Genomic DNA, 55481 nt, shown 5'->3' on the forward strand with positions numbered 1-55481 from the left:
GCGGTCCGCAACTACGAGGACGCCGGCATCATCCCGCCGGCCCACCGCAGCGGGACGGGGTACCGGGACTACACCGCCACTCATGCCGCCGGCCTCGCGGCCTACCTGGCGCTCGTCCCTGCCTTCGGCTACTCGACCAACTGACGCATCATGCATGCCGTCACCGGCGGCCAGCTCGACGAAGCACTGCGCAGACAGACTGTCCTCCTGCTCGGCGGTGATGGAGCGCGCAGGAGAGCGGAGCTGCGCCCGCTCCCACCTCACCCGCCACGCGCCCGGCGGCTGACTGGTCCGGGCTCCGGCTTGGTGCCTGGTGAAGGTGGTCGGTCTACTCGGCAGGGAGCCGCCGGGTGTCCGCGTACATGCGTGCTTCGACTCCTGGTTCACCGGGCACTTTCCGTACGTGCCCGATCCCTGATGTGGCCCGCCGCTGTTCGAGTGCGGTCATGACCGCGTGGGCGGTTGCTTCGTCGGCTGCGGAGATGTCGAGGACGACAAGCCCGGGCTCGATGAGGTGCTGCGCGTGGATCGGTTCCATGCCCGTACGGCTGTACACCCCCCTCGTCGACGCCTCCACGCACCTCTGCGGTCCCGAGCTGGATGTTCCGAGAAGGGATATCCTTGGGCCGGGGGCCGGACGAGAATCCCGGCCCGATTACGGCGGGCCGGGATTCTGTGTTGTGCGCCTGACCGGAGGGCCCCGGCCCGATTACGGCGGGCCGGAGTTCTCCAGCATGCGCATCAGGCGGTCGCTGGTTTTAGTAATCGCCGAATTCGCCGCCCTCGCCCTTCTCGCCGTGGTGGCGCTTGATGACGCGGAAGCTGGCAATGACTCCGTTCTTGACCTTCACGCCGCCATTCATCTCCTCGTGGTGCTTCTTCTCGTGGTGCTCGCCGTTCTCGCCGTTCTCGCAGTTCTCGTCCTCGCCCTCGCCCTTGCCCTCGCCCTTGCCCGGGCAGACGCCGTCGGCGGAGCTGTGCGGGCCGACGGTGGCGATGGGGGCGCCGTTGTCGCACACGGCTCCGCGGAAGACCTCGACCTCGTTGCGGCTGTCGTTGCGGATGTTGAAGCTCTTGGCGCCCAAGCCGCTGACGACGGTGATGCAGCCGTCGGGGCGGCCGGAGTATTCGCGCTCGTTGATGTGGATCCTGCCCTCCTCGTGATGGCGCTTGCCCTCGCGCTCGTTGCCCTCGCGCTCGTTGCCCCGACGCTCGTTGCCTTCGTTGCCCTTGCCCGTGTTGCCGCCCTCCCCGCCCATGGGGGCCTGGGCGGGGACGGCGACCGGGGCCACCTGGGCCTGGGCCTGGGGGGCGGGGACGGCGGAGGCGTAGGTGATGCCGGTCGCGGTCAGTGCCGCGGCGGCCGCGACGGCCGTGGCGATCGCGTGGGAACGGGTCATGATCATGTCGCTTGTTCTCCTTCTCGGACTCAGAGACAGTCCCGCTGTGACAGCCGGTGCGTGATTGAACGTACTAACACCCCCTATTCCTGTCATATCGAGCAACTCGGGACCCCCGGCTTCGTGGGGCTGATCGGGTATGCAGAGCCCCTTTGCGACGCTCGAAAAAGAGCTGACTGTCCGTCAAAATCACGTTGAGCTTGGTAGATTGAAAGACCATTAGTCCTTGCAGGTGATCTTCTGACGTCCACTCACCCGCTGTGGCGGTGGGTCGCCGGAAAGTGTCGGCAAGTCGCTGCTTGACATGTGGCCTGTCGTAGGTTCCAAGGAGGCCACGTGAACGGTGGCTGTCCGACGAACGTGACCGCGCATAGCAGGGTTCGTCCAGGCCGGACGGTGACCAATGCCGGCGGGCACGGCCTACCCGCCGCGGCCTGGGCCGACCGTCCCGAGGACCCGAGCGGGCAAGCGCCAGGACCTGTCCGGGCACGATGACCATCTGCGTGGACCGACCCGCCTCCTGCTGGGCGCCGCCCACACGATCGGAACGCCCGGGACAGCCCGCTCGGGACGGTGCACGCACCGCGGCGGGACCGGCGACGCCCGCCCTCTGAGGGGCGCTGAGCGCCTGGCCCTCGCCCCGTACCGCGACGTCCTCGCCCGGCAGGTCGCCCGCGAAGAAACGCAACGCCGCGCCCTGGACCGCACCCTGGTAGTCATCTCCGTCGACCCCGACGCCGGCGAGCCGATCCCCAGCTGCGCCAGTACGCCGACGAAGTCGAGCGCATACGGCTCGGCTTCGGGTTCGGGCTTGTGGAGGTGGCCGGTGTGGAGGTCGACGACGCCGGCTGGGGTGCACAGGGCGTAGCGGGCGCCGTCCAGGACGTCGGGGTCCAGAGCGAGTGCCGGGGAGGCTTTGGCCTGGGTGAGCTCCCACCGCCCTTGGACAGCCTCGTCCTCCAGCTCGTTGCCCAGGCTCGTGAACCGGTGGTCGGTGCATCGGGCCGCTGCTTGTCAGTCCGCGAAGACGGCGCGGCGCAGAGGATGTGCGGCACCACACAGCCGGAAGAACGTCCGTGCGGCCGCTCGGATCGTACGGCTGCGCAGGGTGGCCAGGCGTAGGTACAGCGTCGCTGCCTGTACCGCGGCGAAGCCGTTCTTCAGCATCGCGCGCTCGTAGGCGGCGAGAGCGGGAAGCAGTTCCTGCTCACTGCGACTGACCGCGATCAGTGCGCGGCACAGTGCGTTGGCGTCGTACAGTGCGGCGTTGACGCCCTGACCTTGACATTAAGCACCGCTCATGGACGGGCTGGACGCCTTTGGACGGTCGTTACGACCTGTGCCAGGTGGGACCGTCACGGCCCAGGGCGGGCAGCCGTCTCGCTATCAGTGGCCGGGCGCAGTGCCCTCGAAGGGACGGGTACGCACAGGGCGGAGATCTTGGAGCCGAGATCACCCCTGGGATTCCGGCTGAGCGCCCGCTACAGTCACTCAGCGTGCCTGCGACAGCGCCAAGTTTCGTCTCCCGCCGTCCGTCACGGCGGCCCTCCTTGGGGAGAATCTGGGGAGGATCAGCGCTGCTGGGGAGCGTCTGGGGAGAATCAGGGGCATCTGGACGTGGTGGCCCCGTTCGTGGTCACCGGCTCGTTGACCGTCAAAGGCTGTCTGGCCGACCCGGCCCCGACTCCGTCGTCGCCGTCGGCGGTGATGTGACAGCCCGCGCGGTGCACACCGACGGCGAGATGTCCGTCGGCGGCGACATCGAGGCCGAGGTCGTCTACGGCTACGACAACGACCAGACCCTCCAGGCAGGCACCATCCGCGCCCGGCTGGTCATCGAGGACGAGCACGGCACGATCGCCGTGGTGGAGGCGGACGCCCACTTCGATCTGGACGACTACCAGCAGGGGTACGGCGACGGCGTACAGGGGCAGCTCCGCGAACTGTTGGTGGACGAGGTGTTCAGCAACGAGGAGGACGAGGACGAGGAGCAGCTGGACCGCACCCTCCTCTTCGCCCGGTTGCGCGAGGGAGAACCGGTCTTCCGCGCGAACGACGCGACAGCTCGCTGACCCCGCATCGTCACCGCGCGGGAAACCCCAAAGACGTATCGCCTACGAGCACAGCTCCGCCACTACTCGGCCACGCAGAAGCTCATACTCCTCGCGAAGCCGCACGATCTCGGCAGGCCGCTCAATCACAACTCCGCCGACGACTGTTTCATCGGGGCCGAACTGCTCGCGGGTGAGATCGACTTCGATCCCCATGCCCAGACGGTTCCACCAGTGGTAGTCCACTCGCTCGCCATTGACATGAACCTCACCGCGGATCAGCTCACCACCCAACAGGTCGTGCACCACCAGGGCGGTGACACCGCACTGGTCGCGCGCCGGATTGTCCGGGGTCCAGTTCGGACGGTGATCCGGCGTCGTGGTGTCCGCGCCCCAACCGCCGCGAATGGCCCGCTCAAGGTCGTTGAAGTTCCTCAGTGTCATACCGCCCAGCCTTGCAGACGTCTCTGACAATCACGCGCGATGCGTGGCCTCCCCGCAGCCGGCCCGGCCCCTGCCTGGGCAAGCGCCGGTCGGTCCGGATTCCGCCTGCCGTACTGTCTCCGTTGCTCCCCCATCCGACTCCGCGGCTGACGACGCGCTCGACAACACCTGGCGATTCCCCCGGCAGCTGGCCCGCACCTTCCGCTTCTCGCTCGGAGTGCCCCTACAGCTCACCGTCTCACCGGCCGGCGCCCGGGTGCTCCTCGTACGAACCACGTCCGGTACGGGTCAGGTCAGCCGGCCCCGGCTGTACGAGGACGGTGACGTGAGCTGCGCAGCAGGCCGTGTCTGCCCTCGTGGCACCGGCCGGGGGGCGCCCCGCTGCCCGTACTGCTCACCCCGTACGCGGGCCACGGCATGCAGGTCGCTCTGAAGGTGCGTACCTGGTGGGTCACGGTCGCACAGTGGTTCGCCGAACAGAGTTTCGCGGTGCTGGTCGCGGATGGCCGCGGCATTTTGGGGTGTGGGGAGGCCTGGGGGAAATCGGTTTACGGCGACCGGCTGACGGCCGTTGTGGAGGACCGGATCGACGCGCGGCACGCGGCTGCCGCGCAGTACCCCGAGCTGGACCTGGCGCGGGTCGCCATGCGCGGCTGGTCGTTCAGCGGGTATCTCGCGGCTGCCGCTGTGCTGCGTCACCCCGAGGTCTTCCACGCGGCGGTCGCCGGTGGTGCGCCGACCTACCGACGGCTCTACGACACCCATTGAGCGCAACGGTTTCTCGGCCACCCGGATGTATTTCCGGAGAACTACGACCGCAGTTCACTGCGCTCGGAGGCGGCCGGGCCGACACGCCCGCTCATGCTGGTGCACGGACTTGCCGATGACAATGTGGCCGTCGCTCACATGCTGCGGATCTCCACCGCGCTGCTGGCCGCGGGCCGGTCGCACACGGTTCTGCCGTGTCCGGGTCCGGCCATCTGGTCACCCGGGTGGAGACGGTCAGCGATCTGTTGTTGCTGGAGCGGGACTTCCTCAAGAAGTCCCTGGGGCGTTGAACGTGGGCGTTCCGCTGCGCGTACCCCTGGTCGGACACCGAAGTCATGAACATCGCGGAAGGGAAAGCCAGCATGAGCGCATCGCAGGACCACGAGGTCCGTCCCGGGCGTCGGACCGTTGTCGCAGCGGTCGGAGCCGTCTCGGTGGCTGCCGTACTCACTGCGTGCGGCAACCAGAAGGAATCGCGCGGTTCGGATGCGGTCGAGCCTGCCAGTGCCGAATCGGACAGCGGCGGACCCGTTCTGGCAAAGACCGCCGACATTCCGGAGGGCGGCGGAAAGATCTTCGCCGACCAGGGCATCGTGGTGACGCAGCCCAAGGCCGGCGAGTTCAAGGCGTTCTCTTCGAAGTGCACCCACCAGGGATGCTCGGTGTCGAGCGTGTCGGACGGAACCATCAACTGCCCCTGTCACGGAAGCAAGTTCGATGTGGCGACGGGCAGTGTGGCGGCAGGTCCGGCCACCCAGCCGCTGCCCGCCCGGCCGATCGCGGTCGAGGGCGACTCGATCACGCTCGCTTCCTAGGGCCGGTCCGGCCTGATCGGCCGATCAGGCCCCGGCCCGCCCTCGGCTCCGCCAGCAGCCGAGTACGTCATCGGTGGTCGTGACGGTGGCGACGAGGGCAAGTGTGTTGCGGATCATCGCGGGGGTGTATTCGGCCGGCACCCCCGCGATGGCATCGGACGGCACCACCGCCATATATCCGAGATTCACCGCGTCGAACACGGCGTTGGGGATGGCCACATTGGCCGAGACCCCGGTGACGACGAGCGTCCGGCAGCCGAGGTTGCGGAGCAGTGCGTCCACATCCGTGCCGGCGATGGGCGAAAGGCCATGCAGTCTGCGCACGACGAGGTCCTCGTCCGCCACCTCGATGGGCGCGGCGATCCGTACCGCCGTGGTGCCTGAGTGCTGTTGTACGGGCAACCGGCCGGCTGCCCGGAAGAGGCGGGCGTTGTTGTTGGCACCCCGCCCGTCGGGACGGCGTTCGGCCACCGCGTGCAGTACCTGGACCCCGGCCTCGTGGGCGGCTGCGACCAGTCGGGCGACGCGGTGAAGGGCGCCGGAGGACCTGACCTCCTCGGCCAGTTCGGGCAGCGCGCTGCCCGGGCCCACTACGCCCTGCTGGCATTCGACCGTCAGAAGTACGGTGGTGGCCGGATCGAGCTGCTCGGCGAGCTGTTCCTTCGACGGCACGGCTGCCCCTTTCGGCGGCGGATCGGGCGCGCGAGGTTAACCGCCATTGCGTGATGAGGGAAGAGGGCCCATGATCTCTGACATGGAGTCAGCTATCGGGAGGGAGCGCCCCATGGCCGCCATTCAGCGACGGGGCCGTCGGATCATGATGACGGACTCGGAACGGGACACCTATCTCGCCGAGCAGCGCACCTGCCGGGTCGCCACCGTGTCCGCGGACGGCCGCCCGCATGTCGGCGCCCTCTGGTACGCCTGGGACGGCACCTCGTTCTGGCTGTACTCGATCACCCGCAGCCTGCGCTGGTCCCAGCTGTGCAACGACCCGAGGATCGCGGTGGTCGTGGACGACGGGGTGGAGTACGCGGATCTGCGCGGCATCGAACTCTCCGGCGCGGCCGTCCCTGTGGGCGAGGCACCCCGTACCGGCGAACCGTGCCCCGAACTCGACGTGCCGGAAAGGCTGTTCGCAGCGAAGTACTTCGGGATGGACACCATGCCGCACGACGGCCGGCACGCCTGGCTGCGGCTCACTCCTGAGTCCATCACCTCCTGGGACTTCCGGAAGCTCGCAGGACCGTCCGCGACCTGAGGGCACCCTTTCCCGTCCTACGACGACGGCACATCCAGCTCGCGACCGGCCATCCGCAGCGCCGCCACCGCCGCCCTGATCGACGGACGCCGGTCCGCGTCGGTACGCCACACGGCATGGACGTGCCGTCGCATCTTCTGCCGTACGGGCACGAGCCGCACCCCGTCGGGTACCGGTCCCCGGCCCAGCCTCGGCGCCACACAGACCCCCATCCCTGCGGCGATCAGGGCGAGTTGGGTGTGGTGCTCGCCCGCCAGATGCGCAATGCGGGGTTCAATGCCCTTCGAGCGCAGAGTGAACATCAGCCAGTCGTAGCAGAATTCACCCTCCGGCCATGACACCCAATCGTCGTCGGCGAACTCCTCCAGATCCACCTCCACCCGGTCCGCGAGCCGATGGCCGGCCGGCATCGCGATGTCCGGTGCGTCATCGAGGAGTTCGGCCTTGGCCAGGCCGCCGGGCACCGGCAGCCGCTTGTTGCTCCAGTCCAGCACCACCGCGAGGTCGACGTCACCCCTGATCACCGCACGGAGTCCGTCCTCGGGCTCCAGTTCCCGTGTTCGCACGCGCAGTTCGGGGTGATCGGCACGCAGCGCGAGGAGCGCCGCGGGGAAGAGTCCGCGCGCCGCGGTCGGAAAGGCGGAGAGCCGGATCTCGCCCACCACCTCACCGCGCTGCGCCTCGATGTCGGACTGGGCCAGCTCGACCTGGGACAGGATCCGGGCCGCATGGTCGGCGAGCAGCTGACCGGCGTCGGTGAGCCGGACCCCGCGGCCGTTCTTGGCGAGGAGTTGCTGCCCCACCTCCCGCTCCAGCTTCGACATCTGCTGGGAGACCGCCGATGTGGTGACATGCAGCCCCTCGGCGGCACCGCTGACCGAACCGTGCCGGGCAAGGGCATCCAGGGTACGCAGGCGCTCCAGGTTCAACATGTAAGCAATGCTACGCGAATTTGCGCACAAAATCTCACTTGTCCTACGCGATTGTTTTCGTCATTGTTGACCCCATGAGCGCCCCTGCCACGCAGAGAACCATTCCTCCCGCCAAGCCCTCCACCCCTGCCCCGCCGGCCGGGACAACCACTCCGGCTCCGGTCCCAGCACCTGCCGCGCGCCGGGTGCTGGACTGGCGGATCCGGTTCGGGGCGCTCTCACTCATCTGGGGTTTCAGCTTCCTTCTGATCAAGGTCGGTACCGAGGGGTACGCCCCGTTCCAGGTCACCCTCGGCCGCCTCCTGTCGGGCACGGCGGTGCTTGCCGTCGCGATGGCGGTACGGCGTGAGCGGCTGCCGCGCGGCAGCCGCACGTGGGGGCACCTGGCCGTCGCCGCGTTCTTCCTGAACGCACTGCCGTTCTCGCTCTTCGCGTATGCCGAGCTGAGCATCCCGTCGACGCTGGCCGGAATCTGCAATGCGACCTCGCCCCTGTGGGGCATGGCGCTTTCGCTCGTCGCGCTCTCCGAGGACCGGCCGACCCGTCGCCGCGTCGCCGGACTCGGGCTCGGATTCCTCGGTGTACTCACCGTGCTGGGCGCCTGGCAGGGCTTCTCCGGGCTGGACTTCAGCGGTACGGCCATGGCCCTGCTCGCTTCCCTCAGCTATCCGGTCGGCTGGATCTATGTCCGCAGGACGCTGGCGGGCAGCAGTTCCTCCACACTCGCCCTGACCGGCAGCCAGCTCTTTCTCGGCACGGCGCAGATCGCCCTGGTGACCCCGCTGTTCACTTCGGCTCCCGATGGATTCCCACTGCTCCCGACGCTTGCCGTGGTCGCCCTGGGGGCGCTCGGCACGGGCCTCGCGGTGCTGGTGCAGTACGGCCTGGTGGCGGAGGTGGGACCGACGACCGCGCAGATGGTCACCTACTTCATTCCCGTGATCGCCACCGCGGCCGGAGTCGTCGTGCTCGGCGAGCAGCTGAGCTGGAACACTCCGGTCGGCGCGCTCGTGGTCCTGGCAGGTGCCGCTCTCACCCAGAGCAGGGCGCGCAGCGGCAAGGCCAGGACCGAGGCTCAGCCGTAGTTCAACGGTTTCGCCGGTCCCGCCGCTGCCGCCACCGCATCGGCCAGCGGCCCGATGTCGGCCCCGTTCAGCGGTGAGACGGTGAGCCGGATCCCCTGAGGCGCGGTCATCCGGAACCGCGCCCCGGGCGCCACCGCCCAGCCTGCGTGCAGCAGCCGCGCCACCGCACCGGTCTCGTCGCTGACCGGTACCCACACGTTCATGCCGCTGCGTCCGTGCGCCTCCACGCCCCGCTCCTCCAGCGCCTTCACGAGCGCGTCCCGCCGGTCTGCGTACGCCCCTGCCACCTCGCCCGGATCGACCGCGCCCGAGGACCACAGGTGCACTACGGCCCGTTGCAGCAGCCTGCTGACCCAGCCGGGGCCCAACCGCTGCCGGCCCGACACCCGGTCGACCGTGACCGGGTCGCCGGTCAGCACGGCGACCCGCAGATCCGGTCCGTACGCCTTGGCCACGGACCGCACGAATGCCCACCGGTCCGTAGCGCCTGCCAGCGGGTACAGCGGCATATCGACGATGGCGTGCCCGTGGTCGTCCTCGATCAGGAGAACGCCGCGGTGTCCGGCCAGAACGCCCCGCAGCTCGAAGGCGCGCCCGGCACTGATCGCGGCTCCGGTCGGATTCTGCGCGCGGTCGGTGACCACGAGGGCGCGGGCACCGGCGTTCAGCGCGTGCTCGACGGCATCGGGCAGCGGTCCCTCGTCGTCGAGCGCGACGGGCACTGGGCGCAACCCCAGCGCCGGTACGAGATCCAGCAAGCTGCCCCACCCCGGGTCCTCGATGGCCACCGCGTCACCGGGCTTGAGATGCGCGACCAGTACGCGCTCGATCGCGTCCAGCGATCCGGAGGTCGCGACCACGGATCCGGCCGGCACTCCGTCGGCATCCAGCGCGGCGCGGGCGAGTGCGGCGAACTCCGGGTCCACCGGTGGCTGTCCGTACATTCCGGGCCGCCGCGCATACTCACCCGCGGCCGCCGCGAATGCCTCCCCCAGCGCGGGCAGCAACGCCGGATCGGGGTTCCCCTCCCCCAGGTCCCGCACCCCGGGCGGCGCCTCGACCCGGAGCGAACCGCGCGCCGTACTCGCGGGTCGCGGCCGCACCCTGCTGCCCCGGCGCCCAGCCGTCTCGATCACCCCGCGCTCACGGAGCGTGCGATAGGCGGCCGCCACCGTATTGGGATTCACCCCCAGCAGGTCCGCCAACCCCCGCATGGGCGGCAGCACTTGCCCCGGCGCGAGCTCCCCCGAACCGACCCCGCGCTCCACACTGGCGGCAATTTCCGCTGCACGCCGCCCGACGATCCGATACTCTCCTAGCACAAACAAGATTATGCACTAGTGCAATGGAGTACGCAATGCCGGACACCGCATCGCCGCAGAACACGGGCCCGGACGCCACGGCCGGATACCAGCCGACCGAGCGCACCGTCCCGACCCGTTCCCGCGATCGCGCGGCGTACGACCGGGAACTGGTCCACTCGATACTCGACGAGGCGTACGTCTGCCATCTCGGCTTCGTCCGTGACGGCTCACCGGTGGTTCTGCCGACGCTCTTCGGCCGGGTCGGCGAGCGGCTCTACGTACACGGCTCGACCGGCTCCCGGCCGCTGCGGGAGGCCGGCCGGACCGATCCCGGCCTGCCCGTCTGCCTGACGGTGACGCATGTCGACGGACTGGTGCTCGCCCGTTCCGCCTTCCACCACTCGATCAACTACCGCTCCGTGGTGGTCCACGGCATCGCACGGACGGTCACCGACCCGCAGGAGCGGCGGACCGCCCTCGACGCAATCGTGGACCACGTGGTGCCGGGCCGGTCCGCGGACTCGCGGCCCGCCGACGAGAAGGAGCTGGCCGCGACAGCGGTCATCCGCCTGGACCTCCAGGAGGTCTCCGCCAAGATCCGCACCGGCGGCCCCAACGACGAACCCCGCGACCTCGAGCTGCCCCACTGGGCGGGCGTCGTCCCGCTCGCCCACGGCTATGCGACGCCGCTCCCCTCGCACGACCTCGATCCCGCCATCGGGGTGCCGGACTACATCGCCGCGCTCTGACCCCGCCCGGGGTGGCCGAGCCCGCCGCCGGGTACGGCCCGGCCACCCCGGTGGTCAGGCCGGTACGGCCGCCCGGCGGCGGGCGTGCGCGGCGCTGCGCGCCTCGGCGAACGCCAGCCCCGCCACGGCCATGAGAAGCAGCAGTGTCCCGACGACGGTGGCCGCGGTGAGCTGTTCACGGAGCACCACCACGGCGATGACCGCCGCGCTGACCGGTTCGAGCAGCATGATCACGGACACCGTCGCGGCACGTACCGCCGCGGCGCCCGCAAAGTAGAGCGCATAGGCGAGCGCGGTCGGTACCGCCGCCACATACACCAGCAGCGTCATGACCTGCGCGGCCTGAGCAGTATGCGGTACGAGCCCCTCGGTCACAGCCATCGGCAGCAGTCCGACGGCTCCGATCCCGAATGCCCATGCGCTGGTGGCGAGCGAGTCGGTGGCGCCGCCGTCGCGACCGAGCCACCGGGTCAGCAGGGTGATCGTCGCGTAGCCGGCCGCGGAGAGCAGTGCCAGGGCGACTCCGGCGGGCCGCACGGTGGCCCCGTCACCGCCGAGCACCAGTACGGCGAGCCCGGCCAGCGCACCCACCACCGCGGTGAGTCCGCCGCGTCCCAGCCGCTCCCCCATGGTCAGCCGTGCACCGACCGCGATGAACACGGGGCCCGCGCCAAGGGTGACGACGGTCCCGACCGCGAGGCCGGTCGCCTCGACGGCCGCGAAGTACGCGCTCTGGAAGACGGTGAGACCGACGCCGGTCCCCAGGACGCGCAGCAGCCGACGGCGGCGCGGTTCGGCGGGGACGGCCACGCGTCGGGGCCGTAGCGCCAGCGCGGCAAGCAGCAGTACGAGGCCGCCCAGGCAACGCCAGAACGACAGGGCGAGCGGGCCCAGATCGCTGACCTCGAAGATCAGCGAAGCGGCGGCCCCGGCAGTGCCCCAGGCAACACCGGCGACGATCAGATAGAAGAGGCTCCGCCCGACGGGCAGGCCAGTAGCAGGATTCGACACGTGACTTCTCCAGATGAAGACAGGACGGTGGTCGCTCGGCTCCGTACACGGGCAGCGACGAACCGCTCGGAACTGCCCGAGCCCGGTCTTCGTCAGGAGTGGCCGCCCGCGCTAGGCGGCAGGCGGCGGAAGTACGGTCGAATGCATGATCGTCACATTACGTCGCAGCACGACCCGCGGACAACTTCCCCTCGGCAGCGGCAGGGCCTCCGTCCGATCCCGCAGTGTGCCCTTCGCCTCGTCCGGATGCGACGGGACCGGCGGGCGTCTTCGGTGTCGCCGACTGGGCGATGAAGGCACCGATCAGCACCATGGAACCGCCGATGAGCTGCGGCGCCGACAGGTACTCGCCGAGCATCACCCAGGCGAGCACGGTCGCGATGACCGCCTCGAGACAGGCGACGACACCCGCCACCGCGGGTGAGAGCAGCCGCACCGAGATCACCCCGGTGACGTAGGCGATCACCGTCGACATCAGCACGATCCAGACGAGCAGCAGCCAGGCGGGTACATCCGTGCCGTCCATGCCCGCATTGCCGCCCAGAACCGACCAGTCCATGCCCCAGGGCCGTGCGACCACGGTGAGGACGACCGTGCCGATCAGCAGCCCGTACGCGATGACACCGACCGGATGCGGAGGTTCGACTCCTTCCGTGCTGCCCGCGCTGCCCTGGTCCGACAGGACGAAGTAGCCGACCTGGCAGCAGGCGGCGCCGAGCGCGAGCAGCAGCCCGACCACGTCGAAGCTCAGCCCCGACCAGATCTCGACCACGCAGGTGAGTCCCCCGACGGCGAGTACCACACCTACCGCGGCACCCCGGGCGACCGGCCGACGCTGGACGAAGCGGACCCAGCCGAGAACGAGCGCGGGCGCCAGATACTCGACGAGAAGAGCGACACCGACGGGTACACGGGAGATCGCAGCGAAGTAGAAGGCCTGCACACCGGCCACGGCGAGCAGCCCGAACCCCAGCAGCAGGATGGGCCGGCTGCGCACGAGAACCCGGTGGCGCCAGGCGACGGGCAGCATGACAAGGGCGGCGCCCGCCACCCGGAGCCACACCACATGGAGCGGATCGAGTCCTGCCTCGATCAGCGGCTTGGCCGCCACCCCTGAACCACCGAATGCGAACGCCGAGGCCAGGGCAAGTCCCAGGCCGGCGCTTCTCCCCTGAGACGCGTGCATCGGCACATCATGACAGCTGTGGTCAGTAGCGTCACCCCTGTGACCCCTGACGCACGCTCTCCGTCAGACGCTCCTCCACCGCAGCTTTCACCATCAGCTCGCCCAGCCCGGCGACAGCCAGTCCGTCCATGTGGTCACGGACCCGCGTGATCAGTCCGTCATGGACGCGGACGATCAGCACACCGGGCACGGTGAAGGTCCCGGTCGACAGTGCGCCGACCACGACGTGCTCGCCAGTGATCACTTCCGGATCGGCGGTGTCGTGGATCTCCATGTCCTCGACGGCCTCCACCGGGACGGGGCCCGCGCCCCAGGCCCTCCGGTATCCGGCACGCACCTCCTCGCGCCTCTCATAGCGGGAGGGAAACCCGGGGGAGGAGAACGGGAACTCGTGCACCGTGTCCGCGGCGTACACCAGCTACTCGGCCTCGACGCCCTCCGCGACGCTCCCGCCGACCGCATCGCCGCCCTGCTCCGCCCGGCCTTCAAGGCCCTGACCGAACCGCCACGCTGAATCGACGCCGCACGTCAGGCCGTCAGCCCCTGGCTCCCTGCCACCCCTGGCCGGACGCCCCCACGATCCGGGCCGCAAGCTGCTCCGCGTCGACGCCGGCCCGCTGCAGCACCTCGACAGCCCGGCACTCGTGGTCCGAGGCCAGCGCCGCCAGCAGATCAAGCCCTCCGGCGCGTGCGTCGCCGCGCAGCTCCGCCCGCTCGCGGGCTTCGGCCATCGCCGAAGCGGCCGAGGGCGACCAGCCCTCCACCCCTATGTCCCGCACCGCGGAATCTATGTCCCGCACCGCGGAATCCGGGTCCTCGACGACCGGGACAGCACCGGTGTCCTCCACCGCACCCTGCCAGCGGAGCCCGTATCCGATACTGCGCTGGACGAGATATCCGAGCACCTTGGCCAATTGGGGTCCACCCTCGAAGGCCGCCCGCACCTCGGGGTCCGATTCGATGAGGGAGTGCAGCAGATGCGCGGTGTCGATCTGCCGGTCGCCGTCGCGCAGTGCGCGCCTTCGGGCACCCGTCACAACGGCGGCCAGCTCCACAGTGAGTCTGGCGTCGAACTCAGCACGGTTCGGTGCGGGCTGCTGAGGGATCCGCGGCGTCCGGTTTTGCACACCTCTTACCCCATCAGTCCCACGGCGCCGAAGCATCGCCGGAAGGGCCCATTTAGGCATCCCACGCAAGTTGGGCACACCCGAGCGGTTCCTCCTCCTTACGGATGAGATCTGGCCATTCCCGGATCCGATCCGGGAAAACGGCGCGCGCCGCCTTGCACCGCGCCCCCCCGAGCAACCGCGAGCTTCCCTCGAACGTCCCACACGCCACACCACCCATACGGCAGCCGGAAGGGAGTCCGCGGACGTGTCCTGGTTGGTCGCCCTGCCGGCGCTCGACGGACGGGAGTACGTATACCGGATCCACGCACCGGCGAACGCCCTGCGCGCCGATCTCTTCTGGGCCGCGTTCCACTGCCATGACGACGGCCCGCACCCGCGCGCCTCCGACCGGTTCGACGCCGCACTGATCTGGCGGGCGGGAGCGGAGGGAACGGGCCACGCAGATCTGACAGTTCATCAGTATTGAATGTTCGCGTCACTGCGACTACGTTCCGCGACACCGTAACCCGCCGAGAAGGGGTGGTCGCATGGCCGAAGTCAGCGCAGAAGCACGCATCGAAGCACCGGCCGAGAAGGTCTGGGCCCAGCTGACGGACTTCACCGCGTACGGCCAGTGGAACGCCACCCACACCAGCTTCCCCAAGGGCGGCCCGACGACACTCGAACTCGCGGCCACCTACGAGGAGAACATGAAGCTCATGGGCTTCCCCGCCGAGGTGACCTGGACGGTGGCGGAGCTGGAGACCGCGCGCCTGCTGGCCACCCAGGGCAAGGGTCCGATGGGCGTCAACCTGGCCATGCGCTACTCACTGACCCCCGACGGGGACGCGACCACGGTACGCATCGACGGGGAGTTCACCGGCGCCGCGGTCTCCCTGATGGCCGGAAAGCTCAAGGATTCGGCAACCGCCGCGCTCGTCGAGTCGCTACGCAAACTGGGCGGGCTGGTCGCCGCCTGACCGCCACCGGAGCGACGGGAAGGGCCTCGCGGCTCGGCCGCGAGGCCCTCGGCACCCCACCCACGGGCTCAGTGCTCGTCGGCGAGGATCAGATAGAGCTTCTTACGGGCGTCATTGATGACCGCGAGCGCCTTCTGGCGCTGATCGGCCGAGCCGGTCTTCCAGACCTGACCGAACGCCTCCATCAGACCGAAACCGGCCTGCCGGATTTCATTGACGCTCTCCCAGTCGACTCCGCGCCCAGCTTCCTCCCAGGGCGCGTCGGGGCCCGACTCCGCCTCGGTGCGGCCGATATCGGTGAGCGTGAACAGCTTCTTGCCGCCCTCGCTCGCGCTGACGATCAGGCCCTCGTCCTCCAGCAGCTGGAGGGTCGGATAGACCGAGCCCGGACTGGGCCGCCAGGCCCCGCCGCTGCGCTCACCGATCTCCTGGATCATCTCGTACCCGTGCATCGGCCGGTCCTTCAGCAGCGCCAGGATCGACGCACGAACGTCACCGCGGCGCGCCCTTCCCCGTCCACCGCCCCGGCCGCGTCCACCGCCGAAGGGGCCACCCCCGAAGGGACCGCCGCCGAAAGGCGGACCGAACTGCCCGAAGGCCGCCCGCCGCCCCTCGAATTCGCCCCGACCTTGATGACCGGGCCCGCAGTGCCCATGTCCGTGCCCGTGCTCGTGTCCATGTGAACGCATCGCTACGCTCCTTCCATCGTTGATCTGTCGCGATGCGTCAACGATATATCGGAACCGGTCGCTTGACAAACACCCTGGTCGGCCTTTGGGTGACCTGTGACAGGGAAGATCGGTGTCCCGTCTTAAATGATCTGGCCCTGGGTCGGGCTCCTGACCTGCGGCGACCAGTTCAGCTGAGACGTGGAGATACCGGGAATCTCAGATGATGTGGTCCCGGGCGGGTGGATGCCGGATGCTGTCTCAGCCGATTTGGTCCGGCTCTGCCGTTTCGAACTGATACCACGCCTGAGTCGTCAGCCACGACTGGTAGTCCCGGAAGATCTTTCCGAGGCCGTCGGGCTGTTCTCGCGCGTCGAAGAACTCGCTGAGGAGCCGGTGGAGCGTGGTCGCGGCTGCGGTGTCGGCCTGCTGGGTGAGTGGGTGGACCCATCCTCCGGGGGCGAGGTGGCGGACGAGGATGGGCCAGGTCAGGTCGTGTCCTGTGCCGCGGCGGACGACGAGCCATTCCTGGAAGCCGGCGAGCATGTTCCAGTTGCTTCCGGCGTCCAGGCCAAGGACGAAGGCGGTAGTCGTTGCGAAGGTGTCGTCGAGGCCCTGTCGGGCGGGCTCGCGGCGGACTGCGGTCAGCAGCGCCCGGTACTGCTTGAACACGGCCGCGTGGAAGGTCTGCTGGGAGGCGGCGAGGTAGTTCCCTGTGGTGAGTTCAGTGTGGCTGATCAACGTGTCCGCGTTCTTGAGCGGATGGCTGGACATGTAGCGGTGGACTGTTCCGTAGGAGACGGTGGCGTCGTGGTCGTCCAGCAGCTTCTCCCAGACCTCTCTCACGGTGGGGAGTTGGCCTGCGTGAGTGGCGGCGCACTCGTCGAGGATGGCGTCGATGGTGGGGCCGACGCGTTCCTTGGCAGGGCCCACGATGGGGGGCCGTTTCTTGCGGGGCGGCGGCGTTGGCGACTTCAGGGCCTGTCGGACCGTGGCGTGGCTGACGTGGTGGCGCTTCGCCAGATGAGAGACCGGCAGCCGCTCGGCTTGGGCGTCCTTGCGGATCGCCGCGAAGAGCGCGGGCTTGTCCGCGCGCTTGGTGAAGCGGCGCTTGGGTCTATCGGGTTCCGTACGTTTTTGCCGCATCAGATCGGACAGTGCCCGTTCCAGTGTGTCTTGCTGGCGTCCGGTGACCGCTGCGAGCCGGTCGGCCCGCGGGCGTTTGCCGCGTCCGTAGTCCGGCGGGCCGACGAGGTATCCGCGCAGGTAGCTGGGTTTGAGGTGGTTGGCGCGGGCGAGACGGCGGACGTAGGAGTCCGTACTTTCTCCGGGTTTTGGCCGGGGGCGGACCGGCAGCAGCCGGAGCCGGCCGTCGTCGTTCTCGCCGGTACTCATGAGGCCGGTCAGGCTCTGCGGTTCTGGGCCGCGCGGTCGAGCTTCACGTTCTGCAGGGACTTGCGGGTGATCTTCTCGCTGCCGTCCAGGATGGCGTCGATGGCCGCGCCGCGGATGAGGTGGGACAGGGAGCCGATCATCCCGCCGGTGCGGTCGTGGAGGTAGTGGGCCAGCCCTTCCAGGGTTCCGGATCGGTGGTGGTGCAGTCGCAGGGCCTGTTCGAGGGTGGTGACCAGCCCGGTCCATTCCTCGGTGCGGGGGAAGGGGACGGTCTCGATGACCCCGAACCGTCCGGCGATCTGCCGTCCCCGGGTGCCGTCGAACAGTCCGTTGGCCTCCAGGTCGACTCCGACATAGACGAAGGTCCCCGGGATGCGCTCGGAAAAGTACTTCAAGGTGTCCGAGACTTCGGCGCCGTTGCGGGTCGCGAGGGAGAGATTGTGCAGTTCGTCGACACACACGACGTGACCCTCGCGTCGATGAGCACGCCGCAGACGGCTTCGATGACGTCGGTGATGTTGGCTCGGCTGGTGACGGGCAGGCCCAGGAAGCGGGCGAACTCCACAGCCAGCATGCGTGAGGTCGCGGCGGGCGGGACGGTGACGTAGACCACCGGGATCCGGCCGTCGACCCCGGGGTGCCGACGCCGGTCGATGGCCTCGATGGTCTTGCCGAACTGGGTGAGCGCGGTCGTCTTGCCGGTGCCGGCCGGGCCGGACAGGATCAGCCCCCTGCGGCGCCGATCGCATGCCGGTTGAGCAGGGTCAGGCGCTGATCTCCAGGGTTCGGCAGGCGGCACGGAAGTTCTCCGAGGTGAACGCCTTGCCCCGGTCGCAAACGATGGTCTCGGGGATGATCACCGGCCGGGCCGCCGCGTGCTTCAGGCGCTCGTCCAACGACAGCAGTCTGCGGTGCGGCAGCACCGACCGGGACATGGTCAGCGCGTCCGACCAGCCCGGCGCATCGGCTCCGGGGTCAGAGCACGGGCCAGCAGCAGCGAGGCGTCCACCGACTTGGTGGTGGGCCGCACGACCGCGGCGGCGATGGTGCGGGTGGCGACATCGACCAGGCCGCAAAGCTCGACCCGGCCAGGCACCCCCTCATCGAGCCGCACCAGCACATCCAACGGCGTGGAGTCGATCTGCATCAACTCGCCCGGGGCCGCGACCTGCTCGTAACGGAACGGGCCCTCCGGCTGGTCGGCCAGGGACCGTCGGGTGCTAGCCGACCCGGTCACGTGGACACCGCCGGACAGCTTCGCAAAGAGCCGGTAGAACGTGGCCCGTGACGGCATCTCCACTACGTCCTCGCCGTGCTCGGCGGCCAGAATCCGCCCGGTCCGCCAACGCGCGTACTCGATCGTGCGGGTGGACGCCGGAAAACTCTCCGCGATGACCTGACGCATCGCCGCCACCACGCGAGGATCAGCCCGGCCCAGCAGCGAAGCGTGCGGGGCAAGGCGGTGGTCCACCACCGCGGCGACACCGCCCGCCTCGTAGCGCTGCCGCTTGCGCTTGACGGTCCGCGCGCTGATCTCCTCGCCCAGCGCGGCCAGTTCCGCCGCCTTGGCCCGCTCGCGTTCCGCCAGCGACCGGCAGGCCGGGTCGTATTCCGGCCGGGGCCCGGCCCCCACCGGAGCATCCGGCGGCAGACCGGTCAGGATCTCGATCAAGCGGCGCTGCCACCACAGCGCCCGCTCCGCGACCTTCTCAGACAGGTGGTCCAGCAGCGCGGCCGAGCCCAGAGCGGCCCGCTCGCCGGCGCCGAGGACAGCGAAGTCCTCGGCCGTCTGGAGATGGACCTGGTCGATAAGCATGCCCGTGCCGTGGATATCGGCCAGGCGAACCCGCATTCCGGTCAGTCCGACGACCGTGTACGTACGTTCCTCGAACCTGACCCGATCTCCCAAATGCAGCCGTCCCGGCCGCGCGGACCTCACGACCGCCCCCTCGCCGCCCGGCGGACGACCGTCCCGCCACCAAGTGGGCCCGAGACCAGGTCCGCCGTCAGTTCGTGCCGCCAGAGCAGGTGATAGAGCACCGGCAACACCGCAATCCGGTCTCCGACTTGGTCGGCCCCCGCGAACAGCAACTGCGGTTCGACGAACACCTCCCGCAACAGCTCCGCCACCGACACCCGATTGCAGCGCGGATGGCGATAGCGCGCCAGCCAGCGCAGATTCGCCCGGAACGGCTGATCCAAGTCCCCGACCAGCCGGAACTGCCATCCCACCATCGCGCAGACACGCGCGGTGAACGCGAAAACCTCGGCAGCCTCATCATCGACGAGGTTCTCAGGCCGGACATCGACCACCACCCCGGTGCCGTCGGACAGCCGCGCGAAGTAGTCCGGAGTGTGCTCACGATCCCTCCCGTCATCCGCCCAGGCCAGGCAGAAGGGCTGAGAGGCCAAGGCGACCACGGCGGGGTCGAAGTCGAGTGCCATCGCGGCGTCCCGCTCCACCCACGACTCGTAACCCACCTGGTCACGCGAGGTTGCCGCCCAGTAATCACCCGAGAAGTTCTTCTGCCCCTTGAACGCGATGACCTTCCGGACCGGGGCGGCATGTTCGAAAGGCTCGTCCCAGTAGCGGGCCAGTGATCCAAGTTGCCCGACCCCGTCGACGCTGACGAATCCCACCTCTACGTCCGACGCGTACTCCCAGGCGGACCCCGCCTCCGCAGGCTTGCCCACGACCACCTCCCCGACGCCTTCGCCCTTCACCTTGAGCGTCGGACACCCGGCGGGATGTCATGCCCCGGATGCGGAAGGCGTCACCCCAATGAGCGACCACCTGCTTCACACACCCCGAGAACCAGATCATCTGAGACGGTGGCCCAGATCTTTGGGGGCAAGGGCAGATGGTCGGTCACTGTCGGCGTCTGCTGTTGTCGGCGGGGTAGGGGATACAGCCGGTGGGCATTCCGTCTCACTGAACATGGTCGGCTGCAACTGGACTGCTGACGTACCTAGGACTGACGGCGTGCGAAGAGGACCGCACCTGGAACGCTCTCGTCGGGGTCGATCAGCATTTGGGCCTCGACGGTGAACCCGGCATCGCGTAGCCAAGCCGCCACCTGGTCAGGCTGGCGGCGGTGAACGTGGACGTTCATCGGGTGACCGCCGTAGCCCTGCGTCTTCAGCCTCGACTCGTCGCCAACGTGAAAGCCGAGCAGCAGTGGTCCGCCGGGACGCAACACGCGCCGGAAGTGGCCGAAGACCGTGGGGACTGCTTCGTCGGGGACGTGAATCAACGACCAAAAGGCGAGCAGGCCGACGACTGAAGCATCGGCGAGGTCGAGGTCCGTCATCGAGCCCACCTCGAACCGCAGGCGGGGGTGATCACGCCGAGCCACGTCGATCATCACGGATGAAAGGTCGATGCCGAAAGCGTCCACACCCAGCTCGTGCAGGTGAGCGGTGACGTGTCCAGGTCCGCAGCCCACGTCCGCCACCGGCCCACCGCCGGCGGTGTGCACCAAGTCGGCGAACAGCGCCAGAGCCGACCGAAGATACGGCGCCCCGGCCAGAGCCTCGCGTAGTTGGTCGGCATAGCTGACCGCGACCGTGTCGTAGGAGGTCCGGGTGTCTGCCAACCAGCGGTCCGCGTTCATGGCTCGACAGAGTAGTGCAGCGATCAGGATGACGAACCAGACCAGCTGAGATCAACGACGAATCAGACCAGGTCACTTGAGACGGAGACCAGATCCTTCGAGACGGGACAATGGGCCACTTGCCACCGAAGTTGGACTGATGACCGTTTGTGTCATCGAAGATGGGTCACTGCATGGTTTGTGACAGCGAAGTTGGGCCGATGTTGTGCCGAGCTACGATAGTTGGCATCGCCCTCGCTCATCTGTGCCAAGATTCGAGGGTGGATATGACCGACGTCACGCGTGCGATCGCGGCTGCGACTTCGGTCGCCGCATCGCTCGACCTGCCAGCCAACGATGCAATCGTTCTCCACAACTCGAACAAGCTGGCACTGCGGCTGACGCCATGCGACGTCTTTGCCCGGGTCGCCCCTGTGGGACAAGAGGTTGCACAGTTCGAAGTCGATCTCGCTCAGCGGCTCACCGAGGTCGGATGCCCGGTGTGTCCCTTGGAGCCTCGGGCGGACCCGCGTGTGTACACGCGCGATGGCTTCGCAGTGACGCTGTGGACCTACTACGAGCCCGTGACACCTCACACCTCACCAGTCGACTACGCCAAGGCGCTGGAGCAGCTGCACGCCGGCATGCGCAAGGTCGATGTGCCGAGCCCGAGGTTCACGGACCGGATCACGGAGGCGGAAGAAGTTGTCGCCGACCCGGATCGCTCGCCGGAGCTCACCGACGCGGACCGCGTGTTCCTCAGCGGCAGGCTGGCAAGCCTGCGACGAGCGATCGACGACCGCGGCGCCGTGGAACAGCTGCTCCACGGCGAGCCGCATCCAGGCAATGTGCTCAGCACGAAGAACGGCCCGTTGTTCATCGACCTTGAGACGTGCTGCCGTGGACCCGTCGAGTTCGATCTCGCCCATGTTCCCGAGGCGGTCTGCGAGCACTACCCAAGCGTTGACCAAGGGCTGCTGGACGAGTGTCGGCAGCTCGTTATCGCGATGGTCGCCGCGTGGCGTTGGGAGCTTGGCGACCAGTTTCCGAATGGGAGGCGATTCGGAGAGGAATTCCTGCGCTTGCTGCGCGAGGGTCCTCCTTGGCCGACACTCGACACAGTGACCAGGCGACTGGATGGTCAGTAGAAATCGCCGAAGGTCACGTGAAAGCGGCAAGGAACCAAGCGACGAGACTGTCGCCGTTGCAACCCCATGCGCGCCGGCCTCGCTGCCGCGCTGAACCATGGCGCCGGCGCCAACAAACGTGGCAATTCATTACAGATGCCAAGAATCTTGGCCAGACGGTGCCAACTAGCGTGGCCAGGCTGTTGGGAGCCCCAGGTCACACAGCCCGATTAGTGCCAACTATCGTGGCCCGGCAGAGATGTCCGCCTGAGCGGCGCGGTCGCGGAGTTCCGCTCGCCAGCGGAACCCTCTTTGCTGGCAGGCGCCCGAGCACCACTTGCGGTTGGGGCTCGGCTTTCGGTGGGCCAAGGAGGCGCCGCAGGCCGCGCATTCCTGCTGGTGAACTCGGCGGATGATCTCCTGGTCCAGGCATCGTTCCGAGCACCACGGGTTTTGCCTGAGGAGGTGGTGGCTCTGGTGACAGCCGCGGCGGTCGGCGTGCTGGGCTGCTGTGACTCCACCGGGCCTCCGTTGGCAGCGACCATCAGCTGAGCTCGCTCCCGGAACTCCTGGCCCCAGCGGTGTGCCCGCTCGCGGCATGGCTTAGAACACCAGATGCGGCCGACGACGGGTTTGCGGTGGGCCATCGAGGTCCCGCAGCACCCGCATCTCCGCTGCTCAGCGCGTTTTAGCAGCTCCTGTTCCAGGCAGTGGCGAGAGCGCCAGGGGTTGATCCGGAGTGGCCGGTAGTGCTGCTCGCAACCCTGGCAGGTTTTCGTGCCATAGAGGCCGGGGGCCTCGGGGTCAGCCGGATGGAGCTGCGCGTCCACTTCCTCGGAAGAGAGGACGGCGTTGACGAGCCTCTGCTTTCTGCGCAGGTCCTCGGTTCTGCAGTCGATCGAGCACCAGTCCCGGAGCCGGCCGTCGGCTCTGGGGAGGAGTGGTTGATGACAGTGACGGCAGTTCGCCGGCGGCGGCAGCGGATTGCGGGTCCAGTGAGCCATCCTGCCGCCGCAGCTTCTTGAGCACGCTTTCCGTCTGGTGGCACTGCTCATCGGTCCTTCGCAGACCGGGCAGATGGTGGTGGCGAGTTGATCCTCGTGGACGGGGTTGCTGGCAGTTTGAGAGTTGGGCGGCCTCGGCAGTGGTTCGCCTCGCTGGCGGAACTGGAAGGCGACTCGACGGCAGTGCGATGAGCACATGTAGCGGCGCTGTCCGAGCCGGAACCTCATCGCTCGTCCACAGGCCCGGCAGGGGACTTTCGTCAACTCTGCGGCTGGGATGCGCCGGCGGTATCGCTTCTGCCGACAGGATCTCGAGCAGGTGAGGGGCTTGACTCCGAAGCCCGCCATCGGCCGCATCGGGGCGCCGCATTCCTCGCACTGGATGGTCTCCAGGATCTGCCGTAGTTCGCCGGGGTCGCGTCCAGCGGCTGCGGCGAGCCGTTCCCAGCTCGGAAGACCGCGGTGCATGGATGACTCGGCGAGGTATTTCCGCAGGTAAGCGGGCGGAAGACAGTTCGCTTGGGCGAGCCGGGTGATGAACGTGCGGGCCCCTTCACCGCTTTTCGGCCGGACCTGGAACGGCAGCCGCGCGACGTGGCTGTGCCCGGTCGACGAAGTCACCGGTCCGTGTCCGGGCGCTTGCGGCGGGAGGCGATGTCCAGGTCGACCGCCAGCAGACCTGCTTTGTTGATCTTCTCGGTGCGGCCGAGGATGGCGTCGACGGCGGCTCCGCGGATCTGGTGGGAGAGGGTGCCGATCATGCCGCCGGTGCGGGTGTGGATGAAGCGGTCCAGGCGGGTCAGGGTGCCGGGTTTGTGCTCGTGCAGCACGAGGTTGGCCTCCATCTGAGCAACCAGGGCCTTCCACTCGGTGTTGTAGGGGAAGGGGTGGGTGGCCAGGGAGGTGAAACGGGCGGCGATCTGGTCTCCCCGGGTGCCGGACAGCAGGCTGCTGTCCTCGATGTCGATGCCTGCGTAGGCGAAGGTCGCCGGGATGCGTTCGGAGAAGTACTTCAGCGTGTCCGATGCCTCCGCTCCGTGGCGGGTCATCAGGGAGATGTTGTGGATCTCGTCGACTTTACCGACCGCAGGAGCTCATGAACCGGCTCTGAACTGCGACGATTCATAGACTACATGTCCGCGACGGGGAGTTGGGTCCATTGCTGTAACTCGCCTGGGACGTCTATGGCACGGCCCGTCCACCGGGACGTGGACGGGCCGTGAGGTGGTCAGCGAGGCAGGACCACGTCGCTGATCCCGGGGCGGTGAGGCGAGCTTCGAGGTCGGCGACGCGCCGGTCTTGGAAGCGGAGGTTGGAGCGGGCTGCCTTTGGCCTTGGTAGTCCTCGCCGAAATGCCGGGCTATTTGATGCGGTCGAGGAAGTCCAGCACGCGATTGGCGGCCTGCGCTGCGGCATGTTCGTCGTGCGACGGCAGGCTGCTGTCGGTGAACAGGTGCCTGTCGCCGGGGTAGAGGAACAGTTCGGCGTCCGCCGCCGTCTCGACGAGTGCCCGGGCTGCGTCCACGTCGCCCTCCCCGGCGAAGAATGGATCCGTGTCCATGCCGTGGACCTGGACCGGGACGTCGTGGGGCCAGGCGCCGCCGTACTCCGCGACTGGGACGCATGCCTCCAGCAGCAGCGCACCCTTTGCGCCGGGGCGGGTTTGGGCCAGCTTCTGCGCCGGCAGGACGCCGAGCGAGAACCCGAGGTAGACGAGTTCCGCAGGCAGCCCCTCGGCGGCGGCGGTTCCGCGCGCGATGACCGTGCCGAACCCGGCGCCCTGGGCGTAACCCATGCCCTCCTCGAGGCTGTCGAATATCTGCCCCTCGAACAAGTCCGGGACGTGAACGGTGTGTCCGGCCCGTCGCAGCTGCTCGGCGAACTCACGGACGCCGTCGGTCAGCCCGTGTCCGTGGTGGAAAATCAGCACCTCAGCCATGTCGCTCCCCTCGTGCTGCGGTGCCCGGGCGGCGCCGCAGCACGAGTATGGCCCGCACCACTGACATCTGCGGGTCATAGCCGGACGGGATCAGACCGTTGAAGCCGGGTCGGTGATCTGGGCTTCGAGGTCGGCCATGCGGCGGTCTTGGAAGCGGAGGTTGGAGCGGGCGGCCTTGAGTCGTTCGTCGAGGGCGCGGTTATCGGTGGTGAGCTGGCGGACGCGTTGTTTGAGTGTGGTGTTCTCGGTGGTGATCCGCTGGATCGCTTCCTGGGTCCATTCGGCTTCCAAGTCGCGTATCTGACCCAGGAGTTCGCCGATGTGTTCCCGCTGGGCGAGGATCTCGGTGTGGGCGGCTTTGAGGGCGTCCTCGGCGTTCAGCAGGTCGATGTGGCTCATCCGGTGCGGGAACAGCACCCCGAAGTGCTCGGTCTCCAGGAAACCGGCGTCCTTGGCCTCCTACGGGGTGAAGTAGACCAACCGCAGCTCGTGCAGGATCTCCTTGGCGATCGCTCCGGTGAAGGCGGCAGAACCGCCGGCCCCGAACTCGAAGTCGATCAGCGAGTTCACTTCCAGCGTGCGGCAGGTGGTCACCAGTGACCGGATCCAGCCCAGATCCCACCGGCTGGGCCGGGCCCGGCGGGTGTGGACGAACAGCCCCCACTGGATCTCGGCCCGCACCAGGGGCCGTAGCCCGCGCAGGTTGATCTGCCCCGGCCACGGATGCGCGGGAACGGCAGCGCACCAGCGTCGGAACTCCGCCTGGTCGCCGTACTCGATCGGGACCGTCCTCCCGAACTTCTCGTATCGCTGCCACCAGCTGTCCGGCATCGCGGCGCCACCGGGCCTGGCGTCGCGCCGGTAGCGGCTGCCGTGCCACGAGCACAGCCCCAGAGGGGAGTCGGCCAGATTCGGACAGACCATTGCGTCACAGGGTCCGTAGCCAGGGCATGGCTGTTCGCCGCTCACCCAGGCGTCGAAGGTGTCGCTGTCGTCTCCTTCCTTCTTGCGCATCGCCCACCGACTCAGATGCCGCTGGCAAAGCCGCAGGTCGCTGTGTGCCGCGGGCCGTTCAGGGCAGATCCGGCAGATGCTCTCTTCCGCTCCGACGTGACGCTCCAGCCCTTGGGCGGCAGCCACGTAGGCGGCCTTGCCCACGCCGTGCTCGCGGTCGTCGGCCCATTGCCGCTGATGCTCCGAGCACAGGTCCGACCCGCCCGTCCGGGTGCGTTCGCAGCCGGCGACGACGCACTCCCACCGGTAGATCGCGTGGCCGCGCGGGATCTCGATGATGTCGGGCCGGTAGATCGGATCGAAGGACGGCCCGCCGATCAGCGCGGTCAGGATCTCCAGCCGGTCGCGCCCAACCCGGTCCGGACGCTCATCGAACAGCGGTCGAAGGTACTCCTGCCGCCGCATCATCCCTCACCCCAGACCGCGCGCAGTGCGGCGTCGAACTGCGGATCGTGAACGTCGACGTGCCCATAGACCTCGTCGACTATCGCGGCCGACGCCCACCCGCCGGCGTCCCGGGCGATCAGCAGGTTGCCGTCAGCGGCGTCGAGAACCGCGCTCGTGAAGCTGTGCCGGAAGGCATGGGGTTTCACCAGCCCCAGCCCGGCACGTTTCCCGGCCCGGCCGAGCATCCGCCGGGCCCCGACCGGCGCCCACGGCTGTCCGGCATCGGCGCCGTGCAGCTGGACCAGGAGCATGCCGTGCCCGGCGCCGCGCGGGTACTCGGTGGTGAGGTACTCGAAGTAGGAGTGCACCATCGCCGGACTGACCCGCTTGATCAGCCCGCCGGTGACCGTGCCGCGCTCGACCCGCCACGGGTGCTTGGTCTTGGCCTCGGCCCGGTTCGGGTTGCCCGGGCGGTGACAGACATGCAGGTGCGGGGTGCGGCACTCGCCGCAGGCCGCGTTCTCACGCAGGTGCAGGTCGACGAGGTGAAGCCCGCAAAGCTCACCGATCCGCAGGCCGCCGTCCGCGAGCCAGTCGACGACCAGCCGGTCCCGGGCGGCGTTCACCGTGGTCAGCAGCTTCCCTCTCGCGCCGTCCGGGAGCATCTTCGGATGGCGACGGTGCGGCCCCGAGGGTGCGAGCGGATTGGTGGGCAGCGTGTTCTTCACGTGTCCAAGGAAGGAACGGCGCCGGTCCATCCGCGACGGCAGCCGGGATATGTCGAGCTTCTTGCCGAGTTCTCCATTCACGCCGAGGGAGGCTTGGTGTAGGTAGAAGCCCTTCAGACAAGCCGCCGCGGTCGACAGCGCGGACCGTCCGTAGGGGCGCTTGCCGACCCGCCACGGCTCGCCGAGCGGCATGCGGACCTCGGCGCCCACGATGCCCATGTACCGTTCCAGGTCCCGCAGTTGGACCGTGTCGAAGGCCAGGCACTCGCGCTCCAGCCACCGCAGGTGATCCACCAGGTAGTACGCATAGGTCTTCTGCGTGCCCGAGCCCTCGTGCTCACGTAGGAACCGGTCCGCCTCCGCGTGCAGCGTTCCCTCGGGCCAGACGATCGTCCACGACCACCGCCCGTCCTTCCGCTCGATCCGCTGGACCCTCAGGTCCCCGACCACGACGTGCCGTACCACTTGTCCTCCGTACCGACTCCAGAACATGACAGACGCCCCGGACACGGTCGGTAAACAAGCCCAGGACGTGCTGGTCACAGTCCCAGACGGACATCACGGGCAGGACTACGGGCGGTCGGTAAAGTCCACCAGGATCAGACCGGTCCGGGCTTTGGTGCAGACGCCGACGACCGCCTCGGTGAGGTCCGTGATGTTCGAACTCCGCAGGACGGGCAGGCCCAGGAAGCGGGCGAACCCGGCAGCGATCATGCGGGGTGTCGCGGCCGGCGGGACGGTGATGTAGATGACCGGGATGCGGTCGTCCCCTCCCGGGTGCCGACGGCGGTCCTGTAACTCGTGAGCCAGCCCGAGTTGGGTGAGAGCAATGGTCTTGCCGGTGTTGGCCGGTCCGGAGACGATCAGGCCGCGGCGAGCACTGATCGCCCCGCGGTTGAGAATGATCAGACGGCGCCCGCAGGTGACGGTGGAGCGAACCGTGGAGGTGGCGACCACCTGGAGACGGGCATGATGATCGAGCCGGTCGTCGTCGTAGGCATCCCGACCTTCGGCCTCCAGCGCCTCGTACTCGGCCTTCGTCAGCACCGCCATGGGCCGGCTCAGGCAGGCACCGACGAACTGGCGCCAGCCGGGCAGAGTCGTCAGCTGCCGTCCGAAGTCCGTGTCCGGACCGTCGGCAAGCAGCGCGGTCACGGTCGCCTCCAGGGGGCTTCGAGCGGATCGAACAGTCCCAGCGGGATCACCTCGGCGAGATCGTCTTCCTCGACAGGTGCTTCAACCTCAGGTTCCTGCGGCGGCTTTGGTGGCGGGGAGGAGATGGTGGGCAGGGCAGCTTTCGTGCGGGCGGCGACCTGTCGCTCGGCCTTGGCCGCCTTCGCTGACCTGGGCTTTTTCTTGGCGGCCGGCCGGTCGGGGCCGGCGTGTGCTCGGGTCAGCAGGTCGGCGGCGGCCTGGGCAAGTTCTTCCTCGGTGGCCTTGGGCAGTTGATGTCTGACGTGGTCCCAGGCCAGATCGCCGAACGGGACCGGGGCCCGCTTCAGGTACTTCCAGGTCGCCTGGACCCAGCCGCCGTCGCCGCGGTGGTCACGTACCCAGACGTAGGAGACGTCGTAGGGGTCGCGGTGGACCTCCCAGAGCCCGCGCTTCGCGGTGACACCGGAGTCGCACAGGCGCATCAGCCCCAGTCCGGGGCTGTCGTAGGTCCGATTGTTGATCCGGATTCCATAAGGATTGACGGCCCGCCAGGCCGCGGGCAGCAGTTCCACATAGTCCTGCCCGCTCAACGCGACCGGAACGTAGCCGCATGCCTCGACCAGGGCGGCGTACTTCTGGTTCGGGGTGAACAGCCGCCCGGGATGGTCAGGGTCACGAAGGCCCTCGTGGGGGCGGTTCTGCCACTTGGCGACGACCCATTCGTCCAGCAGGTCCTGCAATTCGGGCAGCGACCACAGGTTCTCGCGCTCGGGGTGCCGTCCGCGGTGGTCGGTATTGCGACCGGTGTATCCCGTCAGGAACTGGGCGAACATCGTGGCCACCGAGCCCAGCATCTTCTCGATGTGCCCCTTCTGGAAAGGCGAGCCCTTGTGGGTGGGCTGGAAGTCGATCTCCAGGAACCGGCATGAGGACCGGAAATTGCGGGAGATGAACACCTTGCCGTGGTCGCAGACAATCGTCTCAGGGACGATGACCGGCTTGGCCGCCGCATGCTCAAGGCGTTCGTCCAGAGACAGCAGCCTGCGGTGCGGCAACACCGACCGGGACATCTTCAGCGCGTCGACCCAGCCCGGCCGCATCAGCTCGGGGGTGACCGTGCGGGCCAGCAGCAGGCTCGCGTCCACCGACTTCGTCGTCGGCCGCAGAACCGCCGCCGACAACGTCCTGGTCCCGACGTCGATCATGCCCGTGAGCTCGACCTTGCCGACCACCCCATTGTCGAGACGGACCAGCACGTCCATCGGGGTGGAGTCCATCTGCATGACCTCGCCGGGAACCGACACCGTCAGCCCTCCGAACGGGGCCGCCGCCCCGTGGGCCTTCGAACGGCGCGTGACCGCCGAACCCGTCGCGTGGGTGCCCTTCGTCAACTTCGCCAGCAGCCGGTAGAGCGTCCGCTCGGTCGGCAACTCGACCTGCTCATCGTCCGATTCCCGCAGGATCTCCCCGGTCCGCCATATCAGGTAGGCCCCGTTGCGGGTCGAAGTGTCGACTCCTTCCTTGATCGCCTTCCGCATCGCTTCGACGACCGGTTCGGGCACCGAGCCGAACTCTGTGCGCTTGCGGACCGGCCGGTGGTCGGCCAGCCCGACCAAGCCCTGTTCCTGGTAGCGGCGACGCCGGTTGCCGATCGTCTTGGCCGCGACATCGTGGCCGGCAGCCGTCAGCTCGGCTGCCTTCGTCCGCTGTCGCGACGTCACCGACGAGCCCGGCCCGTAGCCCGGCCGCGGACGCGAACCCGGCTCAGCGTCCGGAGCAAGCCCGCGGATGACCTCCAGGATGTGCCCCTCCCACCAAAGAGCCTGCTTCACGACTTCGGGCGGGAACGCTTCCAGTAGTCCGACCGTCGGCAGCGGCATCCGCTCAGGCTGGAACAGGACCTCGAAATCCGCTGCTTCGAACAGGTCGATCAGGGCGACCACCCGGTGCTCAGCCTCCGCGTCCTCCACCACCGCAGCCCGGGCGGTGACCTCGAGAACCCGCCGGGCCTGGCTCTCGAAGCGGATCTTGTGACCGACCGCCAAAACCGGCGGCCGCCTCAGCAAGCTCAACGGTTTCCCTCCGTCCAGACCAGGCTGTCGGTCTGCATCAAGCCGCCCACCAGGTCTGTTTCCAAGGCGCCGGACCACAGCAGATGGAAGAGCACTGGCAGGACCTGCAACCGGTCCCCGACCGAACCGGCACCCTCCCACAAGGCTTTGGGCTCACGGAACACGTCGAGCAACCGGTCGGCCACCGCTTGAGGCCGGCCGCAACGCGTGCGTCGGTAGCGGGAAAGCCAACGGATGTTCGCCATGAACACCGGATCGGGCCGCCCCAGCCAGCCGACCGCCCGGCAAGCATGCTCGGTCGCGGTAAACGACTCCCAGGTGTCGTCGTCCAGGTCGTCCTCAGCACGGACATCGACGACACGGGCGCGTCCGTCGGCGAGCCGGACAAAGTAGTCGGGAGCGTGTCTGCGCTTTCGCACCCCGTCGTGCCAGTGCAGCCAGAAGGGCTGCGAGGCGATAGCGGTGACCTGCGGGTCCCGGTCCAGCAAAACCAGCCGGTCTCTCTCCAGCCACGACTCGTAGCCAACGTGATCTCGTGCGGTCACCGAGTAGTACCAGCCTGCGAAGCCCCGGCCGTACTTGCGCCAGGAGAAACTGCGGACCGGCTCCACTGTCTCGAACCGCACGTCCCAGCTCGTCTGCAACAAACGGCGCTTACGTACCCCATCGAGAGAGAAGTCCAGCTCAAAGGCTGTGAGCGCAGACTGATCGACCGCTCGGGCTAACGCCCCCACCGCATCCCCCGCCTGCCCAATCTCCTACCGGCCCAACTTCGCTGTCACAAAATGGCGTTGGCCCAACTTCAGTGGCAAACGGCCCATCTTCCCTGTCACAGGTCATTGGGCGAGAGGTTCCGGTGTCCCGTCTCACTCAATCGAGTCATTTTCTCAACGAACCGAGTAGTTCGGGCTCCTGTCTCGGCGAACCTAGTCGCGCCGCTGACTGCGCTGGGGGTGCTGGATGGCTGTACCGGTTGGGGTGGATCAGGCAGGGCCGTGCATCGAGTTGTCGTACGTCGACGCGGTACACGGGCGTCGTCGGCGTCCGCTGCGGGACTGTGTGACGAGCCGGTTCGAGGAGGTCGATCCGGTACGCACGTTCCGCTGGTCGCGCGGTGAGAGTCACTTCCCGGGCTGGTACTGGGCGGCGACGACCGGGCGGCACGTCGGCTTCGAGTCGTGGCTGGAGCGGGACCGGCTGCTGTTGATGGACTTCGACCCGAGCGTGGTGGGGAGCGGCTCGCAACCGTTCTGGCTGCACTGGCATGACGGCGAGCGGGAGCGTCGGCACGCCCCGGACTACTTCGTCCGCCGCGCGGCAAGACCTCGGCTTCATCATCTGACGGACCAAACAGATCCTGTCCGACCGGGAGGAAAGCGCCGAGGTTGAGCCGCCGTCGCCCACCTCTGCGCTGCGGCCTCCTTCGGCCCTCCCCACATCGACAAATTGGCCGCGGTCACGGGACCCCGACTCGCCGTTGCCTTCGGGCTCGCTGGCGGGCGCATCGGGGACCGGGCGGTCGGTCGAGGTGGCCCGAGTACGAGCGGCAACCCGGCGGTCGCGCCGCGAACGCTTGGCCGGACGGTCCTGTTCCGCGGCGGGACCGTCGTGGGCCCGCCGCAGCAGCGCTGCGGCCGCATCCGCGATCTGTTCCTCGGTGCCGCCGGGGACCTGGGCGCGAGCGTGGTCCCAGGCCAGCTCACCGAAGGGGACACCGACACGGTGCAGGTGCTTCCAGAACACGGTGATCCACTGATCGGCGCGGGAGTCGCGCACCCCGGGTGATCGCCCGACGGAAACGCGTTCCGCTCTCGCTCCAGGGCGCCCGTCGGCACGCCCTCCACATCGCGCCCTGCGCCCACTGCGGCACTGTTGTCCAGCGCAGCCGCCCGTTTCGCTGGTGCTGCGAACCTTGCAGTCAAGCCTCCTACGAGGAGCACTGGGCCAAGAGCGAGTGCGGACAGTGCGGCCGACAGTTACAGCTGAAGACGGGCCCCTCGCGCGGAGGCAGGCACGCGCCGAAGTGGTGCTCAGGAATCTGCCGCGCTGCGGCCGACCGCGAACGGCTCAGAGCCCGTCCAGCCTCCCGCCCTCTGCGCAAACGCGACGCCTGATGCCACTGCGACCACCGCTTCCCCACACCGTCCCCCTGTTTCACAACGAGACCCTGGACTCCTTCCTTCACCGGGTTGCCGCCGCCGACCAACTGCTGCCCCTCCTGAAAATCCGCCGCACCAAGAAGACCCCGGTCAACACCCTCCTGGAGCCCCTCGCCGCCGCTGCCGGAGTCCGCCGACGCGCCCTGGAACTGGCCCTGCCCGAATTCCTCGACGCCGACGCCGTCGACAAACCCGGCACCATCGGCCGTCCTCGCTCAGCCTTGCGCACCGCCATCCAGCGTCCCGCCTGCCGCCGTTGCAGATACGCCGCGGGGATCACCATGCCCGTGACCTGCTGGACCACTCACGACCACAACATCCGTCTCCGCCACCACCTCTGGATCGGGGACGGCCTCACCACCGCCGACGAGCAAGTCGACATCAGCAGGCTCCCCGACACGCTACGAGCCCAGAGACACCACCGAAACCTGGTGGCCCGTCACGGCCGCCGCTGGGTTCGCAACGCCTATCCGGATGCGCGCAAGATCTACTTCACTTGGCCGCAACAGAGCGCCGACCCGTTCGATCTTCTCGACACTGCACGCCACATCCTCAACGACGACACTGGGACAGCCCCCTCTCCCGACCTGACGCTCACGGTGGTCTTCCATCCTCAAGTCGTGACACTCGCCGGACTTCTCGCTGGCCAGGAGTGGGAACACCGCGCCGTCGCCACCGGTCACGTCACCTGGCTCGCCGAGTAGATCACCGTCCGCAACATCCTTCTCGGCTACGTCCCCAAGGACCGCAAGGACCCCCTGATCCAATGGGTTGAGCAGCATTTCTCCACCCACAAGTTCGCCGCCTTCCACCGAAGCCCGAGGATCTACGACGCGTTCTTCCCTCGCGAAACCATCCCGCCACCGCGCCAGCCCGATGAAGCTGTCGCCGACACGGAAACACGGCGGAGCCCCTTCTACCCCTACTACCGCTGCTGAGCCGGAGTACGACCTGCCCGCACTTACGGATCGCGGAAGCTGCGCTCCACTCACCGGGCATCAAGCGGCGTCGCGTTCACGCCGGCGGTCCTGCCAAGGCTTTGATGGCCGGACGGAGCAACGCGGCGATGCGATCAACAGGGGCCTCACGAAGCGAGGCCAGGCCGAGGAGCTGGTGACCGATGGTGACGCCGAGCAACGTGGTGACAACCAGTGCGGCGCGCAGTTCGGGATCCTCGGCAGCGGGCAGGACGGCACCGACGCTGTCGATCTGCCGACCAAGGGCGACACGGACGTGATCGGCTGCTGCCTGGTCGGTGAGCATGGACCGCATCACCGCCAGCGTGCCTTCGGGAAGACCGCCGAGCTTGAGACCGAGCGAGGCCAGCAACTGATCGGCGAGCGCCTCGGTATCAGTGGCCGTCAGCGGCGCGGGGAGCGCCTGCACGGCCTGGCTGAACAGCTCCCGCTTCGAGCCGAAGTACTGCATGACCAGCGCCGGATCGACGCTCGCCGCAGCCGCCACAGCGCGAATGGTGGTGCGCTCGAATCCCTTCTCGGCGAACAGCTCGCGGGCGCTGTCGAGGATGCGTACCTCGGTTGCTCGGCGACGGTCGGCACGGGACTGGCGAGGAGAGGACACCAATTCACTCTACAACCGTTGACCGAATTTCCGACCGACCCTACGGTGAGTGAGTCAACAAGTGTTGAGCGAATGGAATGACCCCCGTGTCGCATCTGGATACACCTATTGTTCGCACCCCTCACGAGGTGCTGACCTGCTACTACCAGGCCATGCTCGACAAGTCCCCAGACGATCTCGCTGATCTCTACGCCATGGACGCGGTGCACGAGTTCCCGTTCACCTCTCCCGGTTTCCCCCCGCGCTTCGAGGGGCGCGAGGCCGTGCGCGCGGGATACCGGGCGGCCTGGGGCGCCAGCCCCGCCCAGGTGCGGGAAGTCAGGAGGGTCGCGGCCTACGAGACGGCCGATCCGGAAGTGATCATCGCCGAGCATGTCGTGGTGGGAACACTGACGACCAAAGCCACCACGTTCACCGTCCCCGGTCTCCTGATACTCCACGTCCGCAACGGACTGATCACGCGAGTCCGCGACTACATGGACGGCTTGGGAGTCCCCAGCGCCAGAGCGTGAAGGCCAGACCAGTACAGCGGCAGCCCGACTTGAGACGTGACAGCACTCAGCCCGTTCCGGCCTCGCCCCTCGAGATTTGTCTCAACCAACCGAGTCCCTGCGTCTCACCCAATCCAGTCCACGCAGGTCAGCGCGGGTGCAGACGACTAACTACATCGGCACGGCCGGCGTCGCGGCCGTGCTCGGCGTGGCCGGGCTCTCGGGGCGGACCGACCTGCTGTCCCCGGGATCGGTCTCGGCCCGCTTCCGGCGTCTTGACCGGCTCGCTCATTCGCCGCTGTGCGTCGCACTCGCGGTCTCGACCGCGATCGCCTCCCGGCGCGGCCGGTAGGCGACTCACCCCCGGGGGGCTAAGTGGCGGCAGCGGTCAAGAGCGGGGCCAGTACGCAAGATCTGCGGCCGGAACCACTTCGGTACCTTCCGCGACACCACCGCAAGCTCCGACGGGACTTCTGCACTCCAGCGTACTCAGCATCCGCAACAGAGCGAAGGCCGCTGTCAGACCAGGCAGAACTCGTTGCCTTCCGGGTCGGCCATCACCACATGATCGGGCCTGCCCTGCAGTTCGTCCACGCGGATCACGGTTGCACCCGCAGCAGTCAGCTGCTCCACCGCCTTGACCACATGCGGCCATCGCTCCTCCCAGGGCCTGTCACGACCGCCACCGACCTGCACGTCCAGGTGCAGTCGGTTCTTCACCACCTTCGACTCCGGCACTTGCAGGAAGGACAGACCGGGGCCCACCCCGTCCGGATCGCAGAGGTAGGCGCCCTGATCCCACTCGTCCTGCGGGATCTCATGACGCGCAAACCATTCCTCCCAGCTCCCGAACCCTGCCGGCGCAGGCTTTGCCGTACAGCCCAGTGCCAGCGCCCAGAACTCGGCCAACTTCGCCGGGTGTGCGCAGTCGATCGTCAAACTCCACCTGGTCGCCATGGGGCCTCCTCGGTCCAATGTGCGAAACGTACCGCCCGCCTCTGACACCCACGGTCCGCCGCATCGAGCCCGGCGCTCACGGCCTGACGAACAGAGCAGCACCCGGAATCGGTGGCAGACGGTCGAAGTCCTTGTCACCGTCCGGGGCTTTCGGTCCAGCGACACGGAATTGGCCTTGGTCTGCGGCTTTCCACCGCACGTACGGTCACGGAATGAGGATCCGAATCGTCGATACGTTCACCGACCGCCCCTTCACCGGCAACCCTGCGGGAGTCCTGCTGCTGGACTCCGACGCCTTTGCCGACGATGAACAGCTCCAGCGGATCGCCATGGAGCTGAACCTCTCCGAAACCGCCTTCGCCCACCCGCTGCCGCCGGGCGGCGACGCGGACTGGGCATTGCGCTGGTTCACCCCGACCACCGAGGTCGACATGTGCGGGCATGCCACCCTCGCGACCGCGCACGTCCTGCACACCACCCAGGCGGCGAGCGGCACGGTGCGTTTCGCGGCGCGGTGCGGCATCCTCACCGCGACCGCCCACCCCGACGGCACGGTCACGCTCGACTTCCCCACAGCCCCACTGACACCGGAGATCGCCCCGGTCGGGCTGGCCGTCGCCCTTGGCGCGGAACCGCTCTCCGTGCACGACACCGGCCCTCACATCGGCGACCTGGTCGTCGAACTGGCCGACGAGGCGACCGTACGAGGACTGACCCCGGATCTCGCCGCACTGACCCGACTCTCCCGACGGGGCATCATCGCCACAGCCGCCGCCGAGGACCCTGCCCGCGGCTACGACTTCGTCTCCCGCGGCTTCTTCCCACGCGTAGGGATCGACGAGGACCCGGTGACCGGCAGCGCTCACACCGCGCTGGCCCCCTTCTGGTCGGCCCGCTTCAAACGTGACGAACTGACCGGACTACAGGCCTCCGCCCGTTCCGGTCTGGTCCGCACCGCGCTGCGCGGCGACCGCACCCTGCTGACCGGCAACGCCGTGACGGTCATCGACGGCGAACTGCTCACGGCGCTCTGACGCCTTCCGACGGCACCGCAGAGGGCATACGGACCATTCCCGTACGCCCTCTGCGCTGAACACCACCCACCGACCAACTGCCGTACGCCCCCGTCGGTGAACAACACCCAACGACGTCCCACCCCACTCACGGTGTGGGCAGCCACCCCACCTTCCCCGCAAGGAGGGCATATCCGACAAATGCCCCGATGTCGAGTAGCGCATGCGCCGCGACCAGCGGACCGACCCGGCCCCAGCGCCGGTACAGCAGCACAAAGACAACACCCATCACCATGTTGCCGATGAAGCCGCCGATGCCCTGATACAGGTGGTACGAGCCCCGCAGCACCGAACTCGCCACCAGGGCCGCCATCGGCGTCCACCCCAACTGCCCGAGTCTGTACAGCAGATACCCGACGACGATCACTTCCTCCACCACGGAGTTCTGAAGCGCGGAAAGGATCAGGACAGGGAATTTCCACCACACATCGGGCAGTGATTCCGGGACCACGGTCAGATTGAAACCGGCTGCCCGCGCCACCAGATAGAAGGCGAGCCCGGCGCTTCCGATACCCGCCGCGACCATCGCGCCGCGCCCCAGGTCCGGCCATGGTCTGGTCCGGTCGAAACCGATGGCACGCAGGCCGGTCCCCTCCCTCATCAACAGATGCGCGACGAGGGCGACGGGCACCAGAGCCGTCGCGATTCCGAAGAGCTGCCAGGCAAGATCCAGCCATGGACGCCCTGGTGCGTACGAGCTGTTGAGCATCGCGGCCTGCTGCTTCAAACCCCCTGGTTTCGTCAGTGATCCGACAAAACTGATCAGGGCAGACACCCCGCTGGCACCCAATGAGAGAGCCAGCACCAGCACTGTTTCGGACCGCAAGATCCGTCGCGACACAGCCTCTTGGGGGAAAGATTCAGCCACGTGCCCCGCCTCCACCTGTACACCTGCCTTGAGTTGTGCATTCACGCCCCATCCCGCTCCCCGTCCCGCTAAGGTCTCGAATGCAGGTACGAAGATCATGCGCGACAGGCCGGGGGACAACCACCATTGGCGATGGTGTGGTCCCCCTTTTCCTTGTTCATCCTCAAGGAGGGGCACCACCGTCATGGGACGTCACAGCTTGCCCGACGACTACGCGACCGATGGAAGCGGGGACGGTCTGCCGCCGCGCCGTCGGCGGACCGTAGCGATCGCGACCATGCTCGTCCTCGCGATGGCGGCGGGAACGGCAGTCGCGGTGCAGGGCGATCTGCTGTCGTTCTCGAAGTCCTGCGAGGACTCCGCCGTACGTCTTTCCATGGTGGCCTCACCGGACATCGCCCCCGCCGTGCGTGCCGTCGCCGACAAGGCGCGCAAGGACGACCTGAGATCCAACGGCCGCTGTCTGTATGTGCAGGTGGTGGCCCGCGATTCCTACAAGGTCGCCGACGCTCTCTCCTCCGGCACCCGTACCCCGGACTACCAGATCTGGCTGCCAGACTCCGACCTCTGGCTCGACCGGGCCAAGGGCTCCGGTGACGGCATCCCGATCACACCCGGCGATTCCGTCGCCACCTCCCCCGTCACCCTGGCCATGGTGCCGTCGGCGGCGAAGAGCCTCGGCTGGCCGAAGAAGAAGTACTCCTGGGCCGAGCTGACGACCGCGGCCATGGACTCGGACAAGGTGCGTCTCGGCGCGGCCGACCCGGCACGCAGTGCAACCGGTCTGCTCGCGCTCTCCAGCATCGGCGCTTCCTCCGAGAAGCAGGGCGGCAACAGCGACACCAGGGTCGCGGCAACCGCCAAGCTGCTGGCACAGCGCATGTCGGGCGGTGACACCCAGGTGCTCGAAACGCTGACGCAGGGCGATTCGGGCGCCGAGCAGGGGAACCCGGAGCGCAACCAGGCGGTGCTCCTCTCCGAGCAGGCCGCGTTCGCCCACAACGCGGAGTCGACCAACGGTGGAAGGCTCGATCTCTTCTACCCCAAGGACGGCACCCCGCTGCTCGACTATCCGTACACGCTGGTGGACGAGACCAGGATGAGCACCTCCGAGGGCCGGGCGGCCCTGCGGTTCATGACACTGCTGAGTGAGCCGGGCGCGCAAACCATTCTGAAGGAGCACGGCTTCAGAAACGTCGACGGGACGGCCGGGGAGTCGGTGGTGGCATCGGCGGGCGGCAGGAAGCCCCAGCCGTACGCCACCGCGGCCGCCGCAGCGCCGTCCGCCGAGGCGCTCCAGCAGACACTCGGCATGTGGACGATCACGGTGCAGAGCGCCCGGCTGACGACGGTCGTCGATGCCTCGGGTTCGATGGCCACGATCGTGCCGGGGCGCAACCAGTCCCGGATGGACGTCACGAAGGCGTCCCTGATCCAGGCCCTCAAACAGTTCACCCCGAACGACGAGATCGGGCTCTGGGAGTTCGCCACCGCACTCGACGGCGACAAGGACTACCGCAGGCTGGTGCCGACGGGCCGACTCGGGGACCCTGCGAAGGGCGGCGGCACCCACCGCGAGAGGCTCGCCGCGGCCTTCTCCGCGCTGCAGCCGGTACCAGGCGGCGCGACCGGTCTGTACGACACCACTCTGGCCGCGTACAAGGATGCTCAGGCAACGTATGTGAAGGGCAAGTTCAACGCTGTGGTGATCCTCACCGACGGCTCGAACCAGGACACCCGCTCCATCTCCCGCAGTGCCCTGGTCGCGGAACTGAAGCGGATCGCCGACCCGGAACGTCCGGTGCCGATCCTCGCCATCGCGGTCGGCCCCGAGGCCGACCGCGAAGAGGTGAACGAGATAGCGAAGGTCACCGGCGGCGGGGGCTACCAGGTCACCGACCCGGCCGAGATCCAGGCCGTGATTCTGCAGGCCGTCATGACGGCCGGGCAGAGCAACCACGCCTCCCAGGAGTAGCGCTCGGCGCGGTCGGGAACGGCAGCGGTTGTCGGCGCCCGCCACGACGGGTCACAGTGCGGGGACAGCCGTCGGCCAGCTGTGCACGGGTTCGCCGCTGTGCATCAGCTCGGCGTACCGACGGGTGGTCGCGGCCAGTGCCGCATGCCGGTCGAGTCCGGCCCCCCGTGCCCGGTGGTAAGTGTCCACCTGCCAGGACGCTCCATTCACCCGCCGCTTGCAGCGCTCCTCGATGACCCCGAGGTAGCGGTCGCGGTCCGCAGGTTCGATGTTCCAGGCATCGAGCCCCGCAGCGGCCAGCGGCAGCAGTTCGTCCCGTACGAGCTTGACCGCCGGCACCCGGGTCAGCCCGCCCGAACGGCCAGGACGGGGCCAGATCAGCTCCGCGTCGATGCCGTGGCGGCAGGCGGTGTCGAAGTTCTCGGCCGCTGCTGCGAACGGGAGCCTGGTCCACACCGGACGGGATTCCTCGGCGAGCGCCCGCACGAGCCCGTAGTAGAGGGCGGCGTTGGCGATCACATCGGTGACCGTGGGGCCGGCGGGCAGGACCCGGTTCTCCACCCGCAGATGGGGTACGCCGTCGGCCAGTCCGTACACGGGCCGGTTCCAGCGGTAGACCGTACCGTTGTGGAGCACGAGCTCCTGCAGCCGCGGCACCCCGCCCTCGTCGAGCACCCGCAGCGGGTCCTCCTTGTCACAGATCGGCAGCAGCGGGGGGAAATAGCGCAGATTCTCCCCGAAGAGCTCGTACGCCGAACCGACCCACCGCTCGCCGAACCAGGTCCTGGGCCGCACCCCCTGGTTCTGGAGTTCGGGCGGCCTGGTGTCCGTGGCCTGTTGGAAGAGCGGCGGCCGCGATTCCCGCCACAGCTCCCTGCCGAACAGGAAGGGCGAGTTGGCACCGAGGGCGATCTGGACCCCGGCGACAGCCTGGGCCGCGTTCCATACGGCCGCGAAGCGCGCCGGTGTCACCTGCAGATGCAGCTGGACCGATGTGCAGGCGGCCTCGGGAGTGATCGAGGAGGAGGTGGAGACCAATCGTTCCACGCCTTGGATATCGAGGGAGAAATCCTCGCCCCGCGCAGCCACCATTTGATCATTCAGCAGTGTGTAGCGGTCCACGTCCGAGAGGTTCGCCGCAACGAGGTCCTCACGGCCCAGGGTGGGCAGAATTCCGATCATCATGATCCCGGCATCAACCTCGCCCGCCTTCCGATGGGCATATCCGAGGCCGGTCCTGAGCTCTTCCGCCAGCTGATCGAAAACGGATCCGTCCAGGTGGTGCGGGACTATGTTCACCTCCAAATTGAACATCCCGAGTTCGGTCTGGAAATCACGGCTCGCGATGCGCGGGAGCACCTCCCCATTCATCATCTTCGGCATGCCGTCGGAGCCTGCCAGATTCAGCTCGATCTCCATGCCCATGAGGTTGCGGGGGCGGTCGAACCTCCGCTCCGCCAGGAGCCTCTCCAGCCCCTCCAGGCAATGGTGGAGCTTCCTCCGGTACCTCTGCCGATCGGACAGATCAAAGGCGCCCGCCACGACCTTCTCCCCCATCGAAGCGTCCCTCCCTCGAGTGGGCGGCCTGCGGCCCAGGCCGCTCGCGTCACGATCGATAATGCCCAGGCCGGGTGATCCATAACGCCCCCGTGAACGCCGCGCACCCAGTAATCTGAGGGCAGCCGTCCGGGGCACATTCCCTCGGCATGGTGCAGTGCACAGTTTCCGCCGCCCAGCGCGTGGTGAAAACACCGACGCGTTTCGGCCGACCGCGTCCAGGGAAAAATCCCTGGCGGTGGCTGCGCCGCTGACGACGAATCAGCAGAATCTCCGCATAATAAAGTCTTGATACCGCCTTGTCGGCAATACCTGCGACGGCTAGTGGAATCACTGCGTGAACACGTGTCGTATAAACTTCGCGGACGAGGCAGAGAGTTGACGCACCGGCCCAGTCACCGGCCTCCTCTGGCCCCGCACGCCGACAGCGCCGTCTGCACCCGCCCACGCATCACCGTGTCTCCGAAGTGAGAGGCGACCCACTATGCCGCTGCACGTTCCCCCGGCTCCCGCGCCCGCTCTGCGCAGCGTTCTCGCGGCACTCGGTTCACCCACCGCAGTCCGCGAGGCCCGCACACCTGCCCTCCGAGCCGCCCAGGGACCACTGAGCCCCGAACTCCCGCTCCCCGTCCATGTACTGGACCGGATCGGCCCGAGCGGGCTCGCACCCGTCACCCGGCTTGCCGCGTGGCGGTTCCTGATCCGCAGCTCGGAGCAGGCCGTCGCCGCGGCAGACACCATGCTCACTCCGGACGGCTGGACCTTCTCGCACTTCTTCGAGGGCCCCTACATCGCCTCGACCGAACTCGCCGTGCGCCAGGCCGAGACGGTGACACCGCACTACCAGCCACGGCTGCTGTCCATCCCGGAGCTCTACATGCTGGCGCTGTGGCTGCACGCCGACACCGAGGCCGACGCCTCCGGCGGGGCACTCGGCCCCGCCGATCTCCTGGTACCGCTGGCACCCGCACCGCCGGGTATCGCGGCGCATCGACCACACCGGGTCGCCGATCTGCTCCGCGTGATCACGCTGCGCATCACCCCGGGCACCGGCCCCCTCCTCGGATCACCGGCCTGACGACGGCCGCACCCCACATCACCGCGCTGTGCCCCGCCCCCCTCCGGCGAATTCCAGGGTGGTGGGGCACAGTGCTGCGGGGCGCACATCCTGCCCATCTGGACTAGCCCGGTCCGGCCACCCCGAACCACCCGAAGTGACAGTGCAGTTGCGGTGAACCGTCCGGCCGGGTGACACGTCCTTGGAGTAAGGAGAAGTGCTGCTGCGAAATCCCTGCGGATTGACGCCCGTGGGGCAACACTGGGACCGGACCGATCTACACGGGGGGGGGCGGCCATGAACACCTCATCAAGCCGCAGGACATTCACCACAACGCAGCGAAAGAACCCATCCATGTGCCAGCACCAGCCACCATGCCCGACCGCCGACTCAGCCGACCGGGAAGCCGCCCGCCTGACGGCACACCATCCGGAACAGGGCTGGAGCCTGCTGTGCAACGGCGTCCTGCTCTTCGAGGACACCGGTGAGCTGCTCCCGGACGGGCAGATCATCGCCCCGCACCGGCCCCTGCAGACCGGCCGGGTGATGAAGGCCGCCTGACCGCGGCCGGTACGAACTGGGGCCGGCCCGGAGAACTCTCCGCACCGGCCCCGACGCATGTCCGCGTCACGCCCTACCGCTCATGCCTCAGTTGTCGTACTCGTCCAACGGCGGGCAGGAGCAGACGAGGTTGCGGTCACCGAAGGCACCGTCGATCCGGCGCACCGGCGGCCAGTACTTGTCGGCGGCCGAGACTCCGGCCGGGAAGACCGCCACCTCACGGCTGTAGCCGTGGTCCCACTCCCCGCCCAGCATCGCCGCGGTGTGCGGAGCGTTGCTCAGCGGGTTGTCGTCCGCGCTCCACTCGCCGGAGGCCACCTTCTCGACCTCGCCACGAATGGCGATCATCGTGTCGCAGAATCGGTCGAGCTCCGCGAGGTTCTCGCTCTCGGTCGGCTCGATCATCAGCGTCCCGGCGACCGGGAACGACATGGTCGGCGAGTGGAAGCCGTAGTCGATCAGACGCTTGGCAATGTCGTCGACGCTGACGCCGGTGGCTTTGGAGATCGGCCGCAGGTCCACGATGCACTCGTGCGCGACGAGACCGGCCGGGCCGTTGTACAGGATCGGGTAGTGCGGTTCGAGACGCTTGGCGATGTAGTTGGCGGCGAGTACGGCAACCTGCGTCGCACGCTTCAGGCCCTCCCCGCCCATCAGGCGTACGTACGCCCAGGAGATGGGGAGAATACCGGCCGAGCCCCACGGAGCGGCCGAGATCGGTCCGACACCGCTCTCGGGGCCCGCCGCGGGCTGCAGCGGGTGGTTCGGCAGGTACGGCGCGAGGTGCGCGCGGACACCGACCGGGCCGACGCCGGGACCGCCGCCGCCATGCGGGATGCAGAAAGTCTTGTGCAGGTTCAGGTGCGAGACGTCGCCGCCGAACCGTCCCGGCTTGGCGAGGCCGACCAGCGCGTTGAGGTTGGCACCGTCGACGTAAACCTGACCGCCGGCGTCGTGCACCTCGGCGCAGATGTCGGCGACGTGCTCCTCGAACACACCGTGCGTCGACGGGTACGTGATCATGAGCACGGCGAGTTCGTCGCGGTGCTTCTCGATCTTGGCGCGGAGGTCCTCGATGTCGACCTCGCCGTCGTCGGCGGTCTTCACCACGACGACCTTCATGCCGGCCATCACGGCGCTGGCGGCGTTGGTGCCGTGCGCGGAGGACGGGATGAGGCAGATGGTCCGCTGGTCGTCGCCGTTGGCCCGGTGGTACGCACGCACGGCCAGGAGGCCGGCGAACTCGCCCTGCGATCCGGCGTTCGGCTGGATCGAGACCGCGTCGTACCCGGTGACCTCGGCGAGGCGCTCCTCGAGCTCACGGATGAGGGTGAGGAAGCCCTCTGCCTGCTCGGCCGGCGCGAAGGGGTGCAGGGCGCCGAACTCGGGCCAGGTGATCGACTCCATCTCGGCGGTCGCGTTCAGCTTCATGGTGCAGGAGCCGAGTGGGATCATTCCGCGGTCCAGGGCGTAGTCCCGGTCGGCGAGCTTTCGCAGGTAGCGCAGCATCGCGGTCTCGGAACGGTGCTGGTGGAAGACCGGGTGGGTGAGGATCTCGTCGGTGCGCAGCAGGCCCTCGGGCAGCGCGTCGGTGGTCGCGGCGTCCAGTGCCTCGATGTCCCCGTCAGCGCCGAAGGCGGCCCAGACGGCGGCGATCTGCGTACGCGTGGTGGTCTCGTCGCAGGCGAGGGAGACCAGGTCTGCGTCGACGAGCCGCAGATTGACACCACGCTCGCGGGCGTCGGCCACGACATCGGCGGCCTTCCCCGGGACACGCACGGTGAGGGTGTCGAAGTAGGCGCCGGTCACGACGTCGATACCGGAGGCGCGCAGGCCTTCGGCCAGGACCGCCGCATAGCGGTGGGTGCGCTGAGCGATCGTCCGCAGCCCGTCCGGGCCGTGGTAGACGGCGTACATCCCGGCCATGACGGCGAGCAGCACCTGAGCGGTACAGATGTTGCTGGTGGCCTTCTCGCGGCGGATGTGCTGCTCGCGGGTCTGCAGGGCCAGCCGGTACGCCTTGCTGCCGTCCGCGTCGACGGAAACGCCGACGAGGCGGCCCGGCAGGCTGCGGGCGAACTTCTCGCGTACGGCCATGAAGCCTGCGTGCGGTCCCCCGAAACCCATCGGTACACCGAAGCGCTGCGTGGTGCCGACCGCGATGTCCGCGCCCAGGTCGCCCGGTGAGGTCAGCAGGGTCAGGGCCAGCAGATCGGCGGCGACCGTGACGATCGCACCGAGCTCGTGGGCCTGCTCGATGACGGGCTTGATGTTCAGTATGGCCCCGGAGGCGCCCGGGTACTGCACCAGGACACCGAAGACGCCGCGCTCGGCGATCTCCGCCGGGATGCCGTCGGAGAGGTCCGCGACGACGACCTCGACACCGGTCGGCTCGGCGCGGGTCTCGATGACGGCGATCGTCTGCGGCAGTGCGTCGGCGTCGACCAGGAAGACACCGTTCTTGACCTTGCCGACACGCCGCGAGAGGGCCATGGCCTCGGCCGCCGCGGTGCCCTCGTCGAGCAGCGAGGCGCCGGAGGTGGGCAGCCCGGTCAGCTCGGCGACCATCGTCTGGAAATTGAGGAGCGCCTCCAGGCGGCCCTGCGAGATCTCCGGCTGGTACGGCGTGTAGGCCGTGTACCAGGCGGGGTTCTCCATGACGTTGCGAAGGATCACCGGCGGGGTGAAGGTGCCGTAGTAGCCGAGCCCGATCATCGGGGCCAGCACCTGGTTGCGGTCGGCGAGGGAGCGCAGCTCCGCTAGGACCTCGGCCTCGGTGCGGGCGGTCGGCAGCTGCAGCGCCTCCGCGCTCTTGATGACATCGGGCACCGCTGCCGCGGTCAGCTCGTCCAGCGAGCCGTAACCGATCTGAGCGAGCATCTTCGACTGCGCCTCGGCATCGGGACCGATGTGGCGCTGTTCGAACGGAATGCCCTGCTCCAGCTGGGAGAGCGGAGTGCGACGGGGGGTCATGGTGGAGGCCTCCTGGTCTGTCACGACCTGCGAGGGGCACCACGGCGCGGGTGCCCGAACGGCCTCCCCCTCTGTCATCTCAACCTGAGAGCTTCACCGGAGCGCCCTGCGGCGTACCAGCTTTCACCGTCGGTGAGGAAGGGAATCGTACCGGCACTCGGCCGCACGAAACCCGCCCTGCTTTCCAGAGTGACCTCGTCCGTGCGGTACGGGGGCCTGAGAGATTCCGGGGAGGATTTGCTCCTTCGGCGCCTTCGGATTCGCTCCGGAGGACTCTCCCGCACGGGGTCAGCAGCCATCACCAGCCTACCAGCGGGGTTCGCGGCGGAATTCTCGAGTGGCCAACCCCCCGGATCTGCACTTCTGTAGTGCTTGTGGAGTAGCCGCGACCAGTGGGAGGGACAGTGCAGACCGACATCGATCCGCGCAGCCTGATCGGCCGCAAAGCGTTCGACCGCAAGGGCACCAAGATCGGAACCGTGGACGAGGTGTACCTCGACGACGCGACCGGTGTGCCCGAGTGGGCGGCCGTACGTACCGGACTGTTCAGCCGGGACGCGTTCGTCCCGCTGGAACCCAGCGAATTCGTGGAGGATTCACTCCGTGTCCCCTTCGACCGTGCGCTGATCAAGGACGCGCCAGACTTCGGCGTAGGCCGCCATCTCTCACCGGAACAGGAGCTCCAGCTCTACCGGCACTACGGTCTGGACTCCCCGCCCGAGGAGACAGGCCCGGACAGGGACTTCGGGAGACTGGCCGGCCAGGACGAGTAGTCCACCGGGTTCCGCACCAGCGGCAGCGGATCGGCCGGCTGCAGTTCCGGATCGTCGATGCGGAACGTACGCACCCGGCCGGGCGCCGATTCGGGTTCCTCGAACCGCACCGTCACCCGGCCGACACCGCTGCCCTGCACCCAGCCGTGGCCGTAGGTGTCATGACGTACGTCGTGTCCGGCGGGCCAGCGCCGTGCGGCGAGCTGCTCGGCGGTCTCCCGGGCCTCCTCCCGCGCACCGTCCACCGGCTCCTCCCCGTCGCCCCCCGCCGCTGTCTCCTCCTCGGCGGCTTCCCCGGTTGCGGCCTGCTCACCGGCAGCCTGGGCGAAGAGGTCCTCCTGCGTGTAGTCGGCAAGCCCCGTGACGCCCACCCCCAGGAGCCGTACTCCTCCGGTGGTGTCCACGGCCTCCAAGAGCCGTGCGGCAGCCTCCCGGACCACCGTCGGATCGTCCGTGGGCCCACGCAGCGTCTCGGACCTCGTGAGCGTGGAGAAGTCGTACCGCCGTACCTTCAGCACCACCGTCCGCCCGGACCGCCCCGCGCCCCGCAGTCGCTGGACGCATCGGTCGGCCAGCCGTTCCACCTCCGTCCTGACCCGCACCCGGTCGTGCAGATCCGCGTCGAAGGTGTCCTCGACCGACACCGATTTCGCGTCCCGCTCCGCGACCACGGGCCGGTCGTCGTACCCGAACGCCATGCGGTGCAGCGAGCCGCCGTGCGCCTTCCCCAGCAGGCGTACGAGCTCCGCCTCACCCGCCTCGACCAGATCGTTGACCGTCGTCATCCCGGCGCGGCGCAGATGGTCCGCCGTCGCGGGCCCGACGCCGGGAAGGATCCGTACCGACATGGGCGCGAGCAGTTTCCGCTCCGTCCCCGGCTCTATGAGCAGCAGCCCGTTCGGTTTCGCCTCCTCCGAAGCGATCTTGGCCAGCATCTTGGAACCGGCGAGCCCAACCGATCCGGTGAGTCCTGTGACCGCCTTGATGGCCGTACGCAGCTGCTCACCGATCTCCAGCGCGGAAGCGGCGTCATCGGCCATGCCACCCGCTTCGAGGTCCACAAAAGCCTCGTCCAGGCTGAGCGGCTCCACCAGCGGGGAGAGCCGCGCCAGCAGCTCCATCACCTGGTCACTGACCGTCCGGTACAGCAGGAAGCGGGGCACCAGATAGGCCGCGTTGGGAGCCAGCCGCCGCGCCTGCGCCGTGGGCATCGCCGAGTGCACCCCGAAACGCCGTGCCTCGTACGACGCGGTGGCGACGACTCCGCGCGGTCCCAGCCCGCCCACCACGACCGGTTTGCCGCGCAGGCTGGGCTTCGCCGCCTGCTCGGCAGAGGCGTAGAAGGCATCCATGTCCAGATGCAGGATGGTGGGCGCGGCTCTCACATCAATCGATGCTGCCCTACGGCACTGACAATCGCCGCGCCCGATTCCCCGGCCAGGTCAGCCGGCGCGGTTGCGTCGACGCGCGAGCTCATCCGTGGGGTTGTTCCCGACCAGCGTCTCGCCGGTGTCCACCCGCTCACCGTGCAGCTGTGACAGGGCGGCGTCGACGTCCTGCCACACCACACCCACGGCGATACCGAAGACCCCCTGGCCGCCCTGGAGCAGATCGACGACCTCGTCGGGCGAAGAGCACTCGTAGACCGTCGCCCCGTCGCTCATCAGCGTCATCCGCTCAAGATCCCGGAAGCCGCGGGCCCGCAGATGCTGAACCGTGGTGCGGATGTTCTGCAGGGCGACGCCCGTATCCAGGAAACGCTTCACGATCTTCAGCAGGACAACGTCCCGGAAGCTGTAGAGCCGCTGTGTGCCCGAGCCGTATGCCGGACGCACACTCGGCTCGACCAGCCCCGTGCGCGCCCAGTAGTCGAGCTGCCGATAGGTGATCCCCGCGGCCGCGCAAGCTGTAGGCCCGCGATAGCCGATGTCGTTGGCCGATGCCACGCCGCCCCCCGCCACCGCCGCCGGTTCAACCGGTTGCCTGATGGTGTGGCCGGCTGTACTCCCCTGCTGCGGATACGGCCCACCCGCTGCCGTACCGTCGCCGCTGCTTCTCACGCCGACCTCCGTCCTTGACCTGCCATCTCGAAGGTAGGCAGTCACTCGGGGTGCGTCAACGATCGCCACACTCGGCACGCCGAGTGATAATCACCCTGAGAGTGGTTTCCCGTGTCCTGCGAGCGGGAAGGGCTTGTCGGATGCGCTGACTGCGACCCCGTAGAACGGTTACTGACTGTTGGTACCGAAGTCCTCCGGTGAGATCTGGTCGAGGAACTCGCGGAACTTCTCCACCTCGTCCTCCTGCTCGTCCGGGATGGCGATACCTGCATCGTCGAGCACCCCGTCACTGCCGTAGATCGGCGTTCCGGTGCGCAGTGCGAGCGCTATGGCGTCGGACGGCCGCGCGCTCACCTCGACCCCACTGGCGAAGACCAGCTCCGCGTAGAAGACCCCTTCCCGCAGGTCCGTGATACGGACCTCGGTGAGCTCCTGGCCGACGGCCTCAAGCACATCCTTGAAGAGATCATGGGTCAGCGGCCTGGCCGGAGCCATGCCCTGCTGGGCGAAGGCGATCGCGGTCGCCTCACCAGGACCGATCCAAATGGGGAGGTACCGGTCGCCTCCCACTTCACGCAGGAGCACGATCGGTTGGTTGGAGGGCATTTCCACCCGGACACCCACGACGTCGAGCTCGTTCACACAGCAACCCTAGGACGTGCTCGGCAGGTTTGGGTAGTCGGGCACCGACGTGATCAGTGGAGCCGGACCCGCAGAGCGGTCTGCACAAGCGCCGAATGAAGCCGTACGGACAGCTCTGCGAGCTCCCTCGCGGTGGCCTCGGCATGCGCTCTGGTCTGCGGATTCCGGTGCCGGCGCAGGGGCGCGATCACCTGCTCGATGAGTCCCGCCTCACGGTCCGCGGCCGCCCGAATGGCACGCAGGTGACGCGGTTCCAGACCGAATCGACCCAGATCCGCCACAAGCTTGGCCACCGTGACCATTTCAGCGTCGTAACCGCCCTCCGCGGTCGGAGCGACCAGGCCGTACGACTCCCACTCATCCAGGTCACTCTCGGTGACCTCGGCGGCCGCCAGCAGCTCGGCACGGCCGATACGGGCCGCGGTCGCCCGTCCGGAGCCGGCGTCCCAGCCGCCGTCGGTCAGATCCCGCGGATCGCCCCCGGACGGCAGCGTGGACTGTTCGCCACGGGCGAGGGCATCCAGATGCTCTCGGATGACCTTCAGCGGGAGGTAGTGGTCCCGCTGCATACGTAGCACCTGAGCCAGCCGCTCCACGTCGGCCCCTCGGAACTTGCGATAGCCGGAGGGGGTCCGCTGCGGCTCGACGAGACCTTCGGCCTCCAGGAAGCGAATCTTGGAGATCGTGACTTCGGGAAACTCGTCCCGCAGCTGGAGGAGCACCGTGCCGATGCTCATCGGGCGGTCGTCGGCGGTGGCGGTGCCGTGACCGGCACCGCCCGTCGGTGTTCTCAGCATGGACCTTCCCTGACGGGTCAGATGCCCCGCTGGCTCGCGTAGAAGACCAGCCGGTACTTGCCGATCTGCACTTCGTCACCGTTGGACAGGGCGACGGAGTCGATGCGCTCGCGGTTGACGTAGGTGCCGTTCAGGCTGCCCACGTCCCCGACCGTGAAGCTGCCGTCGGGGCTCCTGCGGAACTCCACATGCCGCCGCGACACCGTCACGTCGTCGAGGAAGATGTCGCTCTGCGGATGGCGTCCGGCCGTGGTCAGCTCGCCGTCCAGCAGAAAGCGGCTGCCGGAGTTCGGACCACGTCGCACCACGAGGAGTGCCGAGCCGAGCGGAAGAGCATCGACTGCGGCCTGCGCCTCGGGCGAGAGGGACGGTACGGGCGTTTGCCCGGTGACCTCCGCCTCGTATGCCTCAAGACCGGAGATGGAGATGGTCGAGGTCGTCTCCGAGGCACGCTCGGGAATTCCACCCCTCAGCGGCGCACCGCAGTTGGAGCAGAAACGGCTGGCCTCGGCGTTGCGATGCCCGCACCTCGTACAGACCGGCATGGACGAACCCTCCTGCCTCGGGGTGAACCCTCCACCCGTACTTGAGGTTGACGGTTCTGAGAAACCTATGCGGCCGGCACCGGCAGGGTCAATAGACGACGCGCCGGAAGCGCCCGAATTGTCACTGCCCGAACCGGACATCTGATCGCGGAAGAGCGGGCGCTCCGAGCCCTGCTCCTCCGCCTGGCCGTGGCGCGGTGCGCGATGGCGGGCAGCTTCATCGCGAGCGCTCTTGCCGAACAACTTCCCAAACAACTTCACGGGCGATTCCCCTTGACCGAAATAGACCCGCCCGTGGGGCAGGACGAACCCTGAACGAACACACCTGCCGACCCGGACATCTTCACAACGTCCGTATCCACTCGACAGTTTCCACCACGCACCACCATTACGATGCGGCGACCCCCCGCAACCCCCTGCCCGTGTCCTTCGACCCCTCCATGGCCCGGCTTCACGAGGATGACGACCGAGCGTAGTCAGGTCGCTTCGCCGGTCGCAAGACGTCCACGACGATGTCGTCGGCCTGCTCCACATGCACGGTGGCCTGCTCCTTCTCCAGTGTCTGCACCACACCGCCAGGGATGTTCAGCGCCGGCTCCAGATCCTGGGGCTTGCCGATCACCTTGAACACGTACGGCGCGGTGATCTTACGGCCGTCAACCTTGACGTTGCCGCCGTCACCGGAGAAAAACGTATTGGCCACCACTCTCACTCCGTTGACCTCGATCGCCTCGGCACCCGCCGCACGCAACTCCTGCAGCGCATCGAGCAGCATGTCCGCCTTGATCCCGTCTCCCGGGTCATTGACGGTGAGCGTGATCCCGGGCCCGTGTGCCGCCACGGTGCCGGCGAGAATACCGAGTTGCCGCTCCTTCTCCACCGTCTGCTTACGTGCCTCCTCAGCCTGGTCGGAGCTGTTCTCCAGCTCCGTACGCTGAGCGTCGAGGCGCTGCTTCTCGTCCTCCAGACGCTGTGTTCGGTCGTCCAGCTCATCGAGAATGCGGACCAGGTCTTCCTGGCGGGCACCCCGCAGCGCGCTGTTGTCACTGTTCGAGCGCACCTGAATGGCCAGCCCGAGACCGAGGACGAACAGCAGCACCGCCACGATGAGTTGGGCTCGCGTCACCCGTGGCGGCCAGAGTCCGGCGATCAGCCGCTGGCGTCCGGTGAGATCCTTGGCGGCGTCGGCCGGCTGCTCGCCGATGCGCCCGCTGGGAAGTTCTTCGTTGCTCATCGGCCTCAGGCCCGGAAGACGTGCCGGCGGATGGCCGCGGCGTTGGAGAAGATCCGGATCCCGAGTACGACCACCACACCGGTGGAGAGCTGCGCTCCCACGCCCAGCTTGTCGCCCAGGAACACGATCAGTGCGGCCACCACGACGTTCGACAGGAACGACACGACGAACACCTTGTCGACGAAGATTCCGTCGAGCATGGCCCGCAGACCCCCGAAGACTGCGTCGAGGGCAGCCACGACAGCGATCGGAAGATAGGGCTCGACCACCGCCGGCACCTCGGGTCGGACCAACAGTCCGACCACGACTCCCACGACGAGGCCCAGTACGGCGATCACGATGTGCCCTTCCCTGTGTCTGCCGCACCACTGCCGGTGTCTGCGGCCTTATAAGGCTCTGCTGTTCGTACGATCAGGCTCGGCACAACCGGAAGGTTCACCTTCTCCTGGACGGACATGCTCGTCCGGATCTCGAAGGTGTCCTTGAGCGCCTGCAGATACTGGCCGTCAGCACTGTCCTGGAATGCGGTGCTGAGCTGCTTCCCGTTTCCCACCGCCAGCAGCGTGTACGGCGGCACGAGCGGTCTGTTGTCGACCAGTATGGCGTCGCCGGCCGCACGGATCGCCGACAGGGCTGTCAGACGCTGTCCATTGATCGCGATCGCTTCCGCACCGGACTGCCAGAGTCCGTTGACGACCCGTTGCAGGTCCCGGTCGCGGACCCGCCCGGTGTCGGCGAATCCGCTGGTCTCCCTAGGCCCGCCACCGCCCTGGTCAGTGTCCTTGGCGTCGTCGACGACGAGTTTCACACCGGGCCCCTCCACCGCCGTCGCCCCGGCGAGCAGTGCCACCAGCTCCCCCTGGTCCCCGCCGTGCTTCTCCAACGCCTTGCGCTGGCGCCTGCCCACGTCGTCCCGGAGCTTGTCGACCTGCGACTCAAGGGTGTCGGCCGCAGCCGTCTCACCGTCGATACGATCGATCAACTCCTGGCGCTCCTTGGCGAGGACCGGCGCGGAGACACGTGCCTGCGCAGCCCCGAGCGTGACCACAAGTGCAGCAAGCACCAGACATGCGGCGAGGCCGAGTCTCGACTTGAGCGTGCGGGGCATGCCCGCGCTCCCGTCGGCCTTCCGACGCGCCGATGCCTCGGCATATCCGTCGTCCAGGCTGTGGTCCATCACATTGGTCAGCAGCGACATGGACGCGTCGGGGCGCGCAGGAGGCGAGGCGGTACTCCGATCGGGGGGCTGCTGCGACATGCCGCACATCGTCGCACGTCGCCACTGCTACCGCCGAATGGCCCCACCGGTGTGCCCAAAGGCGCCGCTGGACGCCGCCGGGAAAACCGGTGGAACCCCTCAGTGACCTGCGCTCTCCACGACCTCCGCCCATTCGTCCAGCAGCGCCTGCGCGGAGGCGTCGTCCGGGCCCTCAGCCCACAAATGGGTGACCGCTTCGGCCGGGTCCGGCAGCACCATCACCCATCGCCCGTCGGCCTCCACGACCCGTACACCGTCCGTCGTGTCGACACTGCGTTCGCCGGCGGCCTCCACGACCCGCCGCATGACCAAACCCTTGACGGCCCAGGGTGTGGCCAGATCACGGCGCAGGACATGGGCACGGGGAATACGGGCATCGATCTGGCTGAGAGTGAGCTGGGTCCTGGCGACGAGCCCGATGAGTCTTACGAAAGCAGCCGATCCGTCGAAGACGCTGCTGAATTCGGGAACGATGAATCCACCACGGCCGTCTCCACCGAAGATGGTGCCTTCCTCGCGTCCCACACGCGTCAGATCATCGGGCGATGTCGTCGTCCATTCGACCTGCGTGCCGTGGTACGCCGCGACCTGCTCGGCGACCCGCGTCGTGGTCACCGGCAGTGCCACCCGCCCGCTGCGCCGCTCGGCCGCCACGAGGTCGAGCATCACCAGGAGCGCCCGGTCGTCCTCCACGATCCTGCCCCGTTCGTCGACCAGGGATAGCCGCTCGCCTACCGGGTCGAACCGCACGCCGAACGCGGCCCGCGCCGAGGAGACGATCTCGCCCAATCGCACCAGTCCTGAGCGCCGGGTCTCGGCGGATTCGGTGGGCCGTGATTCGTCGAGGCCGGGGTTGATGGTCAATGCATCCACGCCGAGCCTGCCCAGCAGGCTCGGCAGGACAAGCCCGGCACTGCCGTTGGAGGCGTCGACGACAACCTTGAGACCCGCATCGGCAATCCCCGCGGTGTCCACGTTCCGCAGCAGCGATCCGGTGTACGAGTCGAAGACGCTGGACGGGAAGTGCAGGTCCCCGATCTCCCCGGGGAAGGCACGGCGGTATTCCTGACGTGCGTAGACCCGGTCCAGCTTCCGCTGCCGCGCCTGGGAGAGGTCCGCACCCCGCTCGTCGAAGAACATGATGTCGACCGAGTCGGACACGCCGGGGGACGTACGGATCATGATCCCGCCGGCGCTGCCCCGTGCGGTCTGCTGGCGTGCGACGGGCAGCGGTACGTTCTCCAGGTCCCGGACATCGATGGCACTGGCCTGGAGCGCCGAGATCACCGCTCTCTTCAGCGCACGGGCGCCGCGGGAGTGGTCACGGGCGGTGGTGACCGTCGAGCCCTTCTTGAGGGTCGTGGCATAGGCTCCAGCGAGCCGGACCGCCAGCTCCGGCGTGATCTCGACGTTCAGAATCCCGGACACACCGCGGGCCCCGAAGAGGTGGGCCTGTCCGCGAGACTCCCAGATCACCGAAGTATTGACGAAGGCGCCGGCCTCGATGGTCTTGAACGGGTAGACGCGGACATTGCCCTGAATGATCGATTCTTCACCGATCAGGCACTCGTCTCCGATGACCGCGCCGTCCTCGATGCGGGCGGCCCGCATGACGTCGGTGTTCTTACCGATCACGCATCCGCGCAGATTGCTGTGCTGGCCGATGTAGACGTTGTCGTGAACCACTGCCCTGTGCAGGAAAGCGCCGCTTTTCACGACGACGTTCGACCCGATGACCGTGTGCTCGCGAATCTCCGCTCCGGCTTCGACCTTTGCGTAGTCCCCGATGTAGAGGGGTCCCCGCAGTACCGCGTCGGGATGTACGTCCGCGCCTTCCGCGACCCATACACCCGGCGAGATCTCGAAGCCGTCGATCTCGACGTCGACCTTGCGCTCAAGAACGTCTGCCTGGGCTTTCACATAGCTCTCGTGTGTACCGACATCCTCCCAGTAGCCCTCGGCGACATAGCCGTAGATGGGCTTTCCTTCCTTCATGAGCTGCGGGAAGACATCACCGGACCAGTCCACGGAGACGTCGGCCTCGACATAGTCGAACACCTCGGGTTCCATGACGTAGATGCCCGTATTGACGGTGTCCGAAAAGACCTGGCCCCAGGTCGGCTTCTCCAGGAAACGCTCGACCTGGCCCGCCTCGTCCACGATGGTGATGCCGAATTCCAGAGGATTCGGCACACGGGTCAGGCACACCGTCACCAGCCCGCCCTTTTCCTTGTGGAAGGCGATGAGGTCGGTGAGATCGAAGTCGGTGAGCGCGTCACCGGAAATAACGAGGAAGGTGTCGTCCTTCAGTGCTTCCTCGGCATTCTTCACGCTCCCCGCGGTGCCGAGCGGTTTCTCCTCATTGGCATAACTGAGCTCCATCCCGAGCTCTTCGCCGTCCCCGAAGTAGTTCTTGACCAACGAGGCAAGAAACTGGACCGTTACGACGGTCTCGTTGAGCCCGTGCCGCTTGAGCAGCCGAAGCACATGCTCCATGATCGGCCGATTGGCGACGGGCAGAAGCGGCTTGGGCATGCTTGAGGTCATGGGACGAAGACGAGTGCCTTCGCCGCCAGCCATCACGACGGCCTTCATGTCGGAAACGTCCTCCTTGCAGAGACGACGGTTTAGCCGACTTCGCCCGTCAGGGCACCACCCGGGTCATCAGCGGCGGGCCGGCCACACTGCGCGGCACCCGCATCAACGAGCTCAATCGGCTGCTACATCCGCCTTGACGAGCCGG

General features: G+C 68.1%; 57 protein-coding genes, 6 pseudogenes and 1 riboswitch (1 of these 64 running past the window's edge). Of the genes and pseudogenes, 21 read left to right on the top strand and 42 right to left on the bottom strand.

The features are described from left to right. On the top strand, window positions 1–144 hold a 144-nt coding region (locus tag ACIPEK_RS35375; RefSeq protein WP_402004936.1), incomplete at its 5' end, for a MerR family DNA-binding transcriptional regulator. A 184-nt stretch (window positions 145–328) separates the two neighbouring features. Here ACIPEK_RS35375 and ACIPEK_RS35380 read toward each other — a convergent pair. The 4 genes and pseudogenes from ACIPEK_RS35380 to ACIPEK_RS35395 all read right to left on the bottom strand — a co-directional run bounded on the left by ACIPEK_RS35380 (window position 329) and on the right by ACIPEK_RS35395 (window position 2567). Continuing rightward, window positions 329–538, bottom strand: a complete 210-nt coding sequence (locus tag ACIPEK_RS35380) for a DUF6207 family protein (RefSeq protein ID WP_402004805.1) — start codon at window positions 536–538, stop codon at window positions 329–331. Between the two features lie 220 nt (window positions 539–758). Then, a complete protein-coding gene (locus tag ACIPEK_RS35385) occupies window positions 759–1406 on the bottom strand; it encodes a hypothetical protein (protein WP_402004808.1) in 648 nt (215 codons plus the stop codon). A gap of 795 nt (window positions 1407–2201) precedes the next feature. Next, window positions 2202–2330: pseudogene (locus tag ACIPEK_RS35390) on the bottom strand (hypothetical protein); the annotation flags it as partial. Between the two features lie 84 nt (window positions 2331–2414). Continuing rightward, on the bottom strand, window positions 2415–2567 hold the full coding sequence (locus ACIPEK_RS35395; RefSeq protein WP_402004811.1) for a hypothetical protein: 153 nt from the start codon (window positions 2565–2567) through the stop codon (window positions 2415–2417). Window positions 2568–3109: 542 nt separating this feature from the next. Between ACIPEK_RS35395 and ACIPEK_RS35400 the strand changes: the two genes are divergently transcribed. Continuing rightward, window positions 3110–3472 carry a hypothetical protein gene (locus ACIPEK_RS35400; protein ID WP_402004814.1) on the top strand — a complete coding sequence of 121 codons (363 nt, stop codon included), beginning with the start codon at window positions 3110–3112 and terminating at the stop codon, window positions 3470–3472. A gap of 42 nt (window positions 3473–3514) precedes the next feature. On the opposite strand, the gene ACIPEK_RS35405 is transcribed toward ACIPEK_RS35400, so the two are convergent. Further along, window positions 3515–3895: a hypothetical protein gene (locus tag ACIPEK_RS35405; protein ID WP_402004817.1), complete on the bottom strand. Its 381-nt coding sequence runs from the start codon at window positions 3893–3895 to the stop codon at window positions 3515–3517. Window positions 3896–4219: 324 nt separating this feature from the next. On the opposite strand from ACIPEK_RS35405, the pseudogene ACIPEK_RS35410 reads away from it, so the two are divergent. Both ACIPEK_RS35410 and ACIPEK_RS35415 read left to right on the top strand, forming a co-directional pair. Continuing rightward, window positions 4220–4953, top strand: a pseudogene (locus ACIPEK_RS35410) (alpha/beta hydrolase family protein); the annotation flags it as partial. Window positions 4954–5025: 72 nt separating this feature from the next. After that, a complete protein-coding gene (locus ACIPEK_RS35415; RefSeq protein ID WP_402004820.1) occupies window positions 5026–5478 on the top strand; it encodes a Rieske (2Fe-2S) protein in 453 nt (150 codons plus the stop codon). 24 nt (window positions 5479–5502) lie between these two features. Here the strand turns inward: ACIPEK_RS35415 and ACIPEK_RS35420 are convergent, their stop codons facing one another. Beyond that, a complete protein-coding gene (locus ACIPEK_RS35420; protein ID WP_402004823.1) occupies window positions 5503–6150 on the bottom strand; it encodes a cysteine hydrolase in 648 nt (215 codons plus the stop codon). A gap of 112 nt (window positions 6151–6262) precedes the next feature. Between ACIPEK_RS35420 and ACIPEK_RS35425 the strand changes: the two genes are divergently transcribed. Continuing rightward, complete coding sequence (locus tag ACIPEK_RS35425; protein WP_402004826.1) at window positions 6263–6739, top strand: pyridoxamine 5'-phosphate oxidase family protein; 477 nt, start codon at window positions 6263–6265, stop codon at window positions 6737–6739. 17 nt (window positions 6740–6756) lie between these two features. On the opposite strand, the gene ACIPEK_RS35430 is transcribed toward ACIPEK_RS35425, so the two are convergent. Then, window positions 6757–7671 carry a LysR family transcriptional regulator gene (locus ACIPEK_RS35430; RefSeq protein WP_402004829.1) on the bottom strand — a complete coding sequence of 305 codons (915 nt, stop codon included), beginning with the start codon at window positions 7669–7671 and terminating at the stop codon, window positions 6757–6759. 74 nt (window positions 7672–7745) lie between these two features. On the opposite strand from ACIPEK_RS35430, the gene ACIPEK_RS35435 reads away from it, so the two are divergent. Continuing rightward, entirely contained in the window at window positions 7746–8756 is a 1011-nt protein-coding gene (locus ACIPEK_RS35435) for a DMT family transporter (RefSeq protein ID WP_402004832.1), read from the top strand. Here the strand turns inward: ACIPEK_RS35435 and ACIPEK_RS35440 are convergent. Continuing rightward, window positions 8747–10078 (bottom strand): aminotransferase class I/II-fold pyridoxal phosphate-dependent enzyme, encoded by a 1332-nt coding sequence (locus ACIPEK_RS35440; protein WP_402004835.1) that lies wholly within the window; start codon window positions 10076–10078, stop codon window positions 8747–8749. The genes ACIPEK_RS35435 and ACIPEK_RS35440 overlap by 10 nt on opposite strands. 35 nt (window positions 10079–10113) lie before the next feature. On the opposite strand from ACIPEK_RS35440, the gene ACIPEK_RS35445 reads away from it, so the two are divergent. After that, on the top strand, window positions 10114–10809 hold the full coding sequence (locus ACIPEK_RS35445) for a pyridoxamine 5'-phosphate oxidase family protein (protein WP_402004838.1): 696 nt from the start codon (window positions 10114–10116) through the stop codon (window positions 10807–10809). 54 nt (window positions 10810–10863) lie between these two features. Here ACIPEK_RS35445 and ACIPEK_RS35450 read toward each other — a convergent pair whose 3' ends face one another. The 3 genes from ACIPEK_RS35450 to ACIPEK_RS35460 all read right to left on the bottom strand — a co-directional run bounded on the left by ACIPEK_RS35450 (window position 10864) and on the right by ACIPEK_RS35460 (window position 13403). After that, complete coding sequence (locus ACIPEK_RS35450) at window positions 10864–11820, bottom strand: DMT family transporter (protein WP_402004841.1); 957 nt, start codon at window positions 11818–11820, stop codon at window positions 10864–10866. Between the two features lie 157 nt (window positions 11821–11977). Further along, complete coding sequence (locus ACIPEK_RS35455) at window positions 11978–13006, bottom strand: EamA family transporter (protein WP_402004844.1); 1029 nt, start codon at window positions 13004–13006, stop codon at window positions 11978–11980. A 31-nt stretch (window positions 13007–13037) separates the two neighbouring features. After that, window positions 13038–13403, bottom strand: coding sequence for a nuclear transport factor 2 family protein (locus ACIPEK_RS35460; RefSeq protein WP_402004847.1), 366 nt, complete (start codon window positions 13401–13403; stop codon window positions 13038–13040). Between ACIPEK_RS35460 and ACIPEK_RS35465 the strand changes: the two genes are divergently transcribed. Continuing rightward, on the top strand, window positions 13398–13520 hold the full coding sequence (locus ACIPEK_RS35465) for a hypothetical protein (protein WP_402004850.1): 123 nt from the start codon (window positions 13398–13400) through the stop codon (window positions 13518–13520). The two genes, ACIPEK_RS35460 and ACIPEK_RS35465, sit on opposite strands and share 6 nt — an antisense overlap. A gap of 22 nt (window positions 13521–13542) precedes the next feature. On the opposite strand, the gene ACIPEK_RS35470 is transcribed toward ACIPEK_RS35465, so the two are convergent. Continuing rightward, entirely contained in the window at window positions 13543–14133 is a 591-nt protein-coding gene (locus ACIPEK_RS35470) for a Clp protease N-terminal domain-containing protein (protein ID WP_402004853.1), read from the bottom strand. A 247-nt stretch (window positions 14134–14380) separates the two neighbouring features. Between ACIPEK_RS35470 and ACIPEK_RS35475 the strand changes: the two genes are divergently transcribed. Beyond that, window positions 14381–14602 carry a hypothetical protein gene (locus ACIPEK_RS35475; RefSeq protein ID WP_402004856.1) on the top strand — a complete coding sequence of 74 codons (222 nt, stop codon included), beginning with the start codon at window positions 14381–14383 and terminating at the stop codon, window positions 14600–14602. 61 nt (window positions 14603–14663) lie between these two features. Then, a complete protein-coding gene (locus tag ACIPEK_RS35480) occupies window positions 14664–15095 on the top strand; it encodes an SRPBCC family protein (protein ID WP_402004858.1) in 432 nt (143 codons plus the stop codon). A gap of 68 nt (window positions 15096–15163) precedes the next feature. On the opposite strand, the gene ACIPEK_RS35485 is transcribed toward ACIPEK_RS35480, so the two are convergent. The 7 genes and pseudogenes from ACIPEK_RS35485 to ACIPEK_RS35515 form a co-directional block, all read right to left on the bottom strand. Next, window positions 15164–15784 (bottom strand): PadR family transcriptional regulator, encoded by a 621-nt coding sequence (locus tag ACIPEK_RS35485; RefSeq protein WP_402004860.1) that lies wholly within the window; start codon window positions 15782–15784, stop codon window positions 15164–15166. Window positions 15785–16024: 240 nt separating this feature from the next. Then, window positions 16025–17158 carry a TniQ family protein gene (locus ACIPEK_RS35490; RefSeq protein ID WP_402004862.1) on the bottom strand — a complete coding sequence of 378 codons (1134 nt, stop codon included), beginning with the start codon at window positions 17156–17158 and terminating at the stop codon, window positions 16025–16027. An 8-nt stretch (window positions 17159–17166) separates the two neighbouring features. Further along, window positions 17167–17932, bottom strand: a pseudogene (locus ACIPEK_RS35495) (TniB family NTP-binding protein); the annotation flags it as partial. Then, a complete protein-coding gene (locus ACIPEK_RS35500; protein WP_402004865.1) occupies window positions 17923–18093 on the bottom strand; it encodes a hypothetical protein in 171 nt (56 codons plus the stop codon). The gene ACIPEK_RS35500 and the pseudogene ACIPEK_RS35495, both read right to left, overlap by 10 nt. Window positions 18094–18095: 2 nt before the next feature. After that, window positions 18096–19097, bottom strand: coding sequence for a hypothetical protein (locus tag ACIPEK_RS35505; RefSeq protein ID WP_402004867.1), 1002 nt, complete (start codon window positions 19095–19097; stop codon window positions 18096–18098). After that, the gene (locus ACIPEK_RS35510) at window positions 19094–19882 is read right to left on the bottom strand and encodes a TnsA-like heteromeric transposase endonuclease subunit (protein ID WP_402004870.1); all 789 of its coding nucleotides are present in this window, start codon (window positions 19880–19882) and stop codon (window positions 19094–19096) included. Before ACIPEK_RS35510 ends, ACIPEK_RS35505 begins: the two co-directional genes overlap by 4 nt. 245 nt (window positions 19883–20127) lie before the next feature. Next, a complete protein-coding gene (locus tag ACIPEK_RS35515; protein WP_402004872.1) occupies window positions 20128–20772 on the bottom strand; it encodes a class I SAM-dependent DNA methyltransferase in 645 nt (214 codons plus the stop codon). Window positions 20773–21038: 266 nt separating this feature from the next. Between ACIPEK_RS35515 and ACIPEK_RS35520 the strand changes: the two genes are divergently transcribed. Further along, the gene (locus ACIPEK_RS35520; protein WP_402004939.1) at window positions 21039–21899 is read left to right on the top strand and encodes a phosphotransferase; all 861 of its coding nucleotides are present in this window, start codon (window positions 21039–21041) and stop codon (window positions 21897–21899) included. 1600 nt (window positions 21900–23499) lie between these two features. On the opposite strand, the pseudogene ACIPEK_RS35525 reads toward ACIPEK_RS35520, so the two are convergent. The 8 genes and pseudogenes from ACIPEK_RS35525 to ACIPEK_RS35560 form a co-directional block, all read right to left on the bottom strand. Continuing rightward, window positions 23500–23958 (bottom strand): annotated as a pseudogene (locus ACIPEK_RS35525) (ATP/GTP-binding protein); the annotation flags it as partial. Between the two features lie 284 nt (window positions 23959–24242). Next, window positions 24243–24821, bottom strand: coding sequence for a dienelactone hydrolase family protein (locus tag ACIPEK_RS35530; protein ID WP_402004875.1), 579 nt, complete (start codon window positions 24819–24821; stop codon window positions 24243–24245). A gap of 90 nt (window positions 24822–24911) precedes the next feature. Beyond that, on the bottom strand, window positions 24912–25220 hold the full coding sequence (locus ACIPEK_RS35535; RefSeq protein WP_402004878.1) for a hypothetical protein: 309 nt from the start codon (window positions 25218–25220) through the stop codon (window positions 24912–24914). A 60-nt stretch (window positions 25221–25280) separates the two neighbouring features. Then, window positions 25281–26243 carry a hypothetical protein gene (locus tag ACIPEK_RS35540; protein ID WP_402004881.1) on the bottom strand — a complete coding sequence of 321 codons (963 nt, stop codon included), beginning with the start codon at window positions 26241–26243 and terminating at the stop codon, window positions 25281–25283. Continuing rightward, a complete protein-coding gene (locus ACIPEK_RS35545; protein WP_402004884.1) occupies window positions 26240–27415 on the bottom strand; it encodes a tyrosine-type recombinase/integrase in 1176 nt (391 codons plus the stop codon). Before ACIPEK_RS35545 ends, ACIPEK_RS35540 begins: the two co-directional genes overlap by 4 nt. A 123-nt stretch (window positions 27416–27538) precedes the next feature. Further along, window positions 27539–28003, bottom strand: a pseudogene (locus ACIPEK_RS35550) (AAA family ATPase); the annotation flags it as partial. A gap of 98 nt (window positions 28004–28101) precedes the next feature. After that, entirely contained in the window at window positions 28102–30177 is a 2076-nt protein-coding gene (locus ACIPEK_RS35555; protein WP_402004887.1) for an integrase, read from the bottom strand. Further along, on the bottom strand, window positions 30174–30932 hold the full coding sequence (locus ACIPEK_RS35560) for a TnsA-like heteromeric transposase endonuclease subunit (protein WP_402004942.1): 759 nt from the start codon (window positions 30930–30932) through the stop codon (window positions 30174–30176). The genes ACIPEK_RS35555 and ACIPEK_RS35560 overlap by 4 nt, the downstream gene beginning before the upstream one ends. A gap of 205 nt (window positions 30933–31137) precedes the next feature. Here ACIPEK_RS35560 and ACIPEK_RS35565 point away from each other — a divergent pair. The 3 genes and pseudogenes from ACIPEK_RS35565 to ACIPEK_RS35575 all read left to right on the top strand — a co-directional run. Further along, window positions 31138–31494 (top strand): annotated as a pseudogene (locus ACIPEK_RS35565) (TnsA-like heteromeric transposase endonuclease subunit); the annotation flags it as partial. 291 nt (window positions 31495–31785) lie between these two features. Beyond that, entirely contained in the window at window positions 31786–31962 is a 177-nt protein-coding gene (locus ACIPEK_RS35570) for a hypothetical protein (RefSeq protein WP_402004890.1), read from the top strand. Between the two features lie 328 nt (window positions 31963–32290). Then, entirely contained in the window at window positions 32291–33040 is a 750-nt protein-coding gene (locus ACIPEK_RS35575; RefSeq protein WP_402004893.1) for a hypothetical protein, read from the top strand. Between the two features lie 310 nt (window positions 33041–33350). Here ACIPEK_RS35575 and ACIPEK_RS35580 read toward each other — a convergent pair whose 3' ends face one another. Then, entirely contained in the window at window positions 33351–33917 is a 567-nt protein-coding gene (locus tag ACIPEK_RS35580) for a TetR family transcriptional regulator (RefSeq protein WP_383077620.1), read from the bottom strand. A gap of 77 nt (window positions 33918–33994) precedes the next feature. Between ACIPEK_RS35580 and ACIPEK_RS35585 the strand changes: the two genes are divergently transcribed. Together ACIPEK_RS35585 and ACIPEK_RS35590 are read left to right on the top strand one after the other, a co-directional pair. Next, the gene (locus ACIPEK_RS35585) at window positions 33995–34429 is read left to right on the top strand and encodes a nuclear transport factor 2 family protein (RefSeq protein ID WP_402004896.1); all 435 of its coding nucleotides are present in this window, start codon (window positions 33995–33997) and stop codon (window positions 34427–34429) included. 136 nt (window positions 34430–34565) lie between these two features. Then, a complete protein-coding gene (locus tag ACIPEK_RS35590) occupies window positions 34566–34760 on the top strand; it encodes a hypothetical protein (protein WP_402004899.1) in 195 nt (64 codons plus the stop codon). A 167-nt stretch (window positions 34761–34927) separates the two neighbouring features. Here ACIPEK_RS35590 and ACIPEK_RS35595 read toward each other — a convergent pair whose 3' ends face one another. Then, window positions 34928–35365: a VOC family protein gene (locus ACIPEK_RS35595; RefSeq protein WP_402004902.1), complete on the bottom strand. Its 438-nt coding sequence runs from the start codon at window positions 35363–35365 to the stop codon at window positions 34928–34930. Between the two features lie 212 nt (window positions 35366–35577). Between ACIPEK_RS35595 and ACIPEK_RS35600 the strand changes: the two genes are divergently transcribed. Beyond that, on the top strand, window positions 35578–36399 hold the full coding sequence (locus ACIPEK_RS35600) for a PhzF family phenazine biosynthesis protein (RefSeq protein ID WP_402004905.1): 822 nt from the start codon (window positions 35578–35580) through the stop codon (window positions 36397–36399). Window positions 36400–36526: 127 nt separating this feature from the next. Here ACIPEK_RS35600 and ACIPEK_RS35605 read toward each other — a convergent pair whose 3' ends face one another. Then, complete coding sequence (locus ACIPEK_RS35605) at window positions 36527–37306, bottom strand: CPBP family intramembrane glutamic endopeptidase (protein ID WP_402004945.1); 780 nt, start codon at window positions 37304–37306, stop codon at window positions 36527–36529. A 184-nt stretch (window positions 37307–37490) separates the two neighbouring features. On the opposite strand from ACIPEK_RS35605, the gene ACIPEK_RS35610 reads away from it, so the two are divergent. Beyond that, window positions 37491–39281: a substrate-binding and VWA domain-containing protein gene (locus ACIPEK_RS35610; RefSeq protein ID WP_402004908.1), complete on the top strand. Its 1791-nt coding sequence runs from the start codon at window positions 37491–37493 to the stop codon at window positions 39279–39281. 51 nt (window positions 39282–39332) lie between these two features. Here the strand turns inward: ACIPEK_RS35610 and ACIPEK_RS35615 are convergent, their stop codons facing one another. Continuing rightward, window positions 39333–40838: a glutamate-cysteine ligase family protein gene (locus ACIPEK_RS35615; RefSeq protein ID WP_402004911.1), complete on the bottom strand. Its 1506-nt coding sequence runs from the start codon at window positions 40836–40838 to the stop codon at window positions 39333–39335. A gap of 484 nt (window positions 40839–41322) precedes the next feature. Here ACIPEK_RS35615 and ACIPEK_RS35620 point away from each other — a divergent pair, with 484 nt between their 5' ends. Both ACIPEK_RS35620 and ACIPEK_RS35625 read left to right on the top strand, forming a co-directional pair. Beyond that, complete coding sequence (locus ACIPEK_RS35620) at window positions 41323–41916, top strand: hypothetical protein (protein ID WP_383077608.1); 594 nt, start codon at window positions 41323–41325, stop codon at window positions 41914–41916. 333 nt (window positions 41917–42249) lie between these two features. Continuing rightward, window positions 42250–42456 carry a DUF5999 family protein gene (locus ACIPEK_RS35625; RefSeq protein WP_327276386.1) on the top strand — a complete coding sequence of 69 codons (207 nt, stop codon included), beginning with the start codon at window positions 42250–42252 and terminating at the stop codon, window positions 42454–42456. Between the two features lie 87 nt (window positions 42457–42543). On the opposite strand, the gene gcvP is transcribed toward ACIPEK_RS35625, so the two are convergent. Then, entirely contained in the window at window positions 42544–45429 is a 2886-nt protein-coding gene (gene gcvP, locus ACIPEK_RS35630) for an aminomethyl-transferring glycine dehydrogenase (RefSeq protein ID WP_402004915.1), read from the bottom strand. Window positions 45430–45623: 194 nt separating this feature from the next. Continuing rightward, a riboswitch (glycine riboswitch) is annotated at window positions 45624–45720 on the bottom strand. A gap of 113 nt (window positions 45721–45833) precedes the next feature. On the opposite strand from gcvP, the gene ACIPEK_RS35635 reads away from it, so the two are divergent. After that, the gene (locus ACIPEK_RS35635; protein WP_327276384.1) at window positions 45834–46202 is read left to right on the top strand and encodes a PRC-barrel domain-containing protein; all 369 of its coding nucleotides are present in this window, start codon (window positions 45834–45836) and stop codon (window positions 46200–46202) included. On the opposite strand, the gene ACIPEK_RS35640 is transcribed toward ACIPEK_RS35635, so the two are convergent. The 10 genes from ACIPEK_RS35640 to ACIPEK_RS35685 form a co-directional block, all read right to left on the bottom strand. Next, complete coding sequence (locus ACIPEK_RS35640; RefSeq protein ID WP_402004918.1) at window positions 46127–47587, bottom strand: DNA polymerase IV; 1461 nt, start codon at window positions 47585–47587, stop codon at window positions 46127–46129. The two genes, ACIPEK_RS35635 and ACIPEK_RS35640, sit on opposite strands and share 76 nt — an antisense overlap. A gap of 57 nt (window positions 47588–47644) precedes the next feature. After that, the gene (locus ACIPEK_RS35645; protein WP_383077602.1) at window positions 47645–48262 is read right to left on the bottom strand and encodes a MerR family transcriptional regulator; all 618 of its coding nucleotides are present in this window, start codon (window positions 48260–48262) and stop codon (window positions 47645–47647) included. A 168-nt stretch (window positions 48263–48430) separates the two neighbouring features. After that, window positions 48431–48904, bottom strand: coding sequence for a bifunctional nuclease family protein (locus tag ACIPEK_RS35650; protein ID WP_006123076.1), 474 nt, complete (start codon window positions 48902–48904; stop codon window positions 48431–48433). A 53-nt stretch (window positions 48905–48957) separates the two neighbouring features. Beyond that, the gene (locus tag ACIPEK_RS35655; RefSeq protein ID WP_402004921.1) at window positions 48958–49701 is read right to left on the bottom strand and encodes a MerR family transcriptional regulator; all 744 of its coding nucleotides are present in this window, start codon (window positions 49699–49701) and stop codon (window positions 48958–48960) included. Between the two features lie 17 nt (window positions 49702–49718). Beyond that, entirely contained in the window at window positions 49719–50507 is a 789-nt protein-coding gene (locus ACIPEK_RS35660; protein ID WP_402004924.1) for an FHA domain-containing protein, read from the bottom strand. Window positions 50508–50697: 190 nt separating this feature from the next. Beyond that, window positions 50698–51480, bottom strand: a complete 783-nt coding sequence (locus ACIPEK_RS35665; protein ID WP_402004927.1) for a DUF881 domain-containing protein — start codon at window positions 51478–51480, stop codon at window positions 50698–50700. A gap of 5 nt (window positions 51481–51485) precedes the next feature. Then, window positions 51486–51818: a small basic family protein gene (locus ACIPEK_RS35670; protein WP_003970459.1), complete on the bottom strand. Its 333-nt coding sequence runs from the start codon at window positions 51816–51818 to the stop codon at window positions 51486–51488. After that, window positions 51815–52738, bottom strand: coding sequence for a DUF881 domain-containing protein (locus ACIPEK_RS35675; protein ID WP_402004930.1), 924 nt, complete (start codon window positions 52736–52738; stop codon window positions 51815–51817). Before ACIPEK_RS35675 ends, ACIPEK_RS35670 begins: the two co-directional genes overlap by 4 nt. 99 nt (window positions 52739–52837) lie before the next feature. Next, window positions 52838–55333, bottom strand: a complete 2496-nt coding sequence (locus ACIPEK_RS35680; protein WP_402004933.1) for a sugar phosphate nucleotidyltransferase — start codon at window positions 55331–55333, stop codon at window positions 52838–52840. Window positions 55334–55447: 114 nt separating this feature from the next. Continuing rightward, on the bottom strand, window positions 55448–55481 hold the 3' portion of the coding sequence (locus ACIPEK_RS35685; protein ID WP_189280773.1) for a CDP-alcohol phosphatidyltransferase family protein. The gene runs 575 nt beyond the window's last position; the window shows 34 of its 609 coding nt (coding positions 576–609); its start codon lies off the right edge, out of view — the gene reads right to left on this strand; it ends in the stop codon at window positions 55448–55450.

Source organism: Streptomyces sp. NPDC088246 (genome assembly GCF_044741025.1).
In the GTDB taxonomy this organism is placed as follows: domain Bacteria; phylum Actinomycetota; class Actinomycetes; order Streptomycetales; family Streptomycetaceae; genus Streptomyces.

Excerpts from the sequence above, each read along its gene's own strand:
- ACIPEK_RS35585 (WP_402004896.1), top strand. The coding sequence starts at position 33,995 with ATGACCCCCGTGTCGCATCTGGATACACCTATTGTTCGCACCCCTCAC.
- ACIPEK_RS35485 (WP_402004860.1), bottom strand. The coding sequence starts at position 15,784 with ATGCGTTCACATGGACACGAGCACGGGCACGGACATGGGCACTGCGGG.
- ACIPEK_RS35530 (WP_402004875.1), bottom strand. The coding sequence starts at position 24,821 with ATGGCTGAGGTGCTGATTTTCCACCACGGACACGGGCTGACCGACGGC.
- ACIPEK_RS35500 (WP_402004865.1), bottom strand. The coding sequence starts at position 18,093 with ATGTCCCGGTCGGTGCTGCCGCACCGCAGACTGCTGTCGTTGGACGAG.
- ACIPEK_RS35615 (WP_402004911.1), bottom strand. The coding sequence starts at position 40,838 with ATGGGGGAGAAGGTCGTGGCGGGCGCCTTTGATCTGTCCGATCGGCAG.
- ACIPEK_RS35490 (WP_402004862.1), bottom strand. The coding sequence starts at position 17,158 with ATGAGTACCGGCGAGAACGACGACGGCCGGCTCCGGCTGCTGCCGGTC.
- ACIPEK_RS35380 (WP_402004805.1), bottom strand. The coding sequence starts at position 538 with ATGGAACCGATCCACGCGCAGCACCTCATCGAGCCCGGGCTTGTCGTC.
- ACIPEK_RS35455 (WP_402004844.1), bottom strand. The coding sequence starts at position 13,006 with ATGCACGCGTCTCAGGGGAGAAGCGCCGGCCTGGGACTTGCCCTGGCC.
- ACIPEK_RS35655 (WP_402004921.1), bottom strand. The coding sequence starts at position 49,701 with ATGCTGAGAACACCGACGGGCGGTGCCGGTCACGGCACCGCCACCGCC.
- ACIPEK_RS35665 (WP_402004927.1), bottom strand. The coding sequence starts at position 51,480 with ATGAGCAACGAAGAACTTCCCAGCGGGCGCATCGGCGAGCAGCCGGCC.
- ACIPEK_RS35515 (WP_402004872.1), bottom strand. The coding sequence starts at position 20,772 with ATGAACGCGGACCGCTGGTTGGCAGACACCCGGACCTCCTACGACACG.
- ACIPEK_RS35680 (WP_402004933.1), bottom strand. The coding sequence starts at position 55,333 with ATGAAGGCCGTCGTGATGGCTGGCGGCGAAGGCACTCGTCTTCGTCCC.
- ACIPEK_RS35395 (WP_402004811.1), bottom strand. The coding sequence starts at position 2,567 with ATGCTGAAGAACGGCTTCGCCGCGGTACAGGCAGCGACGCTGTACCTA.
- gcvP (WP_402004915.1), bottom strand. The coding sequence starts at position 45,429 with ATGACCCCCCGTCGCACTCCGCTCTCCCAGCTGGAGCAGGGCATTCCG.
- ACIPEK_RS35405 (WP_402004817.1), bottom strand. The coding sequence starts at position 3,895 with ATGACACTGAGGAACTTCAACGACCTTGAGCGGGCCATTCGCGGCGGT.
- ACIPEK_RS35385 (WP_402004808.1), bottom strand. The coding sequence starts at position 1,406 with ATGATCATGACCCGTTCCCACGCGATCGCCACGGCCGTCGCGGCCGCC.
- ACIPEK_RS35610 (WP_402004908.1), top strand. The coding sequence starts at position 37,491 with ATGGGACGTCACAGCTTGCCCGACGACTACGCGACCGATGGAAGCGGG.
- ACIPEK_RS35445 (WP_402004838.1), top strand. The coding sequence starts at position 10,114 with ATGCCGGACACCGCATCGCCGCAGAACACGGGCCCGGACGCCACGGCC.
- ACIPEK_RS35520 (WP_402004939.1), top strand. The coding sequence starts at position 21,039 with ATGACCGACGTCACGCGTGCGATCGCGGCTGCGACTTCGGTCGCCGCA.
- ACIPEK_RS35480 (WP_402004858.1), top strand. The coding sequence starts at position 14,664 with ATGGCCGAAGTCAGCGCAGAAGCACGCATCGAAGCACCGGCCGAGAAG.
- ACIPEK_RS35535 (WP_402004878.1), bottom strand. The coding sequence starts at position 25,220 with ATGAGCCACATCGACCTGCTGAACGCCGAGGACGCCCTCAAAGCCGCC.
- ACIPEK_RS35600 (WP_402004905.1), top strand. The coding sequence starts at position 35,578 with ATGAGGATCCGAATCGTCGATACGTTCACCGACCGCCCCTTCACCGGC.
- ACIPEK_RS35425 (WP_402004826.1), top strand. The coding sequence starts at position 6,263 with ATGGCCGCCATTCAGCGACGGGGCCGTCGGATCATGATGACGGACTCG.
- ACIPEK_RS35540 (WP_402004881.1), bottom strand. The coding sequence starts at position 26,243 with ATGATGCGGCGGCAGGAGTACCTTCGACCGCTGTTCGATGAGCGTCCG.
- ACIPEK_RS35675 (WP_402004930.1), bottom strand. The coding sequence starts at position 52,738 with ATGTCGCAGCAGCCCCCCGATCGGAGTACCGCCTCGCCTCCTGCGCGC.
- ACIPEK_RS35575 (WP_402004893.1), top strand. The coding sequence starts at position 32,291 with ATGCCACTGCGACCACCGCTTCCCCACACCGTCCCCCTGTTTCACAAC.
- ACIPEK_RS35415 (WP_402004820.1), top strand. The coding sequence starts at position 5,026 with ATGAGCGCATCGCAGGACCACGAGGTCCGTCCCGGGCGTCGGACCGTT.
- ACIPEK_RS35625 (WP_327276386.1), top strand. The coding sequence starts at position 42,250 with ATGTGCCAGCACCAGCCACCATGCCCGACCGCCGACTCAGCCGACCGG.
- ACIPEK_RS35435 (WP_402004832.1), top strand. The coding sequence starts at position 7,746 with ATGAGCGCCCCTGCCACGCAGAGAACCATTCCTCCCGCCAAGCCCTCC.
- ACIPEK_RS35430 (WP_402004829.1), bottom strand. The coding sequence starts at position 7,671 with ATGTTGAACCTGGAGCGCCTGCGTACCCTGGATGCCCTTGCCCGGCAC.
- ACIPEK_RS35620 (WP_383077608.1), top strand. The coding sequence starts at position 41,323 with ATGCCGCTGCACGTTCCCCCGGCTCCCGCGCCCGCTCTGCGCAGCGTT.
- ACIPEK_RS35595 (WP_402004902.1), bottom strand. The coding sequence starts at position 35,365 with ATGGCGACCAGGTGGAGTTTGACGATCGACTGCGCACACCCGGCGAAG.